This window comes from Mucilaginibacter sp., assembly GCF_028288225.1.
Taxonomy (GTDB): Bacteria; Bacteroidota; Bacteroidia; order Sphingobacteriales; family Sphingobacteriaceae; genus Mucilaginibacter.
In genome coordinates this window covers 1-57,671 of sequence record NZ_JAQBOC010000037.1, presented here as the reverse complement: position 1 = coordinate 57,671, position 57,671 = coordinate 1, and the positions used below count along the sequence as shown (strand labels likewise).

Genomic DNA, 57,671 nt, shown 5'->3' with positions numbered 1-57,671 from the left:
GTGGACTGCAATAGCCATAATTGTGTATGTAATGAAAGTGAGCCACGTGCAGAGCGGCTGCGTAATGCCCGAATTGAGCGATACTTTGCTGGCCTTAACCGGGATAAGCGGCGTTACCTTTTTAACCATGCGGGCTTCTGAAAATAAGCCAGTCGCAGAAGATGCGCCGGAAAATGCTGCCGCCGGAAATGTTGTTGCCCCTGTCAGTATTCCTGTTGATGTTGTCAGCACCACTACTGTTTCTGTAAGTAATAACCCTGTAACCGGGCCGTGATCAGGGGGCGTACTTACAATAATGTTTTACGATTGACAAAAAATTCTCCGCGCGTATTGAGGAACGAAGCAAACTCTACTAAGGACAATCAGGAACCTTTATGCTGATAATGACCTTACAGCCGCCTGATCCGTCACGTCATTGCGAGGAACGAAGCAACCTCTACTAAGGACAATTAGGAACCTTTATGCTGGATAATGACCTTACAGCCGCCTTATTAGTTAACACATGGCTTTTCACTCCCGTATATGGATGGCGTAGAGATTGCTTCGAAGCAGGTTGCAAGCAACCAGCCTCGCAAGGACGATGCGGTAAGATTGAAGCGGGTTACCTAAACGCGGAGCACGAGTAGCCCACCTTTTTTGGCCAGCCCGGATACTCACGCCAGGCTGGTAGATGAGTACTTAACTTTTTAGTATTTAGCAAATGCGTACCCTGCCTTTTTAATATGAATGTTAAAATACTGACCTATCGATGGAGCATTTATTAGACCATTATATACTTCATCAGGCACACTATAATATTCGTAGCACGTGCCTCCTTTTAAAAAAATAATTCTTAGAGTTGCTGAATCATAATCGTATCCGATTTCTGATATGTCTGTTGATGTAACTGATTGCATTTCCATGTTTATTTAATTTTAGATTTAAGTTTTTTCTACTTTTTGTTTTCGCCAGAATTCAATGGCCTTGTTAAATTGAGGATTTTCGACTGAAACATCTTTCCACGCTTTAGACGGTTCGGGATCACCGCTATCGGGGCGTGGCTCTATTAATGGTAGTCTCACTCTACTCGGTATTTTAACAGCTTCACCTACTATAATTGCTTCACCCGTTCTTAAAGAAGGTAATAGTTCTGAAATGGAGCCTAAGTTGTCCGGCAATGCGGCATTGATAATGCCTTGATCTTGTGTGTTTGATAATCGTAAAGCTATAAAAGTGCCACATTGAGATAGAATTGTTTCATCCAGATCTGATGGTCGCTGGCTAACGACTAATGCTCCAATACCATATTTACGCCCCTCTTTACATATCCTACGAACGGATCTACTTGCATACCCTGTAACAGTTGCGCTTGAACCACCTCTAGGCAAGTAGGAATGTGCCTCTTCAAAAACCATAAGTATGGGTCTTTGCCTACCAAAACCAGGTATATATCTTCCCCAAAACGAACTTTCAAATAATATTTTCGATATTAATCCAACAACCATATCCATAATTTCAAAAGGAACGCCGCCTAAATCTAAAACCGTAATGGGTTTGTCGTGATTTAACCAACTACCCAAAAGATCTTCTATATCGAGAGTTTCGCCATCAAAATCATCAACATCGAAGAGAAAAGATAATCTGTTGTCTTTTAATTTACCTTGTAATTTATTTAAATAGGAGGTTAAAATCTTATTGGTTTTATAGATAAAAGGAGACAATGTACTGGTACCTGGCGCTTTAAATTGTGGTGGAACAAGATTTTCCCAACTTCCAATTATATCATTATCAGAGCCATCTTTTATATATGCAGCAGTCCGAATGTCTTGTTTTTCATCTACTGTGGCATTTTCTTCAACATATAAGTCATACCATACCTTTTTTAAATTAAACGGTATTGGCGAATCGATAGTAACAGCTTCTTTAGCTATTGAACCAGATTTTAATTTGTCACAAATCCCAAATTTGTGCTCTAAAATTTTTTCCTGAATTGAAATATCTTGAGCAGTATCAGCAGCTTGCTTCTTATCAAATAAAACAAGCGCTAACTCATTATAAGATAATCCCCAAAAAGGAATTTTTAACGGATTAGTTATGTCATCAATGCTAAAAACTTTTGAGTAATCTTTCAAAGCAGTGTGATATTCGCTATGGGGATCGATTAATATTATTTTTGATTTTGGAAATAATCCACTTGTCAATGAACGTAGAATGGAAGTTACCGTATTCGATTTGCCACTGCCAGTTGAGCCGATAATCGCGCCGTGTCTTGAAAGTAATTTATCTACATCAATATATGCAGGCAGACTGTCTGAGGATGCCAATGTTCCGATACTTACTGCACTAGGGCTATCTGTAGCGTGAATTTCCTTTAAATCCTTGTCAGTTACAATATGTACTTCATCATCAATCGTGGGGTAAATACTGACCCCTCTTTGAAAGCCCTGCAATCCAATTGATTCGCCAATAAGTTGAATTTCAAGCCAACGTCTTCCATAAGGAAAACTAGAGTCCTCCATTACGGTCGCTATAGGATTTGAACCTACCATAGTCACGATGCCATATACATTTAAGCTACCCAAAGGAACTTTAACAAAAGACCCAATTTGACCGACTTTGTAGAGCTTACCACGAATTATTGGCGTAGAAGACAATAAGTCTTCACTAATATCTACAAATAATTTTGATCCGATTACTCTAACAATTATCCCTAGATAAGAAACTTCACTTTGCATCTTGTTCAGCTGATTCTTTTAATTCCTTCATTAATCCAAAATTCATTTTCAAATAATCAGCTAAGCCCTTAAAATCACCTAAGTTGGCATTCTTTGCATCATTATCCCAAAATGTCAAAGATGAAATCTGAGGTTCATCATGGTTCCATTCAGCTACGACGCCGCCAATACAACCTTTATCAGGCCCGATTATCGTTAAATTTGGATTATCAATACCATAATTCAATATATTAACATCTGTGCTTCTTTTGTCAGCCCCATCTGATTTTTCGCCATACATTAAGGCGGTGATTGCTAGCCTTTTGTTTGCCCTTAGGGTTTGGAAGATAATTTCGTTAATATGATCATCCCCAAAACTATAACCAGCAACTACAAGTAAAACCTCGCCGCTTGTAGAAAATCTACGTAAACGATCTTGAAAAGTCAAAAATGGCAATCTCCTTGATTCATCATATTTTTGTTTGGAAGGATATATCATCAATTCTGATTCTGTATCAGATTTATCTTTAAATGAAGTTCTAATTATTCTTTTTTTTGAATCTGCAAAAGTTGTCAAAAACCAATTTATAGAACCATGTAACTTCCATAATCTAATCCAACTTGAAGGAATATATAGCGCTTGGTCCTTCTTAATATTTTCAGCTTCAACACATTCAGGAATTAGAAATGGCTGTATAGCACCAACAAATCCATCAAAATAAGGAATCTTTTTATACTCTAATGCTGTTTCAAAAAGCAAGTCATAATTCGTCGTGAAAATTTCAATTGGTGAGTATCTTGTAGCTTGGTTTTGAAATAGCCAGTTTGCAAATATCATATGTGGCTCAATGTTAACACCACTTTTGTTTACTTCAACAGAAATTGCTTTACAGATTTCTGTATCTAATTGCTTAGCTTTCGTTCTACCTTTTATGCCAAATATTTCGGCTTCTTCGCTATCTTCTAAAAGTTCTCTAACCGTTCTAACTTTATTCAGGATATGTTCTATGTTTTCACTATTAGCTAATTTTTTTATTTCTAAAAAATTCTCTTTTAAATCCTTATTAATTTTATCTGATACGTTTTTTGTTAATTCTAAAACGCCTGGTATTCCAACAGACATAGATGTTCCAGCGCCAAAAAGAAAACCAAGTTTTCTTTTGTCAGAAATTAGTTGATCCCGAAGTTGTTGAGATACCTGGATTAAAGAATGCTTGTGATCAGACATTGATTAGGCTTATTATTAAACATAGTTAGTTATTTATTTTAGATAACTAACTATTTAATAAATAATGTTCTACCCATTTGGCGCGAGTGTGTCGCGCCAGCCAAAGAGGTGGGGCACTCGTGACACCGCTGATAAGTATTGAACTATCCAAAAGTATCCGGGCGGAAAAGTATTGGGGTATGTGCCCAATAGAGAAAAACCTGTTAAATAGCGCATAGCCTGGCCAATTGCCGGGCTATGTTGTTTATAAAGCGCTGCCATATTGTTCAGTTAAAACAGGCAAAACCGTCAATTTTAATCAACTCAAAAACTGGAACACACTGATTATAAATAACTTACATCAACAAATCCAAAACACCAATTTTATACCACCTGATTATCAACTACTTAATCATAGCCATAAAATAAAACACTTGATAATCAGTATGTTCCACTGCGTTCCACCCGTTCCGTGTAAAAATGGAACGCTTTGCGGCGTGCAATCCAATCTCTCTCTACCCCCATCCCCGCCACCCCCTTCCAAAATTGCATCATAAAAAATAAAACATTATTTTTATCCAAACCAAACCCGGCGGGCAAACAAACAGCAACGTACTGTTTCCCGCAACAAATAAATAACCTGTAACCTTTTATCACATGGCACATCAATGCAAAATTTCTATCAGCAATATCAATAATCAATATGCGCTCACTTTACAAAGCATAACGTCCGAAGGCAGTTTCAGTAACGTGGTCCCGGCCGGCACAAGCATCCAAAACGGGGCGCAGATCCCTGCCGGCGAAACGCTGAGTTTTGTATTAACCGGCGGCATTATCGAATCGGCGGCGGCTACCATGGTGTGGTTAACCGGCGCTGCCGAAAACAATACGCAGGCCGAAATTACCATGACGTTTGCAAACAACAGCATCCTGCTGTTAGGCAATAAAGTTGATTTAAGTGTGGCCCCGGCAAGTGTAAACTCGTCGTCGGCTTTGCCTGCTTATGGCGTTTCCTATTTTTATGCGTCGGAAGGCAATAGCAACCCGATGGGCCGCGATCATATCAATAAGGCCGGGGCGCATTCGCCGGTTTACGTAAATTATGCCGTGGTGGCTAACACTTTTGTTACCGAAGCCCCTCCAACGCCGTTTTTGCCGGGAATAACCAACGTAGTGATGCTGATGATGGAGAACCGTTCGCTTGATAATTTATTAGGGCAGATCTACGCCTCATCAAATCCTGCTCATGTTTATCCCGCACGCAGCGCTCCGGAGTATGACGGGCTGCCGCTCACGTTCAGCAACACATACGACGATACAACGCTGGTTGTAAACCCGGTTCCGGCCGGTGAATGGGAGGTTCCAAATCCCGATCCCGGGGAACCGTGGTACGACGTTAATCAGCAGGTTTTCAACATCCCGCCTACCGAATGTAACCCATACTCCACCCCTCCGGCAGGCGCAATCCCGAATATGGGTGGTTTCCTGGCAAATTACGCTGCGCAGCCCCATAATGGCGATCCGGCGCAGATCATGCAGTTTTATACGCCGGCCCATCTGCCGGTATTAAGCACCCTGGCCACCAGCTATTCAGTGAGCGACGCCTGGTTTTGTTCCGTGCCTTCTCAAACGTTTTCAAACAGGGCGTTTTCCATTGCCGGCACTTCAAACGGGTTTGTAGATAACTATAAAAAATACGGAACTGATCCGTTGGATGTTATCCAGCCCAGCATGCGGTCTATCTTCCATGTGTTAAGCAATTGCGGCAACGATGATTGGGGGATTTACTGGCACCGGCATGCGCTGGAACCTATCCCCATAACGGCAGAGATCTTTCCGCAGGTGAGGGACCTGATGATAGAGCAACCCGGCAATTTTCAACAGCTGAAAACATTTTTTGACACTATAGATAACCAGGGTACCTTGCCTGCATTTTGTTACCTGGAGCCTGTATTTTACCCGGAAGTGGTGCGGGGCGAAACGCTTGTTGCTGCCAGTGACTATCACCCGCCTTATAACGTTTGCCCGGCCGAGCAGCTGCTTGCCGAAGTTTATAACAAGCTTAGCACCTACAAAAACTGGGATACCACCCTGTTTATTGTAACATTTGACGAGCATGGCGGCACTTTGGACCATGTGCCGCCCGGCCCCACCATTGCGCCCGATGAAATGACTGATTGGTCGGGTTTTACATTTAACCAGCTGGGGGTACGCATCCCAACGCTGCTGATCTCGCCGCGTGTAGCCGCGGGCACCGTATTCCGTTCGCCGGATCCGGGCATTCCGTTTGACCATACCTCTTTTGTACGCACCATACTTGGCTGGCAGGGCATTGATGTAAGCGGCGGCGTAATGGGCGCCCGTGCCGTACAAGCCCCTGATTTTTCGGGTGTGCTTGCAAACAGTCCTGTAAACAAAGCCCCGGTAACGCTTGAGCCGATAAGCTGCACCAACACTGACGCCGACATGCCGCTTAACGACCTGCAAAAATGCCTGCTGGCTATGCTTGGCCGCCATATCAGCGGCGCCGAGCCCGGCAGCGATAAACATAAACTGGCTGTTAACAAATTAGTTTCTTTAAATACGGTTAATGAATTGACAGCATATGTGAAGAAGGCGAAGCGGAAAGTTAAGTGTAGATTTTTTTGTCCCTGGTTCTCCTGAAAGGGAACCTGCGTTATGTTTGAGGGTAAAATTAGTAAGCAGCACTTTCTGCCTTTGCGCTGTATTCTCACATTAGGTTATATGGATTGCTACTTAGACTGTATTGCTTAAATTCATTTGGATGCTTAACTAATTCCAAAAAAACTTTTCTTCAAAAAAGCTTCATCAACATTTTTAATTTCCTAATTTTAAAAAAGCAAGCCTAATCCAATAAACAGGTACGTAAACCACCCGCCATAAAACACTTATAATAACAGCATTCCATATAATATGAAACCAAAACTTCAATTATTAATTCTGTTCTGCATGTTAATGTTTACTGTCAGTGCACAAAACGATACATCCGCCAAATCTAAAATCGCACAAAACGATACAACGCTTAAATTTACTAATGTGCAAAAAGACTCATCTGTTATATTAATCAGCACAAAGAAAGACACAACCACAGCTCGTTTTATGGGTGACCCCGCTCCGCAATTGCGGGTACGGGACTGGATTAAAGGTACACCTGTTACAAGTTTTGAAAAAGGCAAGGTGTACGTAGTTGATTTTTGGGCAACCTGGTGCGGGCCCTGTATTGCAGGCATGCCTCACCTTTCGGATTTAGCCCGAAAATTCAAGGATAAAGTGACCATTTCTTCTATCGATGTATTTGAATCGCAAGTTTCCAGGCCGAAAACCTTAACGCAGATTAAGGAATTTATTGACAGTATGGGGCGTAAAATGAATTTTAATGTAGCTGTGGAAGATACAAATTTTACAGTACACGATTGGCTGGACGCTTTTCACCAACATTATATCCCTGCTGCTTTTGTGATAAATGGGCAGGGAATAGTGGTATGGATGGGAAACACCCGCAGCCTCGATACAGTTTTACAGAAAATAGTAAACAATACCTGGGACATTGAGGCAGAATCTATAAAGAGAAAGTACGCAGATAGCAGTCAGAAATATTTAGACGATCTGGATGAGGCGTTGATTTCCAAAGTGCGCCGCTACCAGGGGAGGTATAACGATCTGGATGACCTTGGTTTCCCTGATTCCACCCTGATGGTGATTGACGAAATGGTTAAAAAGGAGCCAAAGTTAAAATATTCGCAGTGGGTGGCATCATATACCTTTATTGCGTTACTGCGGACCAACCCGCATAAGGCTTATGAATTCGGCAAACAGGCTATAGCATCGTCTCCCAATGGCGGTGACGCTTATGGCAGTATTATCGGAGATATCCGGGACGATATGCGCAAGCTAAGTACGCCGAAAGAGATCTACCTGTTAGGTGCGGAATGCTACCAGGTTAAAATAGATCAGTCGCCGCCTTATTTAACGGTTGGTGGTATGGCAAAACAATACCACGAAATGGCGGAGTGGTACAGGCGGGGAGGTGATAAATTAAAGGCCCTGGCAGCAGAAAAAAAAGCCATTAAACTGTGGGAAAAGGAGGCAAAAAAATAGCTGTTCGCTCTCGCTACCCATGACGAGTTATATCGAAACATACAACAGGCTTGTCACCCTGAACCTGTCGAAGGGCGACGTGCGCGGTGGCCTATCCGCGTGCTAAGCATGGTGCTGAAGCCTTTGCCCGCGTCGTGGTTCGACAAGCTCACCATGACATCCCAACCTTGTCATTTTCTCACTAATATCCCTTTCTGGCCTTTAGATTAGCAGAATACAAATAACAAGTTATTATTATTGTTGTTGAAGTTTTCTTTTTGCTTCTTTTTCTTTTGTTAATAACTGTGATTTTTGTGGAAAGGTTAACACTGACAGAGGGAAATTATCTCTCTGGCAAAGCATAAAGGCTTATCTCGCGATTCAATCCTCTGTCAGTTGTTTAAACAAGCATCAAATAGAAATTAGAGTTCCGAGGCTCATTAGTAAGGTATTGATTGTGTTTAAACGGTTAACCGATTTTATTAACAATTAATACAAAGTTATGAATTACAACTTTTTTATTGGAATTGATGTATCCAAAACGACACTCGATTTTGCCGTCTTTAAAGGCAAAGAATTACTTTTTAAATGGGTGAATGAGAATGACGAGCCTGGCATCAGGAAGTTTTGGGCGAAGTTAAAGTTACAGCCAGGGTTTTGCATAAATGAGGCCATATTTTGTATGGAGCACACCGGCATTTACAACCAGCATTTATTAAGTTTTTTGTATTCGAAAAAGGCATTTGTATGCCTGGAGGCTGCCATCCACATTAAACTCTCGTCCGGATTACAACGAGGTAAAAGCGACCAGATAGATGCTATCCGGATTGCACAATATGCCTATAAAAACAGCATGGAACTACGGCTTTGGCAGCCTAAAAGACAAGTTATACAGCAGCTTAAACACTTATCTGGCCTTCGAAACAGGGTGATCAATGCTCGCAAACAATTGACAGTTGCCCTTAATGAAACTAGTGGTTTCGATAAAAATGCAGCCTATGAATGCAAAAAGCTATGCAAAGCGTCTCTTAAAGCTTTGGACGAAGACATTAAGCGTATTGAGCTAAAAATGGATCAGGTCATAGCTTCTGATGTGGAATTAAAAAGACTTTTTTCAATCGTAACATCCGTCGAAGGCATAGGGAAAGTAACGGCAACAGAAATGATCATTACTACGAATGAATTTAAAGACATAACAGATCCGGCAAAGTTTGCTTGTTATTCGGGAGTGGCACCGTTTGAATATTCTTCCGGATCAAGTATTAAAGGAAAATCCAAAGTGTCTCATAAAGCTAATAAGACCATGAAAAGCTTACTACATATGGCAGCGTTAGTAGCTATAAATTACAATGCCGATATGAAAGCCTATTACCAAAGAAAAGTACAACAGAAAAAAAATAAAATGTTAGTGATTAATGCCGTTAGAAACAAATTGATATGGAGGGTATTTGCACGTGTTAGAAATAATCGTCCGTATCAAAAAAACTATCAAATATCTCTTGTTTAAATCATAGAAATCGCGAGTGTGCCGCGCCGGCCAAAAGAGGTGGCGCACTCGTGACATCGCTAATAAGTATTGAACTATCCTAACTCCATAACGCATTTTACAAACACTACAGCATTTTACAATACTTACAAACACGCTGTTGTAAATGTTGTAACCCTTAAACAACCAGCTGCCACTGCCAATTGCAACTACGCACTGCCACTACTTCTCCCCCCATTTGTCATCCCCACCTAATATTTTAACAAATCGGAACGATCGTTCCTATAATAGGTTACCTTTGCGGAACGATTATTCCAAATATAGAAAATTAATCATCAACAACATGAAAAAGTTAGCAAACAAAGTAGCAGTAATAACAGGAGCATCAAAAGGTATTGGGGCAGGCATAGCCAAAAGCCTGGCAGCCGAAGGCGCATCGGTAGTAGTAAATTATTCTTCGGCAAAAGACGGCGCCGATAAGGTAGTGGCAGAGATCATCAGCAATGGCGGCAAGGCTATTGCCGTACAGGGCAATGTTTCAAAACTGGCCGATGTTGCCCGTTTATTTGAGGAAACCAGTAAAGCCTTTGGTGCAGTAGACATACTGGTGAATAACGCCGGTGTTTACAAGTTTGGCGCAATAGAACAAATTACCGAAGAAGAATTTCATACCCAGTTTGATACTAACGTGCTTGGCTTACTGCTGGCAACACAAGGCGCATTGAAAAGCTTTAATGAAAATGGCGGAAGTATCATCAACATAGGTTCCGTAGTGAGCAGCATAGCCCCGGTTGGCAGTTCTATTTATACAGCAACCAAAGGTGCGGTCGACTCCATTACCCATGTATTATCCAAAGAGCTTGGTCCGAAGAAAATTAGGGTGAACTCCATCAATCCCGGCATGGTAGAAACCGAAGGCGCCCACACCGCCGGGTTTATCGGCAGTGATTTCCAAACTGAAACAGAACGTACAGCACCGCTTGGACGGATAGGTCAGCCGGAAGATATTGCGCTGGTTGCCGTGTTCCTGGCCTCTGAAGAATCGCGCTGGTTAACAGGCGAAACCTTGCTGGCCGGTGGCGGTGTTAGGTAATTGAAAAAGAGTTAAGATAGTAAGAGTCAGGAATCAAGAGGTAGAGACAAGAATCAAGAAGTCAAGAATCAAGAGTCAAGATAAAAAATAGAAAAATGCCTATTTGTAAAGTTATGCAGGCGGACACTCATTTTTCTTAATTCTTGATCTTTTGATTCTTGACTCCTGGCCTCTTGCTTCTTATTTAATAAAATGAATAGCTTTGCTTAATTACAAGCAAGGCTATTCCTGTTATGGCAAGAACGAAAGATTTCGATGAAAATGAAGTGCTGAACAAGGCTATTGCTATTTTTTGGCACAAGGGCTATAACGGCACCTCCATGCAGGACCTGGTGGATGGCCTAGGCATCAGCCGTTCAAGCCTGTATGATACGTATGGCGACAAACACACCCTGTTTATCAAGGCATTGGAAAGCTATCAAAGCGTTGGTTCAGCAAAAATTTGCACTATCATCAACAATTCAGGGCCGGCTAAGGAAAGGATAAAAAAACTGCTGGAGCTGATAGCCGGTGAACTATTGGGCGACCAAAAGCATAAAGGTTGTTTTATGGTAAATGCCGAAGTTGAAGTTGCCCCACACGACCCGGAAGTTAGCAAGATGGTATGTCAGAACGACCAGCAGGTGGAAGAGGCCCTTTACCAGGTGATCAAAAAAGGGCAGGAGAGCGGTGAGATCGCCAACCGGCAGGATGCAAGGGCCCTGGCCCGCTTTACGTTTAACACGGTAAAAGGCATTCGCGTAACCGCAAAATCAATCACCGACAAAACAGTGTTTGACGATATCATCAAGCTGGCATTAGCCACACTCGATTAAGCCTGCTGGCCGCAGGTTCTGACTATCCTAAAATCCTTAAATCATGTTTCAAAAATAGCCGTCTGCATACAATGCATATAAATTATTAATATTGCTATATTGTACACTATATCTGTTTTGCCAAATCGCTTTCACAATTAATTATGCCGATAGCTTTCGACGTTTTTACAAAAAGAACTAAACTGTTTTACATATTAGGGGGTATCACAATCGTAACCCTCCCGGCTCTGGCTGCATGTGGTATATTTAATGTGCAGTTTAAAACCCCTTTTACCCCGCTTGTTGATGCTTTAATTGATGCCCTAATACTAGTGACATCATTAACATCGCTCAGTTTTTTGCTTGTGATGGCCACGGGTTTGGTTCGAACGTATGTTAAAGACGGGGAATTAATATTAGCTGATGACTACCTAATTATTGATGGAACAAAAATACTGCTGAATGAAGCAAAAGGTATCAGGTTAAAAGTTGCCATTTGGAACAGGAAACACTTTGGTAACCTATTACGCAACCGCATTGAAATAGCTGACAAAAATAACAAAACCTATAAAAATCGCTTCGTAATTAAATCGTATGACCATAACCAGGATTTTGAAAAAGTGATGGCCCAATGGCAAGCTAATGGCGTGGCGTTTGATTGGAAGTATAATACTTTTTAATTGGGTAATGCAGCGATTGTCTGCTCAATTTTTGGGAGGATTAAGCCGGCCTGCCAGCCGCCCACTTAAAACTGCAAACTGAAATTTCGAAATTTCAGTCAGTTTACTATTTTTACAGACCAATTACATCAATCACAAACAAACATTGCTCAAATGATAATTATAAGAAACCACGCCGAATTTGAAACGCACCTTGGAAAAGAGATAGGCACTTCCGGCTGGCACACCATAACCCAGGACCAAATCAACAAATTTGCCGAGGCTACCATAGATCATCAATGGATCCACACTGACCCGGAACGCGCAAAAAATGAAGGTCCGTTTGGGGCTACTATAGCGCATGGTTATTTGACAGTATCGCTGCTGCCTTATTTCTGGCACCAGATTGCCGATGTGCAAAACCTTAAAATGCAGATCAACTACAGCATTGAAAACATAAAATTTGCCCAGCCGGTTAAGGTCGACAGTCATGTAAGATTGATAGCAACGCTTGTTGCCATAGTTAACCTAAGAGGCATCACAAAAGCCACCATTGGCGTAACCATGGAAATAGACGGCGAGAAAAAACCAGCCTATACAGGGGAGGTGGTCTTTCTTTATCATTTTAATGGGTAGATAATTCTTCAGATTGATTTCGCAGGAGACGCGAAGCATCGCGTCTCCCGCAGACAAATTTAGTAAATTTGAAAATACACCAATTTATGAAAGTAGTAGATTTTACTTACGATTTCGATGACAAGGAAGAATCTAAAATCAAACAGATTTTACTTGATCAATTTCTAAAAGGATATGATGAAACCGATTCTGTTTATGATGACTTATAAAGTCTAATATTTCCTTTTAGGATGCCTGCTCATGTGAAAAGTAGTAACAATGAAAATCATATTGCTGCTTTTAACAACTTTATAAACAAGCAGATAAGGAAACACGTCAATTCTAATTTCCCGGAACCCATTTTTTGAAGGATAATGCAAAGGATTATTTTGTATTAAATAAATCTTCCTGAAAACCTCATCCTCAAATCGTTTACCTAAACCTGGTTGCTTTTCTTCATACCATTCCCTGGTTTCAAATAGTTCCTTACGTGCTTTAAGGAACAAATCAACGGCATAGCTCACTTTGTGAAGCTTTTTGCCCGCTCTTTATCCAATTGTTCCAATTCTGCCTTAACTTCTGCTAATGAAAAGCTTGGATCTATCCCTGCCTCGTACCTTCTCACGCGTTCATTCAACTCCGCAACAAAATCTTTATCTTCTGACCAATCCACAACCGGAATTACCTGATCTTCGAGTAATGCATAAATAGCTTTTACCTTTTTATCATCAGCTACCCTAATGTAATCGTATAATCTTTCCCTTATTGCTGCTGTTGTCATACTTAAATCTTTAAAACAAATTTAGTCATAAAATTAGAAAGCTACTACACCCACCATATTTCTATTTACAATCACCTTACAATCCCTTCCTTACCTTTGTGTTTTTGTAACACTATGAGCACGAACAAAATCCGCCTCAGCGTATTGGATCAATCTCCGGTACGCAAGGGCGTTACTGCAGAGCAGGCCGTTCAGGAAACGGTTGAGCTGGCAAAATATACCGATCAATTAGGCTATACCCGTTTTTGGGTATCTGAGCATCATAATACCGGCAGCCTGGCAGGCTCAACCCCCGAGGTTTTGCTGGCCTATCTGGCATCGCAAACAACAAAGATCCGCATAGGCTCAGGTGGCATAATGATGCCCAATCACAGCGCCTTAAAAGTAGCCGAAAATTTCAGGATGCTGGAAGCTTTGGCGCCGGGCCGCATCGACCTGGGAATGGGCCGCGCACCGGGCACCGACAGGATAACGGCTTCCATGCTCAACCCATCCAACCAGTTCCGCGAGCAGGATTTTATTGAGCAGCTTTATGAACTCAATAATTATTTTCATGACCGCGGCGACCCGGGCACACCACAATTAAAAATAAGGGCCATCCCGCAGGTACAAACCACCCCGGATCTGTGGTTGCTGAGCTCAAGCGGGCAAAGCGGATTGTTTGCCGCTCATTTTGGCATGGGCCTTTCTTTTGCACATTTTATAAACCCCTTTGGCGGACCGGAAGCAATTGCCTTATACAGGGAGAAATTCAAACCATCTGAAGATATGCCTGTCGAGCATGCAAACGTTGCCATATTTGTTTTTTGCTCGGAAGATGAGGAAAAAATAAGGCAGCACCAGTCACTGATGGATTACCGTTTTAACCAGTTTGAAAAAGGCGGCGGCCTTAGTCCGGTAAATTATGAGGACATAAAAAATGTTGAATATTCAGCAGCAGAGCAGGATCGTATTAAATACAACCGCTACAGGGTAATAACCGGTACTCCCGGCGAAATAAAGCTAAAGCTTACCTGGCTGGCCGAAGATTATAAGGTTGATGAAATAATTGCCGTTACCATTACAGAAACTTTTGAAGACAGGCTAACCTCGTACCGGCTTCTTGCCGAACAGTTTGATTTGAGAGATTAGAGGCCAGTGATCAGAGGTTAGTTAGGATTTTATAACTATTAAAAACCTAACCTCTAACGTCCGATCCCCCCTTTTAAAAAACCTAATCTCTAACCTCTGATCTCTAATCTCTAATTCCTATCTTTGCGCATGATAAAATCCATGACGGGCTATGGAATTGCCAGCGTCGACTCTGAAGGAGCAAAATATACTGTTGAAATAAAATCACTCAATAGTAAATTCCTGGAGCTATCCCTTCGACTGCCCAAAACTTTTGCCGAAAAAGAATTTCAGCTGCGCAATGATTGCAGCAAACAAATTGAACGTGGCAAAGTAAATCTTTCTATAAATGTTGAAAAGGCAAGCACTACAGTAAATGCAGCCGGTATTGACAGGGAACTGCTTCAACATTACTATGAACAGCTAAAGGCCGTTAGTGTTGATTTGAATGAACCCACCGGTAATTTATTGCAGCTTGCTTTGGGCCTGCCTGAAGTTGTAAAATACGAAGAAGAAACAGCATCGGAAGAAGAGTGGAAGGTAGCCGAAAAGGCTTACCAGCAGGCATTAGCCGCATTTCAGCAGTTCAGAACTGATGAAGGCAACGTGCTGGAGCAGGATGTAAAATATAGAATAGGTATCATCCTTAAAAACCTGGAACTGGTTGAAGTTGAGGAGCCAAAGCGCGTACCTTTAATAAAGGAGCGGCTGAACCAATTTTTAAGCGAAGCAGTGGGCCGCGAAAGTATTGACCAAAACCGGTTTGAACAGGAGTTGATCTATTTTATTGATAAGCTTGATATTACGGAGGAAAAGCTCCGCCTCAGAACACATTGCGACTATTTCATCGAGACATTGAAAAATGATGATGCCAACGGCAAAAAGCTCAGCTTTATATCGCAGGAAATTGGCCGCGAGGTAAATACGCTCGGCTCAAAAGCTAACGATGCCAACATCCAAAAACTGGTAGTAGGCATGAAAGAAGAGCTTGAAAAAATTAAAGAACAATTACTCAACGTGTTGTAATGTTGTAAAGTTGTAAGGTTGAAATGTTAAAAATCAACTTTACAACATTTCAACATTCAAACTTTACAACAAAATGAATCCTAACGGCAAACTCATCATATTTTCGGCACCATCCGGGGCAGGCAAAACTACCATTGTACAACACTTGCTTAAAAAAGTGCCTGAGCTGGAGTTTTCTATTTCGGCAACTACCCGCAAAGCACGCGGTGAAGAAGTAAACGGCGAGGATTACTACTTTATAAGTAAAGAGGAGTTTTTACACCGCATTGCCAAAAAACAGTTTGTTGAGTTTGAAGAAGTATACACCGGCACCTTTTATGGCACCCTGCGCACCGAGATCGAACGGATCTGGCAGCACGGCAAAACCGTGATATTTGATATTGATGTTGAGGGTGGCCTACACCTTAAACGCAAGTATGAAGACCAGGCTCTGGCCATATTTGTACAACCTCCATCCCTGGAGGTACTTAAAGAACGTTTAGCCGGCAGAGGTACCGATAGCAAGGAAAAATTGGCTGAGCGCTTTATAAAAGCAGAAAAAGAATTGAATTATGCTCCGCAATTTGATATTATCCTAAAAAATTACGATCTTCAAACGGCATGTAAGGAAGCGGAAGATTTGGTGAGAAACTTTCTTTTGCAGAGTTAGTTTGCAGTATTCGGTTTGCAGTAGTTTATTTGCAGTAGTTTATATATGGGTTCATACAAAGACCTGTTAGTTTATAAAAAAAGCTTTACCTTATCTATGGAGATATTTACTGTAACCAAGCAATTTCCAAAAGAAGAAACCTACTCTCTAACAGATCAAATACGACGTTCTTCCCGCTCAACTAATATTTGTACTATTGAAGCTTATCGCAAGCGGATATACCCAAATCATTTTGTAAGCAAACTAACGGATGCTGACATGGAAAATAGCGAAACGCAAGGATGGCTTGAATTTTCGCATGCATGTGATTATATTTCTAAAGAAGTTTATGAAAGATTAAATAGTTTATCAGTTGAAATTGGTAGACTTATTCAATATATGATTGATAATCCCGGAAAGTTTGGCGCAGGATAATATTCTTAAATTACTAGTGCCAACTGCCAACTAAAAACTGCCAACTAATGAAAGTAGGACTACTATTCGGTTCATTTAACCCCATACACGTCGGCCATTTAATTATTGCTAATTATATGGCTAATTACACCACACTTGATAAGGTGTGGCTGGTGGTATCCCCTCAAAACCCCTTAAAAAAATACGGCGACCTGATAAATACCTATGATCGACTTGAAATGTGTAAGCTGGCTACCGATAATTCAAATAACATCCAGGTTAGCGATGTTGAGCTAAAGCTGCCCCAGCCATCATACACCATTGATACACTTGTTCATTTAAAGGAAAAATATCCGCAGCATGAATTTGCATTGATAATGGGGTCAGACAACCTGGTATCATTACCCAAATGGAAAAACTATAAACTGATCCTGCGCGATTACCAGATCTATGTTTATCCCCGCCCCGGCTATGAAAACACCGACCTGGCTACCCACCCATCAGTAACCATAACTATGACTCCGCTGATGGAGCTATCGGCAACATTTATCCGGCAGTCCATTGCACAAAAAAAGAATGTGCAATATTTTGTGCCGGATGTTGTTTTGGAATTTATTGATAGTAAGCATTTATACAGGTAATTGATTGGGTTGATTTGTTTTTAAATCGGAATCGCTCACGACTAACTTGATCAACACCCAAATTCCGGCGAAATTAAGAGTATAAAAACGGTGTCGCCATGCTAGTGTCGTGTCAATCATGAATTGACGCTAAGGCTTGAGTCGAAAGTCTTGAGTTCTAAGTCAGAAAAAGACAAAACTTGGCTTTAGACTTACGACTAATTACTATTGACTTTACACTAGTTTGGAAGTTTCACTCTAAAAAGCCCATTGTTAAAATCAATTGGTACATATTCGTTGGGGTTACCGTCTTTTAACACGTGCAGCTCAAATGTTCCTGATATAATACGCGTTTTGGTGCTATAACTTAAAATAGTCAGCGAGCTGCTTTTAGTGGTATCCAACCTGTAATGACTTGTTAAAACATCCATGCCAACTGTTGTAAAAAATGCCGCCTGGGTGCCGGTTAGCGGGTAGGTGCCGAGGCCATTAAATTTTATGTTAATATAAATTTGTTCCTCCCCCGCTGGCTTTAATGCTGTTAGCCTTAAGCTGTCGCCGGGTATAGCAGATGCACTTCCCTGCCCTCCCCAGCCTGCACCGTTTTTATTTGCTTTAAAATAATAGTCGGCAGGGACCACTTTGCTATCTTTATGACATGAATAAATTAAAACACCACCAATAGCACAGCAAACCACCATTAATATTTTTTTCATGTTACTTATTCCGCGTTTTAATACAGTACGGTAAAGGTAGCAAAATGCAACAGCAATAAATTAATCGGCTTAAGAAACGGTAAAAAAGCTATTTTTGTGGTTACACTAAAGCACTGCGTTTATTAAATGATCACCAAGCCAACTATCGACCGTATAATGGAAGCCACAGATATTGTGGAGGTGATTGGCGAGTTTGTACAGCTAAAAAAACGCGGTGCCAACTATGTGGGCTTGTCGCCTTTTGCCAATGAGCGCACCCCCTCGTTCACAGTATCACCGGCTAAGGGAATTTTTAAAGATTTTTCATCAGGTAAGGGTGGCTCGGCCATTACTTTTTTAATGGAACTGGAGAAGTTTACTTATCCCGAAGCGCTGAAGTGGCTGGCAAAAAAATACGGCATTGAGGTTGAAGAAACGGTTGAGGCCTCTGAAAACCGCGAAGAAGAAAACCACCGCGAAAGCCTGATGATCGTTTCCGGCTACGCAGCTAAATTTTTCCATGAAAGCCTGCTTGAAACAGATGAAGGAAAAAACATCGGCTTAAGCTATTTTAAGGAGCGTGGTTTTAGCGGCGATACCATCAAAAAGTTTGAGTTGGGCTACTCGCCCGATCAATGGGAGGCATTTACCGGCCAGGCCCTGAAGGAGGGCTACCAGCAGCAGTTTTTAGAAGAAAGCGGCCTCTCGGTTAAGCGCGACAACGGATCACTGTATGATCGTTATCGCGGCCGTGTAATGTTCCCCATCCATAGCTTTACCGGCAGGGTAATAGCCTTTGGCGGCCGGACGCTTAAAAACGATAAAAATGTACCCAAATATGTAAACTCGCCCGAGTCGGAGATCTACCATAAATCAAATGTGCTTTATGGCCTTTACTTTGCCAAAAAGGCTATCCGCGAGGAAGATAACTGCTTTTTGGTTGAAGGCTACGCAGATGTGCTCTCGGTACACCAGGCGGGGATCGAGAATGTGGTGGCATCATCCGGCACTTCATTAACCGTTGAGCAGATCAGGCTTATTGGCCGTTTTACAAAAAATATAACCATTTTGTATGATGGCGATGCAGCCGGAATAAAAGCCTCGCTCCGCGGTTTGGATATGATCCTTGAGGAAGGCCTTAACGTTAAGGTGGTCCTTTTCCCGGATGGGCATGATCCTGACTCGTACGTACGCAACTTCGGCACAAATGGCTTTAAAAAGCATATTGCTGATAACAAGAAAGATTTTATTCTTTTTAAAACTGATATCCTGCTAAAAGAAGTAGGGAACGACCCGATAAAAAAGGCAGATGTAATAAGGGAAATTGTTGAAAGCGTTGCAAAGATCCCCGATTCAATAAAAGCATCGGTATTTATAAAAGAATGCAGTTATTTATTGCAGATAGATGAACGCGCGCTGTTATCTGAGCTGAACAAAATGCGGATGGCGAAAGCCAAAAAAGATTCGCAGCAGCAAATTTCAAGGCCTGCTCCGGTTGATGAGCCCAATTTTTTTGATGAACCGGAGATAAAGGTTGAAAAAGATGATTCAAATCAGGAAAAGGAAATCATCCGGCTTTTGCTGTTATATGGCAATAAGGTTATCGACTGGGATGGGATAGCCAATACTTACATCGGTCCGTTTATGATTGCCGAGTTAAGTGATGTTGAATTTGAAAATCAAACCTGCAAATCGTTCGTAGAAATTTACCGCAGAGAAGTTGAAAATGGTGTACTGCCCGATGAACAATACTTTATTCATTACCCGGAAAAAAACATTGTTGACGTAACAGTAACACTTTTAGCAACCAAATACACCCTGAGTGAAAATTGGTACGAGATGCATAAGATATTGGTGAACGATGAACAGGCGAATATGAAGGCCACTATTTTAGGAGCTATCTTCCACCTGAAAAAACAAAAAGTTGGCAAAATACTGGAAGGTCTGCGGAAGGAGCTACAAAAAACAAGTGTTGAAGCCGACCAGGAGATCCTGCTAAACCAGTACATGCACATGAAAAAAGTAGAGAAAACTATTTCGGATTACCTGGGTTCAGTAATTTTAAAATAATGGCGCTACACCTGGACCTGGGCCGCAAAGGCGAAAGCCTTGCAAAACTCCACCTCGAAAATACCGGCTACGAGATTTTGGATGAGAACTGGACGCATGGCCGTTTAGAGGTTGACCTTATTGCATATAAAAACAAGGTGATTATATTTACCGAAGTAAAAACCCGCACCGGCAATTGGTTTGGCGAACCGGAAGATTTTGTGGATGCCCGCAAACAAAGATTATTGGTTGAGGCGGCAGAGGAGTATATTTACCTGATGAACCACCAGGGCGAGGTGCGGTTTGATATTATATCCATTTTATTTGACAGGAATAACAATCACATACTAAAACATATAGAAGACGCGTTTTGGCCAACACCCATGTAATCAAAATATGAAATTTAAATTCAATATACTATTAACAGCTACAGCCTTACTGCTTTTTGGCTGTCCCTCAAAACACCAGGATAACGGCATTACCGTAAGCCCTGAAGCAGGCACCTCCTATAAAACGGGAGATGTGGTTGTGGTACAGGCGCATTATCCGGCAGGATCAAAGCCTGATTCGGTAGTTTACGTGCTTGACTCTGTAAAGATCGGATCGAAAAAGGATACAACAGCATTTTCATTAAAAACAGATACCATTCCGCTGGGGCCGCGGATAATTACAGCTAAAGTTTATACCGGCGGTAAAAACCAGGATGCATCAACCAATATAGTTCTGCTGCCATCAAAAGCTCCGGAAGAATATACATTTAAAGTGGAAAAAGTTTTTCCGCACGATACCTCATGCTTTACCGAAGGGATTCTTTACCATGATGGCTTTATATATGAAAGCGGGGGCGGCTATTTAGACCCACCTCAGGGACAGGTTAAAGATGGTCAGTCGAGCCTGAGAAAAGTGGATCTAACCACGGGTAAGGTGTTACAAAAAGCAATGGTTGATCCGAAGGTATTTGGCGAAGGGATCTCTATAGTGGGTGATAAAATAATCCAGCTAACTTACCATGAAAAAATAGGCTATGTATATGATAAAAAATCATTCAAACAATTAAGCACTTTCCCCAATAATACAGGTGTTGAGGGCTGGGGCATGTGCTTTGACGGCAAAAAGCTATATATGGATGATAGCACCAACCGCATCTGGTTTTTAGATAAAGATACTTATCGCCAAATAGGATATATCGATGTATTTGATGATAAGGGAGCCGTTAACGAAGTAAATGAGCTTGAATATATTGATGGTAAATTATATGCCAATATCTGGAAGCAAAATACTATTATAGCAATAGACCCTAAAACCGGCGCTGTTTTACAAAGGATAGACTTAACCAGCCTTTACCCGGAAAATAAACGCAATGAGGGCGCCGATGTGTTAAACGGTATAGCTTATGATGCGGCTGCAAAAAGGATCTTCATAACCGGCAAAAAATGGAATAAATTGTTCCAGGTGAGCTTTGTGAAAAAATAAAAACTTTTCCATTGGGTGGTTTTAGTTTGGCTAAAGCCCCTTTTTAATTGCTGATTATTCCGTCACTTAAAAGTGGCGGCAATGATTTTTTTCTTGATCTGTTATTAGATAGGCCTTTAATCATCCTTATATAACCCATTTCTTAATTTTTTAAAAGTGACAGATGAGACGAACAATGAATTAGGGCTTTAGCCCCAACAGGCTGTTGGGCTGTTCATTCTTTCCCTTCGCCCCCACTTTATACCCGCTCGGCGTTATTCCCTCAATTTTTTTAAATGCCCGGCTAAAATAATTCAGGTTGTTAAAGCCTGCTTTAAAACACGCTTCAGAGATACTGTTGTAAGGGTTGTTCATCAGTTGCTTGGCAAACTGGATCCTTTCTTTTATTATATAATCAACCGGCGAAATTCCCAGCTCATATTTAAATGCACGAAAAAAGCTGGGCTTGCTCATAAATGCCATTTGGCTAAGGGCATCAATATTCAGCTTTTCGGTAAGGTGCACTCTGATGTAGTCCAGTACATAGGCAAACCTGCTGCCCGCAGATAGCTCATGCATATTGTCACTTACCTCGTGCAGGTTTTGCATCTGCATTATGCGGATCAGCAACTCTTTTAAGGTTAAATTAGCCAGTACATCCTTTGTTAAGGCATCACCGGTGCTAATGCGGATCAGTTTATTTATCAGCTGTGCAAGCTCGTAATTATTAAAAAAGTGGAACTGGTTATAATTAAGCTTCCAGGTATTTCCAGCTTCGCGGGGATAATTTTCGTTTAAAAAATCCAGGGTGTTCATTATCTCCTGCTGATTGATGGCCAGCGCAGTGCATTGTGATGGCTGGTTTGCGGAGGCCTCCGGGAAATCAATGGTCATGGTGATGTTTGGCGGCACAATTACCGATTCGCCGGGCAGATAGTCAAATCCCGGCTGATCAAACAGGTGCATTACTTTTTTGCCCCGCAGCATACTGGTTATTACAAGGTCGCTAAAGGTTAACGGCACCAGTTCGCTGCGCTCATAAGTTTCAAATACGTTAAGCTCACAATGGTTTAAGGTGTATGCCCTCCTGTTCTCAACAAGCGTTCTTACCTCTTTCTGATTTGAAAGCGATAATGGGGATACCAGGTTTCTATTGATCATGGTCGTTGCCTATTTTAGTACAAATTAGGTATAGTAATATTCATTCAAGTACTTATGTATATAATATAAATTGACACCATTGTGCTACCATTTGATACCATAGTGCAAATGACCGGCATGCACCAAACCTAACTTAGTACTATCAATTAAAACTTAAAAAAATGAGTATTGTTTCAAAACCTGCTTTTAAAGAAAAGTACGACAATTTTATTGGCGGCAAATTTGTGCCCCCCATTAAAGGTGAATATTTTGATAACATATCACCAATTGATGGCAAGGTATTTACAAAAGCAGCCCGGTCTGGCAAAGAGGATATTGAGCTTGCCTTGGATGCCGCGCATGCAGCCTTTGTAACATGGGGTAAATCAGCGGCGGCCTACCGAGCATCTATCCTTAATAAAATTGCCGATGTTATTGAAGAGAATCTTGAATACCTGGCTGTTGTTGAATGTATTGATAACGGCAAAGCTATCCGCGAAACAAGGGCTGCCGACCTGCCTTTGGTTATAGATCACTTCCGTTATTTTGCAGGCGTTATCCGTGCCGAAGAAGGCGGTATTTCTGAGCATGATGAATATACGGTGAGCATTTGCCTGCACGAGCCTATTGGTGTTGTAGGGCAAATCATCCCATGGAATTTTCCATTACTAATGGCCACCTGGAAAATAGCCCCTGCGCTTGCCGCCGGTAATTGCTGCGTGGTAAAACCTGCAGAGCAAACACCAACATCCATTATGATATTAATGGACCTGATAAAAGACATCCTGCCCCCGGGCGTATTAAATATTATTACAGGTTTCGGCCCGGAAGCTGGTAAACCGCTGGCATCTTCGCCACGTATTTCTAAAGTATCCTTTACGGGCGAAACCACTACCGGCCGTTTGATAATGCAGTATGCATCTGAGAATTTGATCCCGGTTACGATGGAGCTTGGCGGTAAATCGCCAAATATCTTCCTTGAATCTGTTGGCAATGCTGATGATGCATTTTTTGATAAGGCGATAGAAGGCGCTGTATTATTTGCCCTTAACCAGGGCGAGGTTTGTACCTGCCCGTCGCGGATCCTGGTGCATGAAAATATCTACGATAAATTTATATCGCGGGTAATTGAAAGAACAAACGCCATTAAAATGGGCAACCCAATGGACAGCGATACCATGATGGGGGCACAGGTATCAAATGATCAATATGAAAAGATCCTATCGTACCTTAAAATTGGAAAAGAAGAAGGTGCAGAAATATTGTGCGGCGGCGAAATAAAACAATTGGACGGCGACCTTGGCGGTGGTTATTATATACAGCCAACGCTATTTAAGGGACATAACAAAATGCGCATTTTCCAGGAAGAGATCTTCGGGCCGGTTGCGTGTGTTACCACGTTTAAAACAACTGCGGAAGCTATTGCTATTGCCAATGATACATTGTATGGACTTGGAGCCGGTGTGTGGACAAGGGATGCACACGAGATATACCAGGTTCCGCGTGCCATACAGGCCGGCAGGGTTTGGGTAAACAACTACCATGCATACCCGGCGCACGCTCCTTTTGGTGGCTATAAAAAATCGGGCTTTGGTCGCGAGAACCATAAAATGATGCTGGGCTATTATCGCCAGACAAAAAATATGCTGATCTCTTACGACAAAAACAAACTGGGCTTTTTTTAGTAACTGGTTGATTAAAAACAACGGCACCCTTTGGGGTGTCATTAAAGCTATGGGTAAAAATTGCAGCGCACTCTCTTTCCGCGAAGCGAAGGTTGCCCGGGGCTGCGTCGGCGGGGTGAGTTTATACGACAGGCATTTACGCCAGTGCATTGGCGTAATGTCACTCGCATAGTCACCCCGCCGATGCTATTGCCGGACATACATCCTTCTGTAAAGAAGGTGAAAAAGCTTCCATTTGTGTGCTATTTTATTTGAATTAAAATAAACAGTATGACAAAAAGAGTATTAGTAATGCTCGAAGCATCCGCCTTGATAAAAGATTTAAAAGGCCGCTTTGGCGACCTGATGTTTCACCAGAGCGGTGGCTGCTGCGATGGCTCATCGCCTATGTGCTTTGAAAAAGGTGAGTTTAAGCTGGGTGGCAGCGATGTAAAAATAGGCACCATTGACGATTGCGAATTTTGGATGAGCAAGGATCAGTTTGAATACTGGCAGCATACCCAGCTTACTATTGGTATTACAAAAGGATATGGATCAAGCTTTTCTATAGAGATCCCTACTGGCTTCCGCTTTATGATCCATTCCCGGCTGTTTACTGACGACGAGATAAAAGACCTTGAGCCCGTGGAGCTTTTTGAGGATTAAATTTAGGTATTCACTTAATCCATTCTCAACAAATCTTAATACCTTGTGTTGTAAAAACAAAAGGCATATTATATGAAAGATACAGTTGAAGGATGGTCGGGCCGCATTCAGCCGTTTTTATGGGATTTGATTATTGTGGTTTTAGCCATAGCGATTGGCCTGGCGGTTAAGTTCATTGTTAAAGCTATCCTCAAGTACAATAAAAATCATACCGACTATTCCTTGTTTCGAAGTATAATTACGCATTTAAGCAGGCCTATGAACCATTTTGTGCCGTTGCTTATGCTGAACTTTATGGAGCCTTTAATGGAGTTGACACCGCGTTATGACCTTATATTAAGTCGTGCTGTTGAAATAGCCCTTATCATTTCATTTGCTATATTGCTGATGAGCGCTATGAATGTTTTTGAAGATTATGTTTATCACACATACGATTTAAATAAAGAAGATAATCTTAAGGAACGCAAGATCCGCACCCAAATAGCCTTCATCCGGAAAGTGCTTGGCACAGTCATCATATTTGTTACCATTGCCATTATTTTGCTCAGCTTTGATAATGTTCGTAAAATTGGGGCGGGCCTGCTAACAGGAGTTGGAATTGGCGGAATAATTATAGGTTTTGCCGCACAAAAATCCTTAGGAAATTTACTTGCAGGTTTCCAGATAGCATTTACCCAGCCTATCCGTATTGATGATGTATTGGTTGTTGAAGGCGAATGGGGCCGGGTTGAAGATATAACCCTTACCTATGTGGTATTAAATATTTGGGATCAGCGCCGCCTGATACTGCCTATCAACTATTTTATAGAGAAACCCTTCCAAAACTGGACCCGCAACACATCAGAAATATTGGGAACTGTTTTTTTATACCTTGATTATAATACACCTATTGATGCCTTAAGAACAGAGTTCGACCGCCTGCTTACCACCACCAATTTGTGGGACAAACGCGTAAAAGTGATCCAGGTTACAGATGCAAAAACTAATTGTATTGAAGTGCGGGTATTGGTTAGCGCCCGTAACTCATCACAAGCGTTTGATCTTCGTTGCTATATCCGCGAAAACCTGGTAAAATTTGTAAAAGATAATTACCCCGATAGTCTGCCATTGAACAGGGTGGTTATGAAAAATATAGACCTGGATAAACCGGCAACAGCATCTGTTAACTCTTAACGTTTTTGCTATATTAATGCCGCGCTATTAGAATAGAATAAAAAAAATTATGCTTTTGGCTTGTAATTCAATAATTACAAAACAATTTCACCGCTTTCATTTTTATTCGCATTTTTACGCCACATCAAAACTACAAATCAACACATTAAGTAATAAATAAAACAATGGGTAAAGTAATTCTTGTAACCGGTGCTTCGTCCGGGATAGGTTTAGCCTGTGCTACAGCGCTTCAGGCAAAAGGGCATACGGTTTACGGTTCATCCCGCGATCTGAAACGAATTAAATCGGTATCATTTAAACCTATTGAATTGGATGTTACCGATGACGCATCGGTAAACGCTGCCATTGATAAAATTATTAAAACCGAAGGCAGGATTGATGTTTTGGTAAACAATGCCGGTAATGGTGTTACCGGTCCGGCTTACGCCATGCCCGTTGAAAGTGCTAAAAAGCAATTTGAGGTTAACTTTTTTGGCGTGGTGCGGGTTAGCAGCGCGGTATTACCTCACATGATAGCAGTTAAAAATGGCCTTGTAGTAAACATCAGTTCATTGGCCGGGTTATTTGGTTTACCTTACCAAAGCATGTACAGCGCATCAAAATATGCCATTGAAGGATATTCGCAAAGTCTGCGGATGGAGCTGCGCAATACCGGCGTTAAAGTTACACTTATCAATCCCGGCGACTTTAAATCCGACTTTACCCAAAACCGTGAGAAGGTTGCTTTCCCGATAAAAAATGAAATGCTGGAGAAAGAATATAATACCGCCGTTGCTGCAATGGAAAAGGACGAAAGCATAGGCGCAAGTCCCGATGTAATTGGAAAAAAACTGGTGCAAATTGTCGACTCATCAAGCCCGGCACACCGCTACCTGGTAGGCGCCTTTGGCCAAACCATTGCCCCAACCCTGAAAAGCATATTGCCCGGCGGCTTGTTTGAAAAACTGATGAATGACCATTACGGGATAAAATAATTGATGGAATAATAGATTTATAAAGACGCCCCGACAACTCGGGGCGTTTACTACTTCTGATGATATTTATAATGTAACTGCTTTAATGTCTCTGTCGAGTCATCATCTGTTGAAATGCCATAACCTGATACAAATATTCCCTTTATGCCGGATGCAGAAGCCAGCGCGTAAACCGTAGCCTCATCAGCGGGATCCGACGGGCCTTCATAACGGTACAGGTCAACTATTTCAAATTCATCTGCCGGGTATTGTTGTTCTCCCGCCACAAAATGATTTTCCTTTAAATTCAGATCGAGGGTATAGCCTTGTTTTTTGAGCTGCTCAATGGCTTCGGTAACGGTGGCGTAATGGAATTGCTGTTTCATTGGGAGAGGCGTTGATATAATGTAAATTTAAGGATTTAATTTTTAACCTTTCAGCCACCGATTAAAGTTTAACCTTGTTATATCATGCCTCTTTTTTATTAAGTAGTATGCTACAAATTAACTCGTCTAAACTCCTTATATCAACAAAATCATCATTCACAAGCTGGCAGGTATTTATATGCGAATCTGTACAGATCAGCTTTTTGATGATCCCACAATTTTTAAGTTTTTGCAGTCCGTCTTTTACAAACAGCCCATGCGTAGTAATAACAATAATATCAGCCGCACCGGCATCTTTATAAGTTTTTGCCGCATTGATAATGCTGCCGCCCGACCGGATCATATCATCGTAAATTATAACTGTTTTTCCGGCTACATCAGCATTAATGGCGCTCACTTCGGTATGGTCGCCTTTTAGGCGGCGCTTTAAAATAAATGCGGCGTTTACACCCAATTCATTCGCTAATGATTCAACCCATTTTGCCCGGCCTGCATCAGTGCTGGCCATCACAAAGTTATCACCCCCATATTCAAGAGCCGCTTTAGTAATAATATCCTTGCAATAAACATGTGTAGGGTAAAGCCCATGCTCAAAATAATAAGGGATTCCTTCGGAGTGGATGTCAAACAAATACACCCTATTGCCCCTGTTGCTGCGCGGTATGGCCGATAAGAGTATGGCCCTGGCTTTGGCAGTTACAATTTCGCCCGACAGCACGGCCCTTTCCATAGTTGAATAACCAAAATAAGGAATAACCAATGATAATGAGCCGGCGCCATAGCTCACTAAAGATGAAGCAAGATCAAAAAGCTCGAGCGTTGCTTCATCATTAACGGTTCCTCCTATAATTATTACATCCCTGTCGTTAACGTCAGATAAAATGCGCTGATAACGTTCACCATCGGTAAAGTTATTTGTTTCAAGCTCGCCTTTTTCAAACTGACCACAGGCTAAAACTTTTTCGGCCAGGTAATTATATTGCTTTATATGGAAAAGGATTTTTTTCATGCTACCGGTATTTTGTTATTTATGTTGATGCGCACCTGTTCAAAGCTTATCTCATTTACAAGCTTGCCATTTTCAAATACGGTATGCAATTCATCCGCTAACCCATCATTATCACTTTGATTAACGGTTTTAAAGGTGCCATTAATTTTTACCAATTTTAAACGCCCGGCCTTACTCTTTTTAAAGCTTTCGGTGATGTTTCCACCGGCATCCATTTCTGTCGGACTTTTCTCAACCCGTACTTCTTTACTATCAATTATTGTGCTGCTGCATTTTAGCGCGAAACGTTGCGTATCCCTGTCAACTTTTTGCAACAATGCGCCACCCATACCTAAAACCAGGTTCTCTGCGCTGATGTTGTGTTGCTTCAAAGCTTCATACATGGTTTTTATAGCTTCATAATTTACCCCATCACCCTGGATTACTCTTACCTGCGGTGGTAAAACTTTGAAGCCTTTTCCGTTTACTGTATAACCAAACTTATCAAAAAGTATTTCAAATATTTTTACCAGGGTCATTACCGGGTCGCCGCTGTCGGGGCGGATAACAAGCGTACCTTTGCGGTTCAGGATCTCAGCTTTCAACTCTTCACCCCAATAATCTTCGCAGGCCTTAAATATATTGTAGCTATCAGATACGCAAGCGATAATCCCTGTTGGAAACGTTTTTAAAATATGCCTGAACACCTCAAGCTCGCCATCTTTACCCAATAGCGTACAGATGCTATGTTCAGTAGCGGGAATGCTTAAACCATATACTTTTTGTGCATTATAATAATTTATAGCCATACCTGACCCCGCCAGGTTATCACTGCCATTAAAATTGAGCAAATGCGCTGCACCTCCAATCTTAGCGCTCTCCACGCTGCTAACACCACGGAAGCCAAAATCATTCAAAACAAAATCAATCCCGGCTTCACTGCCGGGTGTAGCCGTTTCTTCATAGTATTGTGTAACCACTTTACGTACCTGGTTGCTAAGGGTGGCAACTGTACAGGGGTACCAAACCTGCATCAGCAAGGTTTCTAAAAAATTGGTAAGCCAGTAGCATTCCGGATCGGTGTTTTCAATGGTCATCAGTACGTTACCTGTGGGTACCGCGGTGCCCTCAGCCACGGCTTTAATTTTAACCGGCAACCAGCCATCGTACTTATCTAAAATATACTGGAACTTACTTTTATCAAACACATCATCCCGGCCAAACACTTGTAATAAAAGGCCTTCAGCCCCGTCAAGATCTTCCTGGGTAAATGCCTTGCCCTGCAGGTATTCTTTTAAAAAGTATTGCAGACCAAAAAATACGGTTTCGTTAAACATACCGCCACGGCTCTCCAGGTAACTGTATATCTGTGTGGTACCTGGGTAGTATAACTTATGGTGAGCATATTTATAAGCATCAGCCAGCAGGATTAAATTTTCGCGTTTCATGGATTATTTATTAAGATATTTTTCAAGTAACAGGTTAAAAAGTTCAATATGTTCATTGCTGATCAATTCATCATCAATCATCTTTGGCAGATCAGCCAGTTTAAACCAGCTCAGTTCAGCAATATCATCCTGTGCTGAGGGTTCGCCGGTTATATAATCGCAGCTAAAAAGCAGGGTGATTATTTTGTCGGCCTCATTACGGTAGCGCCAGTCATTAATTTTGCGGGAGGTTTCGTAAACCATTTTGGTGGTTTCCAAATTACCGCATTCTTCGGTTAGCTCGCGTTTGGCAGCGCTTTCATAATCTGCATCTTCAGGATCAGCAAAACCGCCTACCAGCCGCCATTTATTATTGATCACTTTTTTACCTAACAATATTTCTTTCTTTTCATTCCTGAACAAGGCTATATCCACCGTTGGGTAAACTTTGGTGTACTGGTTGTAATAAGCGTATAAAATGCCGGCCCTGAAATCGTTCGAGTCAAAAACTTTATCCGCATATTGTTTGCGCAGTTCAGTAGCGTTGTAATCGCCATGTTCAGGCAGCTCAATAGTTTCAAATTTACCATTGTAAAAAGGTATAAAGCTATCCCTGCTGCCATACAAATCAAACTGTTCGTTCGTGAATACTCCTTTTAACAGGGTATCTAAATTTTCAGACCATACCTTATCATTCGGATGATCACTTATTGGCAAAACAATAATTTCCGGATGAGCAGTTTTGATCATTTTTTCGCGGGTATAATAATCATACGGGTTTTTCCTGCTGCCGGTAATCGGGCTTACGCCTAACAAAATAATTAGTTTGGAATGCGCTCCCTTTACCTGGTTGATAAGGCTTTGATGCCCTTCATGCAGGTAAGGTGTTTGGAAGCGGGCGATAATAACTGCGGTTTTCATTTTAATTTGCGTTAATTATACGCAAATATAGATATGCGTTTTTAATACGCAAATTATTTTACGTTTTTTTTTAATTTAAATAGATTTTATATTTCGAAGCTGATGCCTTCTTTCTTCAACTGAAAGTATTTTCCCTCGTTAAAACAAAACAGATTTCCCGGTCGGCCTGCACCGTCAAGCTGCTGCCTTTCAGTTGTTTCTTCTAAAAAGCCAAATTTTAACACTTTCTTTTTAAAATTACGCCGGTCAATGGGCCTGTCGAGTACAGCCATGTAAAGTTTTTCAAGTTCGGAGAATGGGAATTTTTTATCGAGCAACTCAAAGCCCACCGGCTCATATAAAATTTTGTTTTTTAAGCGGGCGTGGGCCAACGTAATAATTTCGTGGTGATCAAATGCCAGCTGCGGTACTTTTTTTATGTTGAACCATGCAACGTCGGCAGCATCTGTATCTGCATGCAGCACAAATGCATCGGGTTTTACCAGGCCATAATAGGTAACAGATATTACGCGGTTACGTGGGTCACGCCCCGGTTTTCCGAAACTATAAAGCTGCTCCAGGTAATTTATGCTAACGCCGGTTTCCTCAGTTAATTCGCGCTGAACAGCATCTTCTAATGATTCATCATTGCCTACCAATCCGCCGGGAAGAGCCCAGCTATTTTTATAGGGTTCGATGTCTCTTTTTATGAGCAATACCGATAATCCTTCTTTTGAAGTATATCCAAATACCACCGCATCAACAGCAACTTTTATATTTTGAGAGAAAGGCATGTTTACAAAGGTATTAAATGCCTGCAAATTCTGTTTTGTTTAATAAATAAGGTACTATATTAGCGTTGCGATCAATATTTACCCCATGCACTTCACCACTTCCACCCAGATCCATCTCGCCTTTATCCGCAGCAAATTAATGTTGTTGCCGGGTGTTACAGAAAAACTGTGCTTTGCTACGCCTGCGTTTTATGTAAATAAAAAGTATTTTGCACGGTTAAAAGAGGATGGCGAAACCCTGGTGCTGCAAACCATAGAGCGCGACAAGTGGATCTCGGCAAAGCCGGATGCCTTTTTCATAACTGATCATTATTTCAATTATGATTATATGCTCATCAACCTTAATACAGTATCGCCGGATGACCTTACAGAACTGCTGCTAACTGCATGGCATAACCGGGCAACCCAAAAACTAATAAAGGAATACGAGGCAAAACTCAAATAACATTTAACATGATCACATCAACTGAAAATGCTGAACATTATACCTGGGGCGAACAATGCGATGGCTGGCACCTTTTAAAGTCGGCTACGCTGAGTGTGATCCAGGAACGCATGCCTCCGGGAACCGGCGAGCAATTGCATTATCATCATAATGCACAGCAGGTGTTTTATATATTATCGGGCACTGCCACTTTTGAAATTGAGGGGGAACAGAAAACAGTTCAGGCTAATCAGTCCATCCATATTACCCCAAATACAAAACACCGTATTTTAAATAATGGTGATGCTGATCTGCATTTCCTGGTAATATCTGAGCCAAAGGCACATGGAGATAGGGTGAATTTGTAGCATTCTTCGCTGTCTCTGTGGTCAATTTTTTACCGCAGAGTTCACAAAGAAAGGCACGGAGATCTAAAAGTTGTATTTCTATCTGTTATTAAAATAAATCCCCGCCCTTAAAACTTATTCCTCCTTTCGCATATTATATCAGGTAAAAAACTACCATGAAAAAATTATATTTTCCGTCGCTCATGTTATTACTGTTTTGCATAAGCAGCTGTTCCGTAATTGAGGGGATCTTTAAGGCCGGGGCCGTTGTCGGTATTATTTCGGTTATTATTGTTATCGCAATTATTATCTGGATAGTTTCCCTGTTTAGGGGTAAATAATATTTCCAAAAATGCCAATTGTGGGCGATAGGCGTCAACCTGACGGCTAGTCTTGAGTCGAAAGTCTTGAGTTCTAAGTCAAAAAAAGACAAATTTTGCCTTAAGGCTTGCGACTTAAGACTGTTGACTTAACACGAGGTTCGTTTCATCGCCGCACTTCCCGCAATCACAAAGTTGTTTATGCTGCTTTAGGTAACTTGTTATAAGTATAATATGATACAGCCAGCAGCGCCAGGAATATAACAGGCATTGCCCTGGCTGAAACGGGATCTCCGGAAGCAGTGTGGGCAATAAAAGCTGATATAAATGTAATAGTAAACCCAGCATAGGCCCATTCCTTTATTTTTGAGCTTAGCGGTGCAAGGATCAATACAGCTCCTATCAATTTAGCAATTGCCAGCTCAACCCTGAAATATGACGGAAACCCTAAATGAACGAAGGCCTGCGCTACGGCTGGCTGCGCTAAATAGGCATAGGTTGAATAGGCCATCATTAATGCAATTATTGAAGTGGTGACCCAGTAAGTGATTTTTAAAGTTTTCATTTTCTTTTTTATTTGAGAACAAAAGTAACTACCTTTACTATCAAAAGCATAGTACTATCCCAAAGGATAGCGCTATCCTTTGTGATAGTTATTGGAATATGGATACACATTTTGGAATTGAACAGCACCATACGCCCGAAACATGCAATGCCAGCGTTGCGGCCGTAAAGGATGCCCTATATGTTTTAAACGGCAAATGGAAGTTGCCTTTGATCGTAGCGTTATCAACAGGGGCAAAACGCTTTAACGAAATTCAGCGTTCGCTTGATGGTATAACGCCAAAGATTCTTTCGAAGGAATTAAGAGAACTGGAAATGAATGAGTTTGTTACCCGCAAGGTGCTCCCAACCACACCGGTTAGCGTAATATACGAGCTTACTCCTTACAGTAAATCATTAGAAAAGGTAACTGTGGAACTAAAAAACTGGGGCATCCAGCACCGTGAACGGATCATAAAAGGGATGCGGAAATCGTCCGCAGCCTGATCTCTTCAATAAAAAATCCCGCTTTTTAAGGGCGGGACTTTCATTTAACGGTTAGCTGTTTATATTATGATTTTGTATGTGGCGACAAGTCAAAAGGTACGACTACCTTAAAGCTTATATTACGCCCCATGTTAAAGATCCCCGGCTGAACTCCCGCAGGCACATTTGCATTATCGAAATATTTCAACCTGCTCATGTTTGATTGGTAGTTTACATTACCCAGGTTGGTTCCTTCAATAAACAATTTGACAACAGTTTTTCCGGCTGAGTTTACCAGTTCGCTGCCTATGCCTGCGCTTAACAGGTTATAGCCGGCGGTATAAGTTTCAGTCCCGTAGGCTGCAAAAAAGCGGTCCTGCGCACTAAAGTGATCAAACCCTACAAAGGCATATACATTTCTGAAGTTGCTGAATCCTTTGCTGAAATTTCCACGCAACTCTGAGTGGGTATGCAGTGGCGGAATGAAAGGAAGATACTTTAAGCTGTCAGCAACTTTGCCACCTGTACCTAAATTTTGTCCGTATGTTAATGCCAGCGAATTTTCAAAATGCAGCCATTTTAGCGGGTGAATATCCAGGCTAAATTCGCCGCCGTTTATTCTTGCTTTGCTTTGCACATAGGTAAATGTATTATAGCCCTGTGTAATAACGGGTGAGCCATCGGCATTGAGCTCCTGCTGCTGGAAGATATAGTTTTGAATATTATTGTTAAACAATTCAACACTAAATGAAACGTTTGGCAGTGTCAGGAAGGCGCCAATATCCTCCTGTGTGCTAAACTCCGGTTTAAAATTGCTGTCACCTATGTGGTAGATCTGCGAGCCCGGATCGGGGCCATTTGCTGAAAGCTCGGCAATACTTGGCGCCCTAAAACCACGGGCAATATTGGCCTTTAACAAAAACCTGTCTGAGAAATTATAGGTGCCTCCAAAGCTTCCATTAAAGCCCGAAAATGTTTTATTCAGGGCAGCAAATTGCGGAACTACGTTAGGGGCGTTAGTAGGATCAGCTCCTGTATACAATTGCGGATATTTTCCGGCGGCGGTATCAATATAAGCTGCTTGTCCGTGAAATGAGCGGCTGTCAAATCTGGCGCCCGCCGAGAGGTCAAGCTTTCCAAAGCTTTTCTTCATAATCAGGAACGGGCCAATATCAAACTGGTGGTAGGCCGGGATCGGGAAATCAGTAGCACCGCCAATAGTATTATTCTGGTATTGCCCGTTTACCCCAACAGTGGTTTCGTAGCCATTACCAATGTCAAAGTTGTATTTAAAATCGTAAGTATAGGTACTAAGGTGAAGGTTTAAGCCCGCAACATCAGCATCTTCCGGGTGGGTATATTCCCTGCGGTGGCTATATTGGTAACCAAGGTTTACAACCAGGTTTCCTTTGCCTAAAATAAAATTACTGTTATTGTAGATGCGGTAAAGCTGTACATGCTGATGCAAAACAGGGATACCGTATGAGTTTAATTGAGATGCAGGCACGATGGTACGTGATGCATCATCCTCTGTAACCTGTTTGGTGAACTGGCGGGTAATGGAATCACGGCTGCCATCAGGGATTGCCTGCTGGTCATCAAATAATGAGAAATTAAAATACGAGGTTCCCCATGTTTTGTTAAGGCCTACCATAAAACGGGCATCCTTCTCTTTAAAGTTAGTGGCATATACCCTGCCGTCATGCTGGTTCTGGTAATCTTTTGCTTCTTTAGCTGATAGTATTGCGCCCCAAACCAGGCCGTTTTGATTGCCGTAGAGCCTGAACGAGCCGTTCAGCAAACCATTGTTAGTACCATAAGTTCCTTGCACCGATCCCAGGATCTTACCATCGGCAACAGGCGACGGCGTAATAAGATTAACAACCCCGCCAATAGCATCAGATCCATAGGACAAGCTGGCAGGTCCCTTAATCACCTCAACACGGTCTATAGAGTTTTGATCTACCTCAATACCGTGCTCATCACCCCATTGCTGACCTTCCTGCCGAATGCCATCCTGTAAGGTCACCACCCGGTTATAGCCTAAGCCATGTATAAAAGGTTTAGAAACATTTGGCCCGGTAGTTACCGCGCTAACACCCGGCAAGTTGGCAATCATATCAATAACGTTTCCTGCTGCCGAGCGCTGGTCAAGGTAGGTTTTACCTACAGCAACCATTGGCACCGGGTCTCTCTTAATTTCTGTTGCTTTGCTTACACCGGTAATAACCACTTCCCCGGCTTCAATTGATGATGCCTTTAGCTGAATATCCAGTGTTGTTATTTTACTAAAATCAACCCTTTGGTTGTAGGTTGCATAACCTAAATAAGTTGCCTGCACCAGGTAAACGCCCCTGGGCAAGTTGTTTAATGTATAATGGCCATTTGCATCTGTAATAGCGCCACGCCTTAAATCGGGAATGTTTACAGTTGCTCCTATAACGGGTTTTCCGTCGGCTTTATCAGTTACGGTGCCGGTAATGGTACCCGCATCGTCATCTTTTTTTATTTTTATAGCAGCATATGTGCTTATCGTACCCGTTATAAGTATAAATAGCAGGCTTAATATTCTTATCTTAAATTTCATAGTTGGTATCCTGGTTGAGATTAAAAATTTCTATCCGGGGTCTTTAATTTTTTATTGAATCAGGCTGATCTCAGCTAAAAAAATAAAAATCACATTAAATCAGGTGATCATTGTTTAACAAGTAAAAAGCATTCAGCTTTTAATTTTAAACGGAATAATTGGCAAGTGGCGGGGCACGGCCACCGGAGAGGATAAGCGATAGGCTTGTAAAATTATATTCAGAAGATTGGTAAACATAGTCTGCAACGGCGACCGGAATAAAATTTGCCTGGCCTGCTATAACCATGCTGTTATGGTGCATGGCATCGCATAACCGGCATTTTTCGGTAAGGATTTGTTTGGGTTGTTGCTTATTTGCTGAATAAGTTTGTTTTACCCCCTGGATCAGCTTATGCTGGTGGGCATATACCATATACTGGCCTGTGATAAAGCAGATCAGCAAGATCCATGAGCGGATAATATGGTATTTATTTACTTTCAAGTCAGTTACCTTTTTACAGTAAGTTGCAAAAATAGGCAATTAAAATTTTACAGAAGGTAACATTCTTGTTTAAATGCAACAAAATTGCTTTTTTTAAATAGTCCATGGTTTTAAATAAATGAGACTATCGACTATGGTCTATGGACTATCGACTTAAAAAACGATATTTGCTACCGTGAAACCTGCAGAGATCAATTTAAAGTGGAGTGCATTACAACAGCGGATTGCTGACGAGTTTGATAATGAAAAACCGGATATAAAGGTTATGCTGTTCCTTATTGGGGTACAGGAACTTGGGCAGGGGCCGCGTAAATTCAGTAAGCGCCAAAAGGAAGAGCTGATGCACATAGCCAACTGCAAATTATTCAGTATGATGGGCTTTTATGAGCTGGAGGGACTGGACCAGGATGGCTGGCCGCACTGGAAACGGGTTGGCGTTATCCCTAATTATACCCTGCTTGAACAGGAAATGGTGTTGAAATCATTAATAATTGACTATTTTCAGGAGCTGGGATTGGTTGATTGAAAGAAGTCCGAAAGTCGGAAAGTCCGGAAGTCCGGAAGAAGCTGCGGTTAATTAGTGGATTATTGTGTGTGTGCTCTTTATTGTTAATCCATCCCTTTCTGGCGGCTGGCTGTGAGGACACAGCCAGTGGGGATTTTTTTTGAATAATCAAATCATAAATATGAAAAAACTTTTTACTACTGCTCTTATTTTACTGGCTATTACTACCGCCTTTGCCAAAGGGCCTAAAAACCAGTATGTACGCATTAAAACTAGCTATGGCTCTTGCATCATCCGCTTGTACAATGAAACCCCTAAACACAGGGATAACTTTATAAAGCTGGTGAAAAAAGGATTTTACAACGGAACGCTGTTTCACCGGGTGATCCAAAACTTTATGATCCAGGGTGGCGATCCGGATTCAAGGGACACTGCAAAGGCAAAACCCGGCGCAGAGCTTGGCAATGGCGACGTTGGCTATACCATTCCGGCCGAATTCAGGGATAGCCTTTTTCATAAAAGAGGCGTGTTGGCGGCAGCCAGGGATGATAACCCGGCAAAAGCGTCAAGCGGGTGCCAGTTTTATATTGTTGAAGGCAAGCGTTTTACCGATGGCAAGATGGATACTCTTGAAAACACACGTTTAAAAGGGTTTAAAATACCAACCTGGCAAAGGGAATATTATAAATCAGTTGGTGGCGCGCCGCATCTTGACCATGGCTACACCGTTTATGGCGAAGTAGTATCAGGCATTGATATGGTTGACAGGATTGCTGCTGTTAAAAAAGATGAAAAGGATCGCCCCGTAGAAAACGTAGCCATGACGGTTGAGTTGTTAAGCAACAAGGAGTGTAAGCACTTGGATGAAATACTGAGCCCCCCGGCCCCCTAAAGGGGGAGTTGATTAGCACGGGGTAATTACAAATTAAATATTCACAACTTAAAAAGTTCCCCCTTTAGGGGGGCTAGGGGGCCTGGCATGAAAATAATCACCTATAACGTAAACGGGATCCGCTCTGCAATGAACAAAAATTGGCTGGCCTGGCTGCAGGCCACCGATGCAGATGTAGTTTGTTTGCAGGAAATTAAAGCTACGCCCGATGTGCTTACCGACTTAAAATTGGTTGAGGATTTGGGCTATGAGCATTACTGGTATCCAGCCGAAAAAAAGGGATACAGCGGTACGGCTATCTTTACCAAACAAACACCAAAACATATCGAATATGGCTGCGGTATCAGTGATTATGACCGCGAGGGCCGCAACATCAGGGTTGACTTTGATGAGGTATCAGTAATGAGCGTTTACTTTCCGTCAGGCTCAAGTGGCGAAGACAGGCAGGCTTTTAAATATCGCTTTTTAGATGAGTTTGGTCGCTACCTGGAGCTGTTGCAATCACAATGCCCCAAACTGGTTGTATCCGGCGACTATAATATTTGCCACAGGCCGATTGATATCCATAACCCAAAATCAAATGCTAACTCCTCGGGATTTTTACCCGAAGAGCGGGAGTGGATGGAGAGCTTTATTGAGTCGGGCTATATTGATACCTTCAGGCATATGAATAAAGAGCCGCATAATTATACGTGGTGGAGTTTCCGGGCAAACTCACGCGCTAAAAACTTAGGCTGGCGCATTGATTACAACATGGCCACAAGCGCATTGGAAGAGAACATTAAAAGAGCGGCTATATTACCCGAAGCACGCCATTCAGACCATTGCCCGGTGTTGTTAGAACTGGAATTTTAAATAAAATCGTATTAAAGATAATTTTCTGCTTCTCTGTGCTCTCTGTGACTCCTCTGCTAACTCTGTGGTAAAAAATTAACCACGGAGAACACGAAGATTATGCAAAGTGCACAGAGATTAGAATTATCACTCCGCTACCCAAATAGCATCCATAAACCATTTCCTGCTATCAAAAAAATGATCCGCAGGCTTAAATGAAGCTTTCACGGCCATCTGATTAACTTGTTCAACGGTGAACTTTTGCGAGATCTCCATAAATATATACTCGTCTTTTTCAAAATGGATGGTTTCCATTCCCTTTATTGTTACGTCCTGGTCGGCCAGGCTTATAAGATAGCTCTTGCAGGCACCTGTTTCCGGGTCATACGTAGGATAATGCTCAAACTGGTTAATATTAAAATCAGCATTAAGCTCGCGGTTTATCCGCTCTAGCAGGTTAAGGTTAAATCTTTTGGTAATACCCTCCCTATCGTTATAAGCTGCTAAAATAGTTTTTGGATTTTTTTTCAGGTCGACACCTATCAGCAGCATATCGCCCGGAGATAAATGGTTCCTCACATCTATGCAAAACTGTTCGGCAACATCAACCGGCATGTTACCTACGTTTGAACCTAAAAACATAATAACCTTACGCTTATCTGAAATTGAAGATGCCTTTTTAAGCATATCAAAGTATTCGCCATTAAGCCCTGTCATTTGTAAACCTGGCAGCGTTACCGGCAAGGTAATGTTAAGGAGTGATATTACGTTGGATGAAATATCAATAGGCAGATAGTTAAAATTAGCTTTTTGCTCCAACAAATATTTCAATAAATAGGTTGATTTGGTGGCGTCACCGGCTCCCAATTCAATCAGGTCGAAGGCATCGCCATCACCAATGATGGCATTACAGATCTCGGCGGTTTTTTCAGAGAAGATCTCCAGCTCGCAATTTGTGGGATAATACTCTTCGCAGTTCATCAGGTCCTGGAAAAGCTTATCACCACTGGCATCATAAAAATACATCGAGCTCAAAAATTTAGGTGTTGAGCTTAGTCCGCATATTACATCCTCATAAAACCTGCCGGTTCTACAGTTTGAAAGCCCTTTCATTTCGGCTTTTGCTAAAGTGGTTTCAATGTTTTTCATCAGTTATAATTGTTCTTTGTGGGCGATGAAGCTATCGTGAGCCGTATTTAGTTTGATTTATTTACTGTTTATGATGGATTCACTAGTCTTAAGTCAACAGTCTTAAGTCGCAAGTCTTAAGTTCAAATTTTACCTTTTTCTGACTTAGAACTCAAGACTTTCGACTCAAGACTAAGCGTCAATTCATGATTGACACGACACTAGTGATGGTTTATTACTTAGCCAGCCTTATGCCGGTAAATTGCCATCTTAAATTAGTTTGAAAAAAATTACGATAGGTAATACGGCTATGCCCCGGCGATGTAACCTCCGATGCCCCGCGTAATACCTTTTGGTTAACCATAAATTTACCATTGTATTCCCCTATTGCTCCGGGTGCTTTGGCAAAGCCCGGATAAGGCAGGTACGAGCTTTCTGTCCACTCCCAGTTTTTGCCCCAGTTAAACTGTGTTGCGGCAGCCTCCCATTCAAACTCGGTAGGCAGCCTTAAACCTTTCCATGCGGCATAGGCATACGCTTCAAAATAGCTGATATGGCAAACAGGCGCTTTTAAATTTAAAGGCTCAAGCCCATGATACGTATAATGGTGCCATTGTTCATCTATCAAATGCCAGTAAAGCGGCGCCTCAACTTTGTTGGTTTTAACCCAATCCCAGCCTTCGGCATGCCAGTGGCGAAAATCATGATAGCCGCCGCTGTTTATAAATTCCAGGTATTCGGCATTGGTAACCAGGTTGGGGCTGATCTCAAAAGCATTAAGATAAACCTTATGCGGATTAAGTTCATTATCAAAGCAAAACCCGTTACCTTTAAAGCCTATTTCATATATGCCTTCGGGTAATTTAATAAATTCACTACTTTCATCCCGCTTAACTTTTGGCGATGCATAATCTTTTGAATAAGCCGGAAATAGTGGGTTATGCCCTAAAATAAATTTAATGTCAGTATATAAAAGTTCCTGGTGCTGCTCTTCATGGTTAAAGCCAAGGATCAGCAATTCTTTAACATCATCGCCGGGCTCTTCACACAAAAACTTAACCATGGCATCATCCACATACTCACGGTATTTGTAAATTTCGGCAACAGTGGGCCTACTTAAATTACCCCTGTCGGTACGGATAACCCGATTGCCAACGGTTTCATAATAGCTGTTAAATACATAATTATAATCGGGATTATACTCCTTATAGCCCATAAAATAGGGCTTAAGAATAAAAGTTTCAAAAAACCAGGTAACATGCCCGATATGCCATTTAGGGGGACTAACATCAACCACAGGCTGCACCACATAGTCCTCAGTTTGTAAAGGACTACAAATTTGCTCTGTTCGTTTGCGTACTTTTATATAACAGTCGGCTATATCCATGATCGCTACCTTTCCAAATATCGTTTAAGGTTAGAAATTGTTTTAATATTTAAATCTTTTGCCTGTTTTTTTCTCATCATTAACGCATAGGCATTATTGAACCCGATTGGCTTTAGCCATTTTATACTATATTTCGCCCGGAATTCCTTTTGCACATAACTATAGGTTTCATCTTTACTATGCGTTAATGAATCAATAATTTTTGGCGATGGCTGCAAAATGGCCAGTAAACCCGTACCCGTGTACTCCGGGTAAAAATCTATTTGATCGTTGGTTAAAGCGTCAAAACAAATTTTAGTTCCTCCCAGGCCTGTTTTTGTCGCTGCATCATAATCGGTATTACCTTTAATCAGCATACTATACATGCTAGCTAAAATGTATTGCTCGCCAAATATTTTCGATCCAATGCGTACTATTCCCGCATTACCGTTACGGGCAGGTTTATACAATTTATTAGCTGTCAAAAAATCTTTTGCTACTCTCTCAGGGCTTTGGTGAAGATAGTCGGTTCTATAATTAAGTGCGGTCATTATGCTGTCATTTATCTTTCCTGAAAGTAAATTAAGTGTTTTTTCCAGTTCAGGAAATTTCTTTAAAGCATCGTCCCGCACAATTGGAGCCGCATAATATGGCGGAAAGATAAATTTATCGTCATTCAGCACCACAAGGTCATAAGCCTTTAATCTGCCATCGGTTGAGTAGCCGCTGATAACATCCAGCTGCTTTTCATAAACGGCCTTATACATTACCGCATCATTTATAACTAATGTGCGGATCTTTAAGCCATACTTGTTTATTAGCCCCAGGTTGCCGTCTTGTCTGCCCATAAACTCAGGCGTAAAGCCGGCTTTTAGTTTGCTGCCATAGGCGGATGGAATGAAATAAAAGGAAGAGAGGAGTAGCAGTAGCAGCGGTAAAGTAGCAGTAACAGTTCTTAGTTTTTTTATATTGAGTTTCTGCAATCGCGAGAGCAAAAAATCAAATATAATAGCCAGCAGGGCAGCGGGGATAGCTCCTGCCAATATCATATTGGTATTATTTAGGGAGATGCCTCCGAAAATAAACTCACCCAGGCCGCCGGCTGCAATATATGATGCCAGTGTAGCCACGCCAACTGTTATAACTGTAGCGGTACGGATGCCTGCAAATATTACCGGCATAGCCAGTGGCAGCTCTACCTTAAACAAAACCTGCCATTTGTTCATGCCCATGGCTACGGCAGCTTCCTTAACGGCAGCGTCAACACCGGTAATGCCGGTAAAGGTATTGCGGATGATGGGCAGCAAGGCATAAAGTAATAAAGCCATAATTGCCGGTTTAGCGCCAATGCCCAGCAGGGGGATCATAAAGCCTAATAAGGCGATGCTGGGCACAGTCTGCAATATACCTGCAACACCTAATATAGCGCCCGAAAATTGTTTTTTACGGGTGATGAAGATCCCAAGTGGCAAACCAATAAGCACAGCAATAAATAGCGAAACAAACGTAAGCCCGATATGCTGCAAGGTTTGTGTAGCCAGCTTATCGCTTTGCTGCTGCATAAATTCCCACAAAGTTTGCTGGCGCTCATTCATGGGCCTGCTGTTTTTTATATTGATAAAATGCCGCCATCAGCTGCTCAAAAGTTACCGACCTAACCTCCTCATTTTCCTTATTGTTAATGCTGATGGTTTCGGATGCATCGAATTTAAAGTACTCAAGCCCCGTCCAAAAATCTGTATCAGACGCTAAAGCTTTTGATTTAGTTTCATGATGATTTTTGGGCAGCCATTTCCATATATCATAAAGCCGGATAGTTTTGAATTCCAGCTGAAGCCTTTGCTCCTGCAAAAATCCCCGAACAAAACTATTTTTGGGGTTGAATAGTAAGTCAGCAGGTGTGCCATCCTGTACAATTTTACCTTTATCCATCAGGCAGATATGATCGCCCAATTCAAAAGCTTCCTGCACATCGTGTGTAACCATAATGATGGTTTTCCGTTTCAGCTCATCAAGCGCCTTAAACTCCGCATGAATTTTTGAGCGGGTAACATTATCGAGTGCGCCAAAGGGTTCATCCATCAGTAACACCGCCGGATCGGCAACCAAAGCCCTTGCAAGGCCTATGCGTTGCTGCTGACCGCCGCTTAGTTCATTTGGATATACGTGCAAATAATCCTTCGATAAATGGAGCTTTTCCAACAGTTCAGCTATCCGCCTGTCAGTCCGTTTTTTATCCCATTTTAATAACTGTGGTACAATGGCAATGTTCTCTTCAACGGTATAATGCGGAAACAAGCCATTGTTTTGAAGTACGTAACCAGTGCCACGCCGTAAAATTTCTGGCGATTGCTCAAATATGTTCTTGCCATCGATAAAAATATTGCCGGCAGAAGGTTCAATCAGCCGGTTAATCATCTTCAGTGTGGTAGTTTTACCACAGCCGCTGGTACCCAGCAGGATAAGGTTCTCATGCTCTTTTACCTCGAAAGAGATCTCATCCACGGCTTTAACCTTGTCAAAGTGTTTGCTTAGCTTTTGAACCTTTATCATAAAAAGCAGTTAATCTTCCAGCCCCAGGAAAAGGTTATTTAATGATTCGGCATACAGCGGGTGTGCAAATACACAATAACGGATCCTGTCATAAGTTATATCGCCCAGCATGGCCATTTGCAGAATGGTCATAATCTCGCCGCCTTCCTGCCCCAAAACAGCTGCACCTAAAATCTTTTTGGTTTCCGGGTCAACTATCGCCTTCATAAAGCCGCGGGTATCACCGGTTTCAATAGCACGGGCAACATGCGCCATTGGTAGTTTTACCACTTTATACTTAATGCCCAATTTTTTTGCTTCAGTTTCACTCAAGCCTATCCGCCCCAATTGCGGATCGGTAAACATACAGTAAGGCACGGGCCTGTCATTAATGGTTAGTTTTTGTTTTTCTATCAAGTTACGATACACAATGGTGTAATCATTATAGCTGATGTGCGTAAATGCCGGACCGGGCTTCACATCGCCTAAAGCATAAATGCCTTTCACATTGGTTTCCAGCTCGTCGTTTACGGTAATAAAGCTTTTATCGTCAACTTCAACACCGGTTAAATCCAGCTTTAATGCTTTTGACTGCGGCGTACGCCCAATAGCTATCAGCACATGCGAGCATTTTATCTTCGCTTCCTTACCGTTACTAATTACGGTGGCGATTATTTTTCCGCCAGCCTTTTTTTTAAACCTGGTAACGCTGGCATTGGTATGGATGGTAATGCTTTCATCTTCCAGGATCTGAGTTAAAGCTTCAGAAATGTCGGCATCTTCACGAGATGCTATCTTGCCTGACCTTTCAATAACAGTAACTTTACTCCCAAATCTGCTAAACATCTGCCCAAATTCCAACCCGATGTAACTACCACCAATTACTAATAAATGTTCCGGAACCCGATCCAGCTCCATAATGGATGTTGAATCCAGGTAACCAATATCCTGTAGCCCTTCAATTTCAGGCACAAATGGTTTGGCACCGGTATTTATAAATATAAGGTCGGCTTTTAGCTCCTTTTCCCGGCCGCTGTTCATCTTTACCGAGATGGTTTTATCGCCGGTAAAAACTGCATCCCCAAACAACAGGTCGAGGTTTTGGGTTTTTTCAATGCTCTTTTGGTTGCCATCGCGTGCTTGATGAACAATGTCGTCTTTGCGCTTTTTTATCTTCGGCATATCAACCGAAAAACTTTTGATCTTAACACCAAGCGACGAGCTATTAGCCGCCATATAAGCCATTTTAGCTGATGCAACCATGGTTTTGGTAGGTGTACAGCCATCATTTACACAAGTACCGCCAACCCAGCGTTTTTCAATTATAGCCGTTTTTTTGCCGGCTTCGGCCAGTTTTTTTGCCAGTGGACCGCCAGCCTGCCCGGCGCCGATAATAATTGCGTCGTATTGCTTCATGGTTTATCCGGTTACTTTAACACCTTTCCAAAACGCCACATAGCCGGTTATGTTTGCCGCAGCAGGTTTAGGCTCGGGATAATACCATGCCGCATCCGGATTGTGCATACCATCTACATCCAGGCTGTAATATGATGCAAGACCTTTCCATGGGCAAGTGGTATGGGCTGATGACGGTTTAAGGTATTCGGCTTTTACACTGTCTATCGGGAAATAATGATTGTTTTCAACCACAATGGTATCATTGCTTTCGGCAATTACCTGGTTGTTCCATGTAGCTTTCATATTGGTAGATTAAATTAAGCATAAATATAAGCGGTTAATTGGAATTTTAAGCCGTAAAAGTCAGCAAAGTCCGGAAGACCGAAAGTCAGAACATGTAAAAAAGAAAAAAAGAGTAAGACCAGAAACCTGGAAACTGTAATGGAATTGCCACATTTTTCAGCGCAAAATGCAGCTTCTTCCGGGCTTTCGGACTTTCCCGACTTTCGGACTAAAATTTTTATAAAAAAATATTTTTAATTTATCATTAAACGTATATCTTTGCAATCCCAAAATAAGGGGAAGTACTACGGTCAAAAGCCATTAGTTACGGGTCGTAAGCCGACTTTAGACTAAGAACCAAAGACCCAGAACTTAATAAAAAGGCCCGTTCGTCTAGGGGTTAGGACGTTAGATTTTCATTCTAGAAACAGGGGTTCGATTCCCCTACGGGCTACTAAGCCGCTTTACGAAAGTAGAGCGGCTTTTTGCTTATTTAATTGAGTATGGACACTCAATATTGTTTACGGCCAGGCGTGGGCGCTTGTCCGGGCGCGAGGAAGCTACGCACCAAGCTATAAGAACCAATCAAAGCAGCTTCATGACAAAGCAGTTGAAATCGCTAATGAGATATTAAAGGAAACCGGAAATGAAGGCGAGGCCATCGCTACCGGGCTAAAACGTGCCCGCGAACATTTCGCAAAGGAAAAGGCGGAAACTAAATAATGCATTCCGCTAATTGTTTTTTGCTGGAAGATACTGACCGGACGGTCGTAATTCATGGAGAATCAGGTTTGCGGCTGAATGTCTTTTACCTGGAAAATGAAGTTTTTCAACCGACGAAAGGTGAACTGCAGAACAGTTTTGGGAAGCCATAGACTTAAAGGACCCGGCGCCCGCTAAAGCAAAAAGCATATTAAAAAAAATAATCCGCGGATGCAGGAATGCCCTGATGGAGAGGACCGGACTTAAGTGTTTTGCACATATCTTTTCCCCCGGTACATTCAGTCAACTGCCGTTGCCATTATCTTTTATTTTAATCTCAACTTTAGTCTGCTGCTTTAGACAAGTATCTGATGAGAAACCGCCAACTAACTGTGTATAAAAGATGATAAGTAACTCCCCTTCACCCTAAAACATTTTATCTTTTTCAACTGTTCCTAATTAATCTTTAAAGTCTTTAAGAGTGTCTTATAAAAGTTATTATGTAATATTCCCGGAATTATAAAAAAACACATAACTTTTTATTATTTGGCAGGAGCATTGTCTATGAAACAAACTCTTAGACCTACCGGTATCGAGGTAATCGGAAATATTCCGTGGGGCACCCATTTTTGCCATTTTTACCAAACTGAAGAGGATTTACTGTCTATGCAGGTACCCTTTTTTCAAACCGGTTTGGAAAACAACGAGTACTGCATATGGGTAACTTCAGAACAAACGACTGTTGAGAACGCAATTAACGCACTAAAAGCGAAGGTCCCTGATCTTGATGTATATTATAAACGTGAAAGTATCGAAATCCTGTCCCACCGTGACTGGTACCTGACCAATGGGCGATTTGAATTAGATAATGTCATCCAATCGATATTAGATCGTCTGCGAATTGCGCTTGATCGCGGTTTCGAAGGCTTACGCCTCAATGGTGACGAAGCCTGGATGGACGATAAGACATGGCATGATTTTTTAGAATACGAAAGTTCGCTTAATCCAGCAATTGCCGGTAAAAGGCTTATCATATCATGTAGTTATCAGTTAGCTAAATGCACAGCAACAAACGTTTTAGATATTGCCCTGTTGCATGAATCTGTCGTATCAAAACGAAAAGGCAGATGGGAAATACTGGAAACCCCGCAGCTCATAGAAACTAAGGCACAACTTAACCTGGAAAGAGAATTACTCGAAAAACGATTTGCCAAAAGCACCAGGGAGTTAAGCCGGATCACCCAACAGGTAAAGAAGGAACGGTCTGAAAGAAAAAAGGCGATGGTCTCCTTACGCAAATCCCAATTACATTTGAAAACAATAGTGGATACGGCAGACATTGCATTTGTATTGTTCGATAGTGATTCACATGCACTTTTATTTAATACAATAGCAAGTTATTGGTCAACCCTGTCTTTCGGTGTTCCTTTGAAGAAAGACATCTATTTTCCGGACTTGTTGAATGAAAAGGGAAGGAGTCGCTTCAGCGAAATGATGGACGCTGTTTTGTCAGGGCAGTCGCTAAACTATGAAGCCAGTTATCAAAGCCAGGACGATTCCCCGGAATGGTACCAGGTGAGCATTCATCCCGTAATGGATGATGATGGAAAGGCTGTGGGAGTAAGTTGTGCCGCAAGCAACATTACGCGAGATAAACTGGTTGAATCGGAGCACGAACGATTAAGCGGACAATGGGTGCAGCGTAATAAAGATCTCGATAAATTTGCTTTTATTCTATCGCACGACCTGCGGGCGCCATTGGCCAACATGCTCGGGTTGGCCAAGATGCTTAAAGGCACAAATGTTTCCGAATCAGAAAAATCCGAACTGGAAGGTCTTTTATTTCAAAGCATCGAAAAGCTGGATGATGTCGTTCATAATTTGAACCGCATTTTAGAACTGGACAGGACCCCGAGTCTGAAAAAAGAGAACATCGACCTGACAGAACTGGTCAACGAGGTGTCCGCCCAGCTTAAACCCGTTATTAAACAGAATGCTATTCGAATGGTCACCGATTTCAACCGCGCAAATAATATTAATTCGGTTCGGGGTTACCTGTATAATATTTTTTACAACCTCATTTCCAATAGCATAATATTCGGTCTGCAAATGAAGCCGCCGGTGATTGAAATCACGTCCGAGAAAGAAAAGGATAGACTCATTATTTATTTCAAAAGCTTTGGAAAGGCAAATTATCTGAAAGGTAAGAAAACAGAACATGTGTCTTACAAAAAGATAAATGTGTCCGATAAAAGTAATGGCACAGTATTGTACGGTGTAAAAAATAAGATCGAGTTTTTGGGCGGATCGATAAGTGTTCGCACCCTCCCCGGAAGCGGCAAGGAGTTTCGAATGGAACTGCCGTTTGAATAAGGAAAAGGTTTCAATGGAATGAAAAAGTCGCGTTTGGGGCCTTGTACCTTTGAAATGGTATCCCTAATTCCGATAAAATGTTTTACAATTGGTATAAAAAAAGAAAATAAAAGCGCCGCGGACATGCGGGGCTTTGCTCCGGAAGCTGGGTGTTTTTCGAACCAATTTCTTGAAAAATTACGAAGAATTGGAAATTTGGGCGAAGCGAATGAATTACTAGTATTTCAATTATATTACTCTTTTATGATCAGTTGTTAATTTGACACTTGAAACAGGGATTGCCGATAATGCCATTTACTTTTTGGTCAGCCCCGGGCTCGACTCATTTTTATTTTCCCTAAATTGCCGGTGCAAACAAGTCATCCTATAACGCTTCATGAAAAGGGTAAAAGACATAGATCCCGGGCTTTCAGTTCGTTCCCTCGCTGCATTTGAACAGGAAAGAAGAATCTTATCAGACCTGGGCAACGATATTACCGGGGTACGGGATAAAAATGACCTGATTCTCCTTTTTTCAAAACGAATCAAAAGCCTGTTCTATTTTACCCATATGATCGTTACCCTCATCGATGCCAAAGATGAAACCTATACACCCTTCCTGCTCGATGAATCCTCTCCAATACGGTCACATGCCATATATCCGGAATTGATAAAAGCTCATTTTTCGCTGGATGAACCATTCATTCAGGCTGCATTGCGTGCAGAGGAACCCCTCTCTTTTTTGCTGGAGGATATTATGGACCAACCGCAAAGCCCTTCCTACCTGCGTGCTAATTATGAAGCCGGCGTAAGGGAAATATTGATGACCAGGCTGATGAAAGAGGGGAAGCCAATGGGTTTTATTCATATCTATTTCGATAAACGTAATAGTTTCAGCAGCGAATTTAGAAATGTCATTAAAGGTATCGCACCTCAGTTATCGGGTGCCGTATCCAATATCATCAAAAATGAAGAGATCCTTAAAAAGGAAAAGGAAAAATCCTTGCTCCTCGATTTCAGCAATGACATCGCAACCGGAAGAACAAAAGAAGAGCTGGCTTTTGCCGTTCGCGCCGTGTTAAAAAAAATAAATCCACCGGGTGGCTTTGTCATTCGCAGGATCAATGAAGATAATACCACAATGAGCGCCTATGCCTATGATCTTACTAAGATGCATGATCCAAAGGTAATAAAGGCGCTGGAGCAAGCCAAGTATCCTATCAATGACGGACTGCAGGATCGTGTATTAGATAGCCCCATCCCTTTATTGTTCAACGTAGACAGGGAAATACAACGCGGCATTACCTCATCCTATTTACCATATTGGAAGGTGATGGGATTCAAAGAGATTGTGGGCATCCGCTTGCGTAACGGGGAAACGAACCATGGAATTTTGTTCCTGGACATCCAGGAGATCAATGTCCAGTTGTTGCAGGGCATTTGTTCGCAAATATCCATCGCCCTGGCCAATATTATGGCCAATGAGCAAATCCATAAAAAACAGGAGGAGCAGGCCTTTCTGCTCGACTTCAGCAGCGATATCGCACAGGTAAGAACCAAGGCCGACCTGCGGGAAGCTATTTTCAGGGTGCTGGATAAAACCATGCATACCCAATTGTCCATGATCCGGACAATCGATGAGGATGGTTATAATATGTCGCCCTTTATTTATGATGAGACGTTGTTTGAAAGAGCAAAAACACATTTTGCCGAGTTGCTGGCTAACCGGGTCACGGTCAACGAAATTTATACGGCGGACGTGCTTGCCAGTGACGACGGTCTGATATTTAACATAGAAGAAGAACTAAAGAGCGGCAATAGCTATGCAAGGTTATGGGAAACTACCGGCTTAAAAAATGTATACGGTCTGCCGTTGCGGGTTGGCAACAAAAATATCGGCACCATCTGGCTGCTGGCCGACAGCCTGAGCAAGTTAATGCTGAAAGGCATTTGTGCGCAGATATCCATTGCCATTGCCAATATACAGGCTAATGAAAAACTGCTGGCTTATAAAAAGCAACTGGAAGTAGAAAATGACTACCTGAAAGAGCAGATTAAAACAATTTATAACTTTTCGGAAATTATTGGCAACGGTCAGCAGATGCAGAAGGTATACCGGCTCATGTCGCTGGTAGCAGGATCCAACACCACGGTTTTGATATTGGGCGAAACAGGTACGGGAAAGGAATTGATTGCAAGGGCCGTCCATAATGCATCGCCGCGTAAGGATAAACTGATGGTGAAGGTGAACTGCGCTGCCTTACCTGCCAATCTGATAGAAAGTGAATTATTCGGTCATGAGCGCGGCTCGTTTACCGGTGCCATCGACCGCCGCATTGGTAAATTTGAACTGGCCAATAATAGCACCCTGTTCCTGGATGAAGTCGGCGAGCTGCCGCCCGAGGCACAGGCCAAATTGCTGCGCGTGATCCAGGAACGCGAATTGGAACGCTTGGGGGGTAAACAAACCATTAAAGTTGATGTACGTTTGATCGCTGCTACTAACCGCAACCTGGAAGAAGAAGTGAAGGCGGGCCGTTTTCGCGCAGATTTATACTTCCGGTTAAACGTATTTCCCATCAGTCTGCCTCCCTTACGTGAGCGGCCTGAAGATATTGGACCACTTACACATTTTTTCGTAAAGAAGTACGGCCGGAATATAGGTCGTAAGATCAGGAAGGTCGCACCAAAAGTAATACAGCAATTGCTAAGTTATACCTGGCCGGGCAATGTGCGGGAGCTGGAGCATTTGGTAGAGCGCAGCATATTACTTACAACCGATGATATTTTGCGTGATGTGTACATCCCGCAAAATACCGTTATGGATAAACAGGACTTGACCCATCTTTTAAACCATTCCCTTGAAGAGGTTGAGCGCAGCTATATTATTGAAATACTGAGACGTTGTTCAGGCAAAATTTCAGGTCCCGGCAGCGCCGCCGAAATATTGAAGATCCCCGGCAATACATTGCACTCTAAACTGAAAAAATTGGGCATCACCAAGAAAGATTATTTTGGCTGATATATTCTCCGCGACGCTTCGCATTGCTCCCTTTATAAAGTGAAACATGCAGTGCTTTCACTAAATACAGTGAAAAACAGAATTGCTATATTTATTTATATATCTGACTATCAGTAATTTAATTGATTGGCATCCCGTTTGAATTGTTAGCGCAAAAAACAATTCAAAAAAATCAAATTATGAAAATCGTAATTATTGGGGGCTCCGGCCTCATCGGAACCAAAGTAGTTGCCCATCTTCGGCAGGCAGGGCACCTGGTGATTGCCGCCTCTCCGGCCACCGGCATCAATACCATTACAGGAGAAGGTTTAGCGGAAGCTATTAGCGATACTGATGTTGTTGTTGACCTTGCCAATGCGCCTGCCTGGGAAGACCAGGCTGTACTGGAATTTTTCCAGACATCCGGCCGCAATTTGCTGGCAGCGGAAATCAACGCAGGCGTAAAACATCACCTGGCTCTTTCGATTGTTGGCGTGGATATTATGCAAAATATCGGTTACATGCGGGCCAAAAAAGCCCAGGAAGATCTTATTAGGCAATCGGGGGTGCCTTATACGATCATCCGCAGTACCCAATTCCTTGAATTTCTGAAAGGCATCGCCGACCAGGCCACCGATGGAAACGAAGTACATCTTTCAGACGTGCGGTTCCAGCCCATCGCTGCGGACGATGTGGCGGCCTTCGTCGCCAAATATGCTGTCGCGGCACCCATCAATGGCAAGGTAGAAATAGCCGGCCCGGAACGTTTTGCCATGTATGAAGTGGTGGCCCAATACCTGCGGCATGCAAATGATCCGCGGAAGGTAGTACCTAACGGCAAGCCCTTGTACTATGGCGGGGAAATCAGCCATGCAGCGTTAGTGCCGGCCGGACAGGCAGAGCTGGGAACCATCAACTTTGAAAAATGGTGGAGTAACCAGTTGCAAAAGGCCTGAAACCAATAATTACATAACTCCTTCAAAAAATTAAAAATGAATAGCGAACAATTAATTGAATTGACTAGAGAACTTATTTATAACGCGACACATTTTAATGTGCCTTACGTGGAGCAAATTTATTCAGATAAGCTGCTGATCGTTAAAGTCGACGAAAATGGCGTGGTAGATACCATGAATAAAGAACAGCTGATGAGCTTCGTCCAGGGGAATAAAGATGCAAACATAGAGCCGTTTTCTACTAAAACCGAGTATCATTACGCGGTGTCCGACGGAGATATGGGGATGGTGGTGATTACCCGGGAATTGGTATTCGACGGGAAACTGAATAGAAAATTCTTTACCGTGATCTGGGAATATTTAGAGGGAAGGTGGCAGGTTGTCAAAGAATCTTCCGTGGTACGAGTATGAATTAAAATCAAGCAAAATGAAAATTTTTTTATTTGGGTCTTTTGCAGACCCTAAAACTAAAGAGAACGGGCAAACCGATGAAGAAATCCTCCAAAATTTCGATCCGAATGAGGAAAGCTCAAGCGAAGGCGGCGAATATATGGACGATGCCTTAAGAATGGTAGAGCAGCCTTTAGATTGAAATATTTAAAAGGATTTAAGGTCCAACTGATATTTGGCTCCGCGCAAATGATCTGTCGTTAAACTCAAAAAAATATAGTCATGGTAACTTACAATATGGAAATTAAAAATACAGGTCCGATATTAACGGATCTGTTAAGCGCAGTCCAGGGCTTCAATGCTGAAGAGCAGGTGTATGTAAGCAGCGGGATATGCGGAGAACAATTAGCTCCATCGGCATCCGCTTCATCGTTAAGCGCATTTGGTATCAGGGAATCACCATTACCTGGTATTTTAAACATTTTGGGAATACGAAGCCTCACTTTAAATTCCTTCCATAACCTGGAGACACTTTTTCGGCTCAATGTTACTGCGTCAGCAGCAGCAATGGAAAAAAGTACCCGGGAATTTTTTAAGGATGATGAAGTGATCAAAGACCTCCAATCGATCTTTAGCAATTGCAGCACCATTGCTTTTGATGATTGGGCAACAATAAGCGGGGCCTCTGTTTTGTGGGATGGGTTGCTGACAGATGTCATCAGGCCGCTTGGCAAAATCGATCTGGAATTTATTTTCTACCTGGGCGACCCTGCGAAAAAACTTTCTTTTGAGGTAGATGAAGCCCTTGATATCATCAGCGCCTTTTCACTGCATGGAAAAGTGACGTTTGCATTGGATGAAAATGAAGCCATCCGGTTATGGATGATATTAAATGGTGTACAACCGGGTACAGAAATTGCTGAGCAGTCTGCTGCCGATCTGAAAAAGAAGTACTTCTCAATTTTCAGAACGATGAATATTACCCGGCTCCTGATTTATTCGGCGAACGACGCGATATTATATGCTGATGACCAACAATTTGTTCTTTCGCGAAAGAAGGTGGATTCTAGCATAGAAATTGCTTCAGACGCCCGACAAAACTTTATCGCCGGCTACAGCATTGGTGTGCTTCTGCAACTCGATATTGGACATTGTATCGCGCTCGGCCTCATTGTGTTCGGCTCCCATGGCGAATTAAAATCGTCCCCGGAACGAAAGGATCTGTATGCTTATATCCGAAACTGGATTCAAGACCTCGAAAAATCAGCAGAAATACAACTTTATCAGGACTGAATTGAGTTATAAATCGAAGATACTTTAGTTAAGGTTGTTGTATTGAGAAATAAAAATAACAAAAAACCCATTACTAATAGTAATGGGTTTAAGCCTTTGTGGCGAATCTTCGGTAGTACCTAAGATTTATTTGCTCCGGAAGCTGGGCTCGAACCACAACGTATTTGATTGATAAAAATAATATTATGTTAAGTAAAATGAGCATTAAGCAAAAGCAACCTAATGAATTAATATATTATATATCGGGCGTTTACGGTAAATCAGGAAGCTGCTATTAGTCGTAACTCCTCTAAAAAAAGGGGTTCGAATTCCTTCCTCTATGGGCTACAAAGCCGCTTTACGAAAAAAGTAGAGCAGCTTTTTTTTGCAAGCAGTATGCTTGCTGCCTTCAATATGTATCTGCGACGACTATAGAAATATCGCTTTTATTGCAGATTTCTCTCTCATTGTTTCAAGTACCGAAGCGCAGCACACCCCGACTTAAAAACCGTCGACTCAACAAGTTTTAATTGTAATTTCTCCTGCAGGTTGATACCTTCAAACAACCGTCTCCCTTCTCCTGTAACTATCGGGTGAACCAGAATGCGATATTCATCAATCAGGCCAAGCGCTGCAAGTTGTGAAGGAATGGTTATACCGCCGGTTAAAATATTTTTGCCTTGTCCTTGTTTCAATTTAAGTACTTCGTCGTGAAGGCCCGTACAAACAATTCTCGTTTTTTTTCCTCCAGGGCTGTCTAATGATTGTGAGAAAACAATAATTTTGTCGATGGCGTCAAATGCCCGGGCAAATTCGAGATCTGCATTTCTATCCCCGTAAGGGCTTTTCGCCACATCGGGCCAATAAGGAACCATCAATTGATAAGTTTTACGCCCGTAGAGGAATGTGTCAGCATCCCGCGTGAGCTGTGTAAAATACGCCATCGTTTCTTCATCGGGATTGAATTTGGTATGGTCGCAGCAGCCATCTAAGGTCGTGTTGATTGCGTAAATTACATTTCTCATTTGATTGGTTTTAGTTTTGATTTTTCTAATCTGTTTGCAGCGATAAAGGTAGAAATTAAAAGACTAAACCTCTCTTAGTGAGGGTGATCAAAACAAAACAGGTCACTTTAAGTGGCTTTTTTTGTTTCACACGGTTTTGAGCCATTAAGGTATATTTCATATAATGATCTGCGGTGATTTCGAAACCGAACACATCGAAGCAATGATTTTTTGAAAGAACTTTGAAATACAAAGTATTTTTATTAACCTTTGTGAGTGTCGCCAGGTATTTTTATTAAAAATCAACATTATGAAAATTTCAAGGACAAAATTTGTTTTCCTCTTCCTCATTTCCGGGTTTGCCTTTCTTTTTATCTCTAACGTAATTTTTCGATCAGTCGTCCGACTCATTCCTGAAAGCGGAGAGGCTTTTCTAGGAACGGAATCACTAATAGGATGGAAGAGCACTGTATCCACAATTCTGTATCCTATCAAAATTGTTTTGGTAGGTCCTATGCTTCCTCTTATCAATTTGCCGGACCCGCCACCTCCGTTTTTGGTTATTGGGTTTGCTTTCTACTGGACTATCCTCGCCCTGGTAATTTATTATCTCATCGCTAAAATTAAGCGCTCGTAAAAAATATGATTTTTAGCGGAATTAGAATATTCCACGATTTTTATTTATGGAATTTGAAATAAATCCGCAAAAAAGTTCGACATTTCGCCGGTTTCGTCTACCAGACAGGCAAAAATAAATTCAATCAAATTCTAGTAAAATAGGCTCTAATACTTCTAAAAAGGTCAATAAGTGTTCAAAGAATCTCCCTTTTGGGCTACGGAGCCTTCAGCGAAAGTTGGAGGTTTTTTTATTATTTAATTGAGTGTGGACACTCAATATTGTTTACGGCCAAGCGTGGACGCCTGGCCGGGCGGGGTATATCCCTTGGCGAGAATTGAATTGCGCCGAACCACTTTCACAAGCATCGCGCAACAGCCATGTCCTCCCTTGTTCACCCATAGGGCAGGTAGCTAGAAAGCAGATAACATACAGACTATTTGCTTTAAAAGCACAGTCAAAAATAATGTATAAGCTGAAAACAACTTTTAAATCTTGTTCCATCCGTTTCAGGCGTAAATTTTTTTCCGCTTGTTTCTGCTGTTAGCGTTGTTTCGCGGAACAAACTATTCCAAAACTTTACACCAACGAGACTGTTAAGATTTGGTTAGCAAGCTCTTATCTTTAATTATTACATTTGAATAAAGCCTTTAACTATGAGCCAGATCAACAAAGAAGACATCAGGCAGGAAGTGTTTGACCTGTATGATGACTACGCACACAACCGGCTTGACCGTCGTGCATTTGTGCAAAAGCTATCTCTTTATGCAGTTGGCGGATTAACTGTGCCCGCAATAATGAGCTTCCTGATGCCCGATTACAAAGGGAATGTGCAGATTAAGCCGGATGATCCCCGCTTAAAATCAGAACACATCAATTATTCCTCACCAAAAGGCGGCGGAACCATCAAAGGATTGCTGTCAAAACCTAAAGATGCTAAACAGAAGCTTGGGGGCATCATAGTGGTCCACGAAAACCGGGGATTGAACCCTTATATTGAAGATGTGGCCAGAAGAGCCGCCCTGGCAGGATTTATTTCGCTTGCGCCCGACGCGCTGACACCCCTTGGCGGTTACCCGGGCAATGATGACGAGGGACGCGCCTTGCAAAGTAAACGGGACAAAGGCGAAATGGAGGAAGATTTTATAGCTGCATATTATTATCTGAAAAGTCACCCGGATTGTAATGGCAAAGTAGGTGTTGTGGGCTTTTGTTTTGGTGGCGGCATAGCCAATATGATGGCCGTTCGCATCCCGGACCTGGCAGCAGCTGTACCTTTTTACGGAAGTCAGCCCGCTCTTTCTGATGTGCCTAAAATTAAAGCCCCCCTGATGCTGCACTATGCCTCGCTGGATACCAGGATTACGGCTGGCTGGCCGCCCTACGAAGCGGCTTTAAAAGAGAATGGCAAAAAATACCAGGCGTTTATTTACGAAAACGTAAACCATGGCTTCCATAACGATACTACGCCCCGTTATGACAAAGCAGCAGCAGAGCTTGCCTGGAAACGCACTATTGCTTTTTTCAGTGAGCATTTGAAATAGTAGGCCTGCATTGTGGAAAACAGGACGCAACTAGCTTAATGTCATTAAGTTAATCTTTTCTTCCCTCCTTCCCGCTTGGTGATTGTTGCGCAACTAGATAAGTCAGCAATGGCTAAAATTAAGTTCTTTGAAATATTGATTAAAATATTGGTTTTTAGTATATTAGGCTATGCAAGGGAAAAAGACGCATCAGGAAAG

General features: G+C 42.0%; 58 protein-coding genes and 1 tRNA gene (1 of these 59 running past the window's edge). 36 read left to right on the top strand and 23 right to left on the bottom strand.

Annotated features, from left to right (window positions below; translation table 11 throughout):
* A protein-coding gene (locus JWQ54_RS11320) for a hypothetical protein (RefSeq protein WP_299584609.1) crosses the window boundary here: on the top strand, positions 1–274 show its 3' portion. The gene continues 539 nt to the left of window position 1, outside the view; only the last 274 of its 813 coding nucleotides appear in the window; the start codon falls outside the window, past its left edge; it ends in the stop codon at positions 272–274.
* A 412-nt stretch (positions 275–686) separates the two neighbouring features.
* Here JWQ54_RS11320 and JWQ54_RS29170 read toward each other — a convergent pair whose 3' ends face one another.
* The 4 genes from JWQ54_RS29170 to JWQ54_RS11305 form a co-directional block, all read right to left on the bottom strand.
* Positions 687–896, bottom strand: coding sequence for a KTSC domain-containing protein (locus JWQ54_RS29170; protein WP_367187093.1), 210 nt, complete (start codon positions 894–896; stop codon positions 687–689).
* A 24-nt stretch (positions 897–920) separates the two neighbouring features.
* Positions 921–2,714: a DUF87 domain-containing protein gene (locus JWQ54_RS11315; protein WP_299584606.1), complete on the bottom strand. Its 1,794-nt coding sequence runs from the start codon at positions 2,712–2,714 to the stop codon at positions 921–923.
* The gene (locus JWQ54_RS11310; RefSeq protein ID WP_299584603.1) at positions 2,704–3,921 is read right to left on the bottom strand and encodes an SIR2 family protein; all 1,218 of its coding nucleotides are present in this window, start codon (positions 3,919–3,921) and stop codon (positions 2,704–2,706) included. Before JWQ54_RS11310 ends, JWQ54_RS11315 begins: the two co-directional genes overlap by 11 nt.
* A 69-nt stretch (positions 3,922–3,990) precedes the next feature.
* Entirely contained in the window at positions 3,991–4,182 is a 192-nt protein-coding gene (locus tag JWQ54_RS11305) for a hypothetical protein (protein WP_299584600.1), read from the bottom strand.
* 375 nt (positions 4,183–4,557) lie between these two features.
* On the opposite strand from JWQ54_RS11305, the gene JWQ54_RS11300 reads away from it, so the two are divergent.
* The 8 genes from JWQ54_RS11300 (at position 4,558) to JWQ54_RS11265 (ending at position 12,875) form a co-directional block, all read left to right on the top strand.
* Positions 4,558–6,564 carry an alkaline phosphatase family protein gene (locus JWQ54_RS11300; RefSeq protein ID WP_299584597.1) on the top strand — a complete coding sequence of 669 codons (2,007 nt, stop codon included), beginning with the start codon at positions 4,558–4,560 and terminating at the stop codon, positions 6,562–6,564.
* 270 nt (positions 6,565–6,834) lie between these two features.
* Positions 6,835–8,019, top strand: coding sequence for a TlpA disulfide reductase family protein (locus tag JWQ54_RS11295; RefSeq protein WP_299584594.1), 1,185 nt, complete (start codon positions 6,835–6,837; stop codon positions 8,017–8,019).
* 481 nt (positions 8,020–8,500) lie between these two features.
* Positions 8,501–9,505 carry an IS110 family transposase gene (locus JWQ54_RS11290; protein WP_299584591.1) on the top strand — a complete coding sequence of 335 codons (1,005 nt, stop codon included), beginning with the start codon at positions 8,501–8,503 and terminating at the stop codon, positions 9,503–9,505.
* Between the two features lie 322 nt (positions 9,506–9,827).
* Positions 9,828–10,577, top strand: coding sequence for an SDR family NAD(P)-dependent oxidoreductase (locus JWQ54_RS11285; protein WP_299584588.1), 750 nt, complete (start codon positions 9,828–9,830; stop codon positions 10,575–10,577).
* Positions 10,578–10,810: 233 nt separating this feature from the next.
* Positions 10,811–11,392, top strand: a complete 582-nt coding sequence (locus tag JWQ54_RS11280; RefSeq protein WP_299584585.1) for a TetR/AcrR family transcriptional regulator — start codon at positions 10,811–10,813, stop codon at positions 11,390–11,392.
* Between the two features lie 143 nt (positions 11,393–11,535).
* A complete protein-coding gene (locus JWQ54_RS11275) occupies positions 11,536–12,051 on the top strand; it encodes a hypothetical protein (protein ID WP_299584583.1) in 516 nt (171 codons plus the stop codon).
* 153 nt (positions 12,052–12,204) lie between these two features.
* Positions 12,205–12,666 (top strand): MaoC family dehydratase, encoded by a 462-nt coding sequence (locus tag JWQ54_RS11270; protein WP_299584580.1) that lies wholly within the window; start codon positions 12,205–12,207, stop codon positions 12,664–12,666.
* 86 nt (positions 12,667–12,752) lie between these two features.
* Entirely contained in the window at positions 12,753–12,875 is a 123-nt protein-coding gene (locus JWQ54_RS11265; RefSeq protein ID WP_299584577.1) for a hypothetical protein, read from the top strand.
* A 3-nt stretch (positions 12,876–12,878) separates the two neighbouring features.
* Here the strand turns inward: JWQ54_RS11265 and JWQ54_RS11260 are convergent, their stop codons facing one another.
* Both JWQ54_RS11260 and JWQ54_RS11255 read right to left on the bottom strand, forming a co-directional pair.
* On the bottom strand, positions 12,879–13,169 hold the full coding sequence (locus JWQ54_RS11260) for a type II toxin-antitoxin system RelE/ParE family toxin (protein ID WP_299584574.1): 291 nt from the start codon (positions 13,167–13,169) through the stop codon (positions 12,879–12,881).
* A complete protein-coding gene (locus JWQ54_RS11255; protein ID WP_299584571.1) occupies positions 13,166–13,426 on the bottom strand; it encodes a hypothetical protein in 261 nt (86 codons plus the stop codon). Before JWQ54_RS11255 ends, JWQ54_RS11260 begins: the two co-directional genes overlap by 4 nt.
* Positions 13,427–13,540: 114 nt before the next feature.
* On the opposite strand from JWQ54_RS11255, the gene JWQ54_RS11250 reads away from it, so the two are divergent.
* The 5 genes from JWQ54_RS11250 (at position 13,541) to nadD (ending at position 17,245) form a co-directional block, all read left to right on the top strand.
* Positions 13,541–14,557, top strand: a complete 1,017-nt coding sequence (locus tag JWQ54_RS11250) for an LLM class flavin-dependent oxidoreductase (RefSeq protein ID WP_299584567.1) — start codon at positions 13,541–13,543, stop codon at positions 14,555–14,557.
* A 129-nt stretch (positions 14,558–14,686) separates the two neighbouring features.
* Entirely contained in the window at positions 14,687–15,562 is an 876-nt protein-coding gene (locus JWQ54_RS11245) for a YicC/YloC family endoribonuclease (RefSeq protein ID WP_299584564.1), read from the top strand.
* Positions 15,563–15,635: 73 nt separating this feature from the next.
* Positions 15,636–16,211: a guanylate kinase gene (gene gmk / locus JWQ54_RS11240; protein ID WP_299584561.1), complete on the top strand. Its 576-nt coding sequence runs from the start codon at positions 15,636–15,638 to the stop codon at positions 16,209–16,211.
* Between the two features lie 45 nt (positions 16,212–16,256).
* On the top strand, positions 16,257–16,625 hold the full coding sequence (locus JWQ54_RS11235) for a four helix bundle protein (RefSeq protein WP_299584559.1): 369 nt from the start codon (positions 16,257–16,259) through the stop codon (positions 16,623–16,625).
* A 47-nt stretch (positions 16,626–16,672) separates the two neighbouring features.
* On the top strand, positions 16,673–17,245 hold the full coding sequence (gene nadD, locus JWQ54_RS11230) for a nicotinate (nicotinamide) nucleotide adenylyltransferase (RefSeq protein WP_299584557.1): 573 nt from the start codon (positions 16,673–16,675) through the stop codon (positions 17,243–17,245).
* Positions 17,246–17,463: 218 nt separating this feature from the next.
* Here nadD and JWQ54_RS11225 read toward each other — a convergent pair whose 3' ends face one another.
* Positions 17,464–17,940, bottom strand: a complete 477-nt coding sequence (locus JWQ54_RS11225) for a DUF6252 family protein (protein ID WP_299584554.1) — start codon at positions 17,938–17,940, stop codon at positions 17,464–17,466.
* A 126-nt stretch (positions 17,941–18,066) separates the two neighbouring features.
* On the opposite strand from JWQ54_RS11225, the gene dnaG reads away from it, so the two are divergent.
* From dnaG to JWQ54_RS11210, 3 genes are read left to right on the top strand one after another with little or no spacing between them, the layout of a single operon-like run.
* Positions 18,067–19,989, top strand: coding sequence for a DNA primase (dnaG, locus tag JWQ54_RS11220; RefSeq protein WP_299584551.1), 1,923 nt, complete (start codon positions 18,067–18,069; stop codon positions 19,987–19,989).
* Positions 19,989–20,357, top strand: a complete 369-nt coding sequence (locus JWQ54_RS11215) for a YraN family protein (RefSeq protein ID WP_299584548.1) — start codon at positions 19,989–19,991, stop codon at positions 20,355–20,357. Before dnaG ends, JWQ54_RS11215 begins: the two co-directional genes overlap by 1 nt.
* A gap of 7 nt (positions 20,358–20,364) precedes the next feature.
* Positions 20,365–21,441 (top strand): glutaminyl-peptide cyclotransferase, encoded by a 1,077-nt coding sequence (locus JWQ54_RS11210; protein ID WP_299584545.1) that lies wholly within the window; start codon positions 20,365–20,367, stop codon positions 21,439–21,441.
* Between the two features lie 180 nt (positions 21,442–21,621).
* Here JWQ54_RS11210 and JWQ54_RS11205 read toward each other — a convergent pair whose 3' ends face one another.
* Entirely contained in the window at positions 21,622–22,581 is a 960-nt protein-coding gene (locus JWQ54_RS11205; RefSeq protein ID WP_299584542.1) for an AraC family transcriptional regulator, read from the bottom strand.
* Between the two features lie 161 nt (positions 22,582–22,742).
* On the opposite strand from JWQ54_RS11205, the gene JWQ54_RS11200 reads away from it, so the two are divergent.
* The 4 genes from JWQ54_RS11200 to JWQ54_RS11185 all read left to right on the top strand — a co-directional run bounded on the left by JWQ54_RS11200 (position 22,743) and on the right by JWQ54_RS11185 (position 27,037).
* On the top strand, positions 22,743–24,245 hold the full coding sequence (locus tag JWQ54_RS11200) for an aldehyde dehydrogenase family protein (protein ID WP_299584540.1): 1,503 nt from the start codon (positions 22,743–22,745) through the stop codon (positions 24,243–24,245).
* 270 nt (positions 24,246–24,515) lie between these two features.
* A complete protein-coding gene (locus JWQ54_RS11195; RefSeq protein WP_299584538.1) occupies positions 24,516–24,890 on the top strand; it encodes a DUF779 domain-containing protein in 375 nt (124 codons plus the stop codon).
* A gap of 72 nt (positions 24,891–24,962) precedes the next feature.
* Positions 24,963–26,063, top strand: a complete 1,101-nt coding sequence (locus JWQ54_RS11190; protein WP_299584535.1) for a mechanosensitive ion channel domain-containing protein — start codon at positions 24,963–24,965, stop codon at positions 26,061–26,063.
* A 164-nt stretch (positions 26,064–26,227) separates the two neighbouring features.
* Positions 26,228–27,037, top strand: a complete 810-nt coding sequence (locus JWQ54_RS11185) for an SDR family oxidoreductase (RefSeq protein ID WP_299584532.1) — start codon at positions 26,228–26,230, stop codon at positions 27,035–27,037.
* Between the two features lie 50 nt (positions 27,038–27,087).
* Here the strand turns inward: JWQ54_RS11185 and JWQ54_RS11180 are convergent, their stop codons facing one another.
* The 5 genes from JWQ54_RS11180 to JWQ54_RS11160 all read right to left on the bottom strand — a co-directional run bounded on the left by JWQ54_RS11180 (position 27,088) and on the right by JWQ54_RS11160 (position 31,511).
* Positions 27,088–27,402, bottom strand: a complete 315-nt coding sequence (locus JWQ54_RS11180) for a phosphoribosylpyrophosphate synthetase (protein WP_299584529.1) — start codon at positions 27,400–27,402, stop codon at positions 27,088–27,090.
* A gap of 82 nt (positions 27,403–27,484) precedes the next feature.
* Positions 27,485–28,411 (bottom strand): ribose-phosphate diphosphokinase, encoded by a 927-nt coding sequence (locus JWQ54_RS11175; protein ID WP_299584527.1) that lies wholly within the window; start codon positions 28,409–28,411, stop codon positions 27,485–27,487.
* Positions 28,408–29,838, bottom strand: a complete 1,431-nt coding sequence (locus tag JWQ54_RS11170; RefSeq protein WP_299584524.1) for a nicotinate phosphoribosyltransferase — start codon at positions 29,836–29,838, stop codon at positions 28,408–28,410. Before JWQ54_RS11170 ends, JWQ54_RS11175 begins: the two co-directional genes overlap by 4 nt.
* A gap of 3 nt (positions 29,839–29,841) precedes the next feature.
* On the bottom strand, positions 29,842–30,738 hold the full coding sequence (locus JWQ54_RS11165; protein WP_299584522.1) for an NUDIX domain-containing protein: 897 nt from the start codon (positions 30,736–30,738) through the stop codon (positions 29,842–29,844).
* 86 nt (positions 30,739–30,824) lie between these two features.
* Entirely contained in the window at positions 30,825–31,511 is a 687-nt protein-coding gene (locus JWQ54_RS11160; protein ID WP_299584520.1) for an NUDIX domain-containing protein, read from the bottom strand.
* An 85-nt stretch (positions 31,512–31,596) separates the two neighbouring features.
* Between JWQ54_RS11160 and JWQ54_RS11155 the strand changes: the two genes are divergently transcribed.
* The 3 genes from JWQ54_RS11155 (at position 31,597) to JWQ54_RS11145 (ending at position 32,623) form a co-directional block, all read left to right on the top strand.
* Complete coding sequence (locus JWQ54_RS11155; protein ID WP_299584518.1) at positions 31,597–31,956, top strand: MmcQ/YjbR family DNA-binding protein; 360 nt, start codon at positions 31,597–31,599, stop codon at positions 31,954–31,956.
* An 8-nt stretch (positions 31,957–31,964) separates the two neighbouring features.
* Positions 31,965–32,303: a cupin domain-containing protein gene (locus JWQ54_RS11150; RefSeq protein WP_299584515.1), complete on the top strand. Its 339-nt coding sequence runs from the start codon at positions 31,965–31,967 to the stop codon at positions 32,301–32,303.
* 155 nt (positions 32,304–32,458) lie between these two features.
* On the top strand, positions 32,459–32,623 hold the full coding sequence (locus JWQ54_RS11145; protein ID WP_299584511.1) for a hypothetical protein: 165 nt from the start codon (positions 32,459–32,461) through the stop codon (positions 32,621–32,623).
* Between the two features lie 178 nt (positions 32,624–32,801).
* Here the strand turns inward: JWQ54_RS11145 and JWQ54_RS11140 are convergent, their stop codons facing one another.
* Complete coding sequence (locus JWQ54_RS11140; RefSeq protein ID WP_299584508.1) at positions 32,802–33,167, bottom strand: DoxX family protein; 366 nt, start codon at positions 33,165–33,167, stop codon at positions 32,802–32,804.
* A gap of 98 nt (positions 33,168–33,265) precedes the next feature.
* Between JWQ54_RS11140 and JWQ54_RS11135 the strand changes: the two genes are divergently transcribed.
* Entirely contained in the window at positions 33,266–33,652 is a 387-nt protein-coding gene (locus tag JWQ54_RS11135) for a helix-turn-helix domain-containing protein (protein WP_299584505.1), read from the top strand.
* Positions 33,653–33,716: 64 nt separating this feature from the next.
* On the opposite strand, the gene JWQ54_RS11130 is transcribed toward JWQ54_RS11135, so the two are convergent.
* Positions 33,717–36,218, bottom strand: a complete 2,502-nt coding sequence (locus tag JWQ54_RS11130) for a TonB-dependent receptor (protein ID WP_299584502.1) — start codon at positions 36,216–36,218, stop codon at positions 33,717–33,719.
* A 145-nt stretch (positions 36,219–36,363) separates the two neighbouring features.
* The gene (locus tag JWQ54_RS11125; protein WP_299584499.1) at positions 36,364–36,699 is read right to left on the bottom strand and encodes a hypothetical protein; all 336 of its coding nucleotides are present in this window, start codon (positions 36,697–36,699) and stop codon (positions 36,364–36,366) included.
* 175 nt (positions 36,700–36,874) lie between these two features.
* On the opposite strand from JWQ54_RS11125, the gene JWQ54_RS11120 reads away from it, so the two are divergent.
* The 3 genes from JWQ54_RS11120 (at position 36,875) to JWQ54_RS11110 (ending at position 38,951) form a co-directional block, all read left to right on the top strand.
* Complete coding sequence (locus JWQ54_RS11120) at positions 36,875–37,225, top strand: hypothetical protein (RefSeq protein ID WP_299584496.1); 351 nt, start codon at positions 36,875–36,877, stop codon at positions 37,223–37,225.
* A gap of 160 nt (positions 37,226–37,385) precedes the next feature.
* Positions 37,386–38,096 carry a peptidylprolyl isomerase gene (locus JWQ54_RS11115; RefSeq protein WP_299584493.1) on the top strand — a complete coding sequence of 237 codons (711 nt, stop codon included), beginning with the start codon at positions 37,386–37,388 and terminating at the stop codon, positions 38,094–38,096.
* Positions 38,097–38,183: 87 nt separating this feature from the next.
* Entirely contained in the window at positions 38,184–38,951 is a 768-nt protein-coding gene (locus JWQ54_RS11110; RefSeq protein WP_299584490.1) for an exodeoxyribonuclease III, read from the top strand.
* Between the two features lie 126 nt (positions 38,952–39,077).
* On the opposite strand, the gene JWQ54_RS11105 is transcribed toward JWQ54_RS11110, so the two are convergent.
* From JWQ54_RS11105 to JWQ54_RS11080, 6 genes are all read right to left on the bottom strand, one after another.
* Positions 39,078–40,079, bottom strand: a complete 1,002-nt coding sequence (locus JWQ54_RS11105; protein ID WP_299584487.1) for an L-histidine N(alpha)-methyltransferase — start codon at positions 40,077–40,079, stop codon at positions 39,078–39,080.
* Positions 40,080–40,293: 214 nt separating this feature from the next.
* Positions 40,294–41,445 (bottom strand): ergothioneine biosynthesis protein EgtB, encoded by a 1,152-nt coding sequence (gene egtB, locus JWQ54_RS11100; RefSeq protein ID WP_299584485.1) that lies wholly within the window; start codon positions 41,443–41,445, stop codon positions 40,294–40,296.
* A gap of 5 nt (positions 41,446–41,450) precedes the next feature.
* Entirely contained in the window at positions 41,451–43,019 is a 1,569-nt protein-coding gene (locus tag JWQ54_RS11095; RefSeq protein ID WP_299584483.1) for an ABC transporter permease/substrate-binding protein, read from the bottom strand.
* Entirely contained in the window at positions 43,012–43,977 is a 966-nt protein-coding gene (locus JWQ54_RS11090) for an ABC transporter ATP-binding protein (RefSeq protein ID WP_299584480.1), read from the bottom strand. The genes JWQ54_RS11095 and JWQ54_RS11090 overlap by 8 nt, the downstream gene beginning before the upstream one ends.
* Before the next feature lie 9 nt (positions 43,978–43,986).
* Positions 43,987–45,372, bottom strand: a complete 1,386-nt coding sequence (locus JWQ54_RS11085; RefSeq protein WP_299584477.1) for a mercuric reductase — start codon at positions 45,370–45,372, stop codon at positions 43,987–43,989.
* 3 nt (positions 45,373–45,375) lie between these two features.
* On the bottom strand, positions 45,376–45,657 hold the full coding sequence (locus JWQ54_RS11080) for a DUF427 domain-containing protein (RefSeq protein WP_299584474.1): 282 nt from the start codon (positions 45,655–45,657) through the stop codon (positions 45,376–45,378).
* Positions 45,658–46,018: 361 nt separating this feature from the next.
* Here JWQ54_RS11080 and JWQ54_RS11075 point away from each other — a divergent pair.
* The 7 genes from JWQ54_RS11075 to JWQ54_RS11045 all read left to right on the top strand — a co-directional run bounded on the left by JWQ54_RS11075 (position 46,019) and on the right by JWQ54_RS11045 (position 54,330).
* Positions 46,019–46,090: transfer RNA gene (locus tag JWQ54_RS11075), tRNA-Glu, on the top strand.
* 812 nt (positions 46,091–46,902) lie between these two features.
* Entirely contained in the window at positions 46,903–48,711 is a 1,809-nt protein-coding gene (locus tag JWQ54_RS11070; RefSeq protein WP_299584471.1) for an MEDS domain-containing protein, read from the top strand.
* 376 nt (positions 48,712–49,087) lie between these two features.
* Positions 49,088–51,712 (top strand): sigma 54-interacting transcriptional regulator, encoded by a 2,625-nt coding sequence (locus JWQ54_RS11065; RefSeq protein WP_299584468.1) that lies wholly within the window; start codon positions 49,088–49,090, stop codon positions 51,710–51,712.
* A 143-nt stretch (positions 51,713–51,855) separates the two neighbouring features.
* Complete coding sequence (locus JWQ54_RS11060) at positions 51,856–52,647, top strand: SDR family oxidoreductase (protein ID WP_299584465.1); 792 nt, start codon at positions 51,856–51,858, stop codon at positions 52,645–52,647.
* 36 nt (positions 52,648–52,683) lie between these two features.
* Entirely contained in the window at positions 52,684–53,058 is a 375-nt protein-coding gene (locus tag JWQ54_RS11055; protein ID WP_299584463.1) for a hypothetical protein, read from the top strand.
* Between the two features lie 16 nt (positions 53,059–53,074).
* Complete coding sequence (locus tag JWQ54_RS11050; protein WP_299584461.1) at positions 53,075–53,239, top strand: hypothetical protein; 165 nt, start codon at positions 53,075–53,077, stop codon at positions 53,237–53,239.
* A 95-nt stretch (positions 53,240–53,334) separates the two neighbouring features.
* Positions 53,335–54,330 (top strand): hypothetical protein, encoded by a 996-nt coding sequence (locus JWQ54_RS11045; protein WP_299584459.1) that lies wholly within the window; start codon positions 53,335–53,337, stop codon positions 54,328–54,330.
* Positions 54,331–54,773: 443 nt separating this feature from the next.
* Here the strand turns inward: JWQ54_RS11045 and JWQ54_RS11040 are convergent, their stop codons facing one another.
* Positions 54,774–55,334 (bottom strand): dihydrofolate reductase family protein, encoded by a 561-nt coding sequence (locus JWQ54_RS11040; RefSeq protein WP_299584457.1) that lies wholly within the window; start codon positions 55,332–55,334, stop codon positions 54,774–54,776.
* A 1,251-nt stretch (positions 55,335–56,585) separates the two neighbouring features.
* Here JWQ54_RS11040 and JWQ54_RS11035 point away from each other — a divergent pair.
* On the top strand, positions 56,586–57,473 hold the full coding sequence (locus JWQ54_RS11035) for a dienelactone hydrolase family protein (RefSeq protein WP_299584455.1): 888 nt from the start codon (positions 56,586–56,588) through the stop codon (positions 57,471–57,473).
* Positions 57,474–57,671: the final 198 nt, after the last annotated feature.

Excerpts from the sequence above, each read along its gene's own strand:
- JWQ54_RS29170 (WP_367187093.1), bottom strand. The coding sequence starts at position 896 with ATGCAATCAGTTACATCAACAGACATATCAGAAATCGGATACGATTAT.
- JWQ54_RS11315 (WP_299584606.1), bottom strand. The coding sequence starts at position 2,714 with ATGCAAAGTGAAGTTTCTTATCTAGGGATAATTGTTAGAGTAATCGGA.
- JWQ54_RS11310 (WP_299584603.1), bottom strand. The coding sequence starts at position 3,921 with ATGTCTGATCACAAGCATTCTTTAATCCAGGTATCTCAACAACTTCGG.
- JWQ54_RS11305 (WP_299584600.1), bottom strand. The coding sequence starts at position 4,182 with ATGGCAGCGCTTTATAAACAACATAGCCCGGCAATTGGCCAGGCTATG.
- JWQ54_RS11300 (WP_299584597.1), top strand. The coding sequence starts at position 4,558 with ATGGCACATCAATGCAAAATTTCTATCAGCAATATCAATAATCAATAT.
- JWQ54_RS11295 (WP_299584594.1), top strand. The coding sequence starts at position 6,835 with ATGAAACCAAAACTTCAATTATTAATTCTGTTCTGCATGTTAATGTTT.
- JWQ54_RS11290 (WP_299584591.1), top strand. The coding sequence starts at position 8,501 with ATGAATTACAACTTTTTTATTGGAATTGATGTATCCAAAACGACACTC.
- JWQ54_RS11285 (WP_299584588.1), top strand. The coding sequence starts at position 9,828 with ATGAAAAAGTTAGCAAACAAAGTAGCAGTAATAACAGGAGCATCAAAA.
- JWQ54_RS11280 (WP_299584585.1), top strand. The coding sequence starts at position 10,811 with ATGGCAAGAACGAAAGATTTCGATGAAAATGAAGTGCTGAACAAGGCT.
- JWQ54_RS11275 (WP_299584583.1), top strand. The coding sequence starts at position 11,536 with ATGCCGATAGCTTTCGACGTTTTTACAAAAAGAACTAAACTGTTTTAC.
- JWQ54_RS11270 (WP_299584580.1), top strand. The coding sequence starts at position 12,205 with ATGATAATTATAAGAAACCACGCCGAATTTGAAACGCACCTTGGAAAA.
- JWQ54_RS11265 (WP_299584577.1), top strand. The coding sequence starts at position 12,753 with ATGAAAGTAGTAGATTTTACTTACGATTTCGATGACAAGGAAGAATCT.
- JWQ54_RS11255 (WP_299584571.1), bottom strand. The coding sequence starts at position 13,426 with ATGACAACAGCAGCAATAAGGGAAAGATTATACGATTACATTAGGGTA.
- JWQ54_RS11250 (WP_299584567.1), top strand. The coding sequence starts at position 13,541 with ATGAGCACGAACAAAATCCGCCTCAGCGTATTGGATCAATCTCCGGTA.
- JWQ54_RS11245 (WP_299584564.1), top strand. The coding sequence starts at position 14,687 with ATGATAAAATCCATGACGGGCTATGGAATTGCCAGCGTCGACTCTGAA.
- gmk (WP_299584561.1), top strand. The coding sequence starts at position 15,636 with ATGAATCCTAACGGCAAACTCATCATATTTTCGGCACCATCCGGGGCA.
- JWQ54_RS11235 (WP_299584559.1), top strand. The coding sequence starts at position 16,257 with ATGGGTTCATACAAAGACCTGTTAGTTTATAAAAAAAGCTTTACCTTA.
- nadD (WP_299584557.1), top strand. The coding sequence starts at position 16,673 with ATGAAAGTAGGACTACTATTCGGTTCATTTAACCCCATACACGTCGGC.
- JWQ54_RS11225 (WP_299584554.1), bottom strand. The coding sequence starts at position 17,940 with ATGAAAAAAATATTAATGGTGGTTTGCTGTGCTATTGGTGGTGTTTTA.
- dnaG (WP_299584551.1), top strand. The coding sequence starts at position 18,067 with ATGATCACCAAGCCAACTATCGACCGTATAATGGAAGCCACAGATATT.
- JWQ54_RS11215 (WP_299584548.1), top strand. The coding sequence starts at position 19,989 with ATGGCGCTACACCTGGACCTGGGCCGCAAAGGCGAAAGCCTTGCAAAA.
- JWQ54_RS11210 (WP_299584545.1), top strand. The coding sequence starts at position 20,365 with ATGAAATTTAAATTCAATATACTATTAACAGCTACAGCCTTACTGCTT.
- JWQ54_RS11205 (WP_299584542.1), bottom strand. The coding sequence starts at position 22,581 with ATGATCAATAGAAACCTGGTATCCCCATTATCGCTTTCAAATCAGAAA.
- JWQ54_RS11200 (WP_299584540.1), top strand. The coding sequence starts at position 22,743 with ATGAGTATTGTTTCAAAACCTGCTTTTAAAGAAAAGTACGACAATTTT.
- JWQ54_RS11195 (WP_299584538.1), top strand. The coding sequence starts at position 24,516 with ATGACAAAAAGAGTATTAGTAATGCTCGAAGCATCCGCCTTGATAAAA.
- JWQ54_RS11190 (WP_299584535.1), top strand. The coding sequence starts at position 24,963 with ATGAAAGATACAGTTGAAGGATGGTCGGGCCGCATTCAGCCGTTTTTA.
- JWQ54_RS11185 (WP_299584532.1), top strand. The coding sequence starts at position 26,228 with ATGGGTAAAGTAATTCTTGTAACCGGTGCTTCGTCCGGGATAGGTTTA.
- JWQ54_RS11180 (WP_299584529.1), bottom strand. The coding sequence starts at position 27,402 with ATGAAACAGCAATTCCATTACGCCACCGTTACCGAAGCCATTGAGCAG.
- JWQ54_RS11175 (WP_299584527.1), bottom strand. The coding sequence starts at position 28,411 with ATGAAAAAAATCCTTTTCCATATAAAGCAATATAATTACCTGGCCGAA.
- JWQ54_RS11170 (WP_299584524.1), bottom strand. The coding sequence starts at position 29,838 with ATGAAACGCGAAAATTTAATCCTGCTGGCTGATGCTTATAAATATGCT.
- JWQ54_RS11165 (WP_299584522.1), bottom strand. The coding sequence starts at position 30,738 with ATGAAAACCGCAGTTATTATCGCCCGCTTCCAAACACCTTACCTGCAT.
- JWQ54_RS11160 (WP_299584520.1), bottom strand. The coding sequence starts at position 31,511 with ATGCCTTTCTCTCAAAATATAAAAGTTGCTGTTGATGCGGTGGTATTT.
- JWQ54_RS11155 (WP_299584518.1), top strand. The coding sequence starts at position 31,597 with ATGCACTTCACCACTTCCACCCAGATCCATCTCGCCTTTATCCGCAGC.
- JWQ54_RS11150 (WP_299584515.1), top strand. The coding sequence starts at position 31,965 with ATGATCACATCAACTGAAAATGCTGAACATTATACCTGGGGCGAACAA.
- JWQ54_RS11145 (WP_299584511.1), top strand. The coding sequence starts at position 32,459 with ATGAAAAAATTATATTTTCCGTCGCTCATGTTATTACTGTTTTGCATA.
- JWQ54_RS11140 (WP_299584508.1), bottom strand. The coding sequence starts at position 33,167 with ATGAAAACTTTAAAAATCACTTACTGGGTCACCACTTCAATAATTGCA.
- JWQ54_RS11135 (WP_299584505.1), top strand. The coding sequence starts at position 33,266 with ATGGATACACATTTTGGAATTGAACAGCACCATACGCCCGAAACATGC.
- JWQ54_RS11130 (WP_299584502.1), bottom strand. The coding sequence starts at position 36,218 with ATGAAATTTAAGATAAGAATATTAAGCCTGCTATTTATACTTATAACG.
- JWQ54_RS11115 (WP_299584493.1), top strand. The coding sequence starts at position 37,386 with ATGAAAAAACTTTTTACTACTGCTCTTATTTTACTGGCTATTACTACC.
- JWQ54_RS11110 (WP_299584490.1), top strand. The coding sequence starts at position 38,184 with ATGAAAATAATCACCTATAACGTAAACGGGATCCGCTCTGCAATGAAC.
- JWQ54_RS11105 (WP_299584487.1), bottom strand. The coding sequence starts at position 40,079 with ATGAAAAACATTGAAACCACTTTAGCAAAAGCCGAAATGAAAGGGCTT.
- egtB (WP_299584485.1), bottom strand. The coding sequence starts at position 41,445 with ATGGATATAGCCGACTGTTATATAAAAGTACGCAAACGAACAGAGCAA.
- JWQ54_RS11095 (WP_299584483.1), bottom strand. The coding sequence starts at position 43,019 with ATGAATGAGCGCCAGCAAACTTTGTGGGAATTTATGCAGCAGCAAAGC.
- JWQ54_RS11090 (WP_299584480.1), bottom strand. The coding sequence starts at position 43,977 with ATGATAAAGGTTCAAAAGCTAAGCAAACACTTTGACAAGGTTAAAGCC.
- JWQ54_RS11085 (WP_299584477.1), bottom strand. The coding sequence starts at position 45,372 with ATGAAGCAATACGACGCAATTATTATCGGCGCCGGGCAGGCTGGCGGT.
- JWQ54_RS11080 (WP_299584474.1), bottom strand. The coding sequence starts at position 45,657 with ATGAAAGCTACATGGAACAACCAGGTAATTGCCGAAAGCAATGATACC.
- JWQ54_RS11070 (WP_299584471.1), top strand. The coding sequence starts at position 46,903 with ATGAAACAAACTCTTAGACCTACCGGTATCGAGGTAATCGGAAATATT.
- JWQ54_RS11065 (WP_299584468.1), top strand. The coding sequence starts at position 49,088 with ATGAAAAGGGTAAAAGACATAGATCCCGGGCTTTCAGTTCGTTCCCTC.
- JWQ54_RS11055 (WP_299584463.1), top strand. The coding sequence starts at position 52,684 with ATGAATAGCGAACAATTAATTGAATTGACTAGAGAACTTATTTATAAC.
- JWQ54_RS11050 (WP_299584461.1), top strand. The coding sequence starts at position 53,075 with ATGAAAATTTTTTTATTTGGGTCTTTTGCAGACCCTAAAACTAAAGAG.
- JWQ54_RS11045 (WP_299584459.1), top strand. The coding sequence starts at position 53,335 with ATGGAAATTAAAAATACAGGTCCGATATTAACGGATCTGTTAAGCGCA.
- JWQ54_RS11040 (WP_299584457.1), bottom strand. The coding sequence starts at position 55,334 with ATGAGAAATGTAATTTACGCAATCAACACGACCTTAGATGGCTGCTGC.
- JWQ54_RS11035 (WP_299584455.1), top strand. The coding sequence starts at position 56,586 with ATGAGCCAGATCAACAAAGAAGACATCAGGCAGGAAGTGTTTGACCTG.